This is a genomic window from Modestobacter sp. VKM Ac-2982, assembly GCF_026967935.1.
Lineage (GTDB): Bacteria > Actinomycetota > Actinomycetes > Mycobacteriales > Geodermatophilaceae > Modestobacter.
In genome coordinates this window covers 225394-280070 of sequence record NZ_JAPVBL010000006.1, presented here as the reverse complement: position 1 = coordinate 280070, position 54677 = coordinate 225394, and the positions used below count along the sequence as shown (strand labels likewise).

At 72.9% G+C, this 54677-nt stretch carries 57 protein-coding genes (2 of these 57 only partly in view); 25 read left to right on the top strand and 32 right to left on the bottom strand.

Annotation, left to right across the window (positions count from 1 at the left end; all coding sequences use genetic code 11):
- From O2W20_RS20945 to O2W20_RS20935, 3 genes are all read right to left on the bottom strand, one after another.
- Positions 1-623, bottom strand: the 5' portion of a protein-coding gene (locus O2W20_RS20945) for an alpha/beta fold hydrolase (RefSeq protein WP_269173559.1). Its footprint begins 208 nt before the window's first position; the window shows 623 of its 831 coding nt (coding positions 1-623); it begins with the start codon at positions 621-623; its stop codon lies beyond the left edge, outside the window.
- Between the two features lie 92 nt (positions 624-715).
- Positions 716-1288, bottom strand: coding sequence for a mycothiol transferase (locus O2W20_RS20940; protein WP_269173558.1), 573 nt, complete (start codon positions 1286-1288; stop codon positions 716-718).
- Between the two features lie 27 nt (positions 1289-1315).
- Positions 1316-1741 carry a DUF1810 domain-containing protein gene (locus O2W20_RS20935; protein WP_269173557.1) on the bottom strand — a complete coding sequence of 142 codons (426 nt, stop codon included), beginning with the start codon at positions 1739-1741 and terminating at the stop codon, positions 1316-1318.
- Positions 1742-1844: 103 nt separating this feature from the next.
- Between O2W20_RS20935 and O2W20_RS20930 the strand changes: the two genes are divergently transcribed.
- Positions 1845-3008 carry an acyl-CoA dehydrogenase family protein gene (locus tag O2W20_RS20930; protein WP_269173556.1) on the top strand — a complete coding sequence of 388 codons (1164 nt, stop codon included), beginning with the start codon at positions 1845-1847 and terminating at the stop codon, positions 3006-3008.
- A complete protein-coding gene (locus O2W20_RS20925; RefSeq protein ID WP_269173555.1) occupies positions 3005-4072 on the top strand; it encodes an acyl-CoA dehydrogenase family protein in 1068 nt (355 codons plus the stop codon). The genes O2W20_RS20930 and O2W20_RS20925 overlap by 4 nt, the downstream gene beginning before the upstream one ends.
- A gap of 65 nt (positions 4073-4137) precedes the next feature.
- Here the strand turns inward: O2W20_RS20925 and O2W20_RS20920 are convergent, their stop codons facing one another.
- From O2W20_RS20920 to O2W20_RS20905, 4 genes are all read right to left on the bottom strand, one after another.
- The gene (locus O2W20_RS20920; protein WP_269173554.1) at positions 4138-4761 is read right to left on the bottom strand and encodes a hypothetical protein; all 624 of its coding nucleotides are present in this window, start codon (positions 4759-4761) and stop codon (positions 4138-4140) included.
- Positions 4762-4962: 201 nt separating this feature from the next.
- Complete coding sequence (locus O2W20_RS20915; RefSeq protein ID WP_269173553.1) at positions 4963-5727, bottom strand: DUF6308 family protein; 765 nt, start codon at positions 5725-5727, stop codon at positions 4963-4965.
- Between the two features lie 10 nt (positions 5728-5737).
- On the bottom strand, positions 5738-6058 hold the full coding sequence (locus O2W20_RS20910) for an EthD family reductase (RefSeq protein ID WP_269173552.1): 321 nt from the start codon (positions 6056-6058) through the stop codon (positions 5738-5740).
- 82 nt (positions 6059-6140) lie between these two features.
- Positions 6141-7184: a glutathione S-transferase family protein gene (locus O2W20_RS20905; RefSeq protein ID WP_269173551.1), complete on the bottom strand. Its 1044-nt coding sequence runs from the start codon at positions 7182-7184 to the stop codon at positions 6141-6143.
- Positions 7185-7284: 100 nt separating this feature from the next.
- Here O2W20_RS20905 and O2W20_RS20900 point away from each other — a divergent pair, with 100 nt between their 5' ends.
- Both O2W20_RS20900 and O2W20_RS20895 read left to right on the top strand, forming a co-directional pair.
- Entirely contained in the window at positions 7285-7512 is a 228-nt protein-coding gene (locus O2W20_RS20900) for a hypothetical protein (RefSeq protein WP_269173550.1), read from the top strand.
- A gap of 240 nt (positions 7513-7752) precedes the next feature.
- Positions 7753-10407, top strand: coding sequence for an ExeM/NucH family extracellular endonuclease (locus O2W20_RS20895; RefSeq protein ID WP_269173549.1), 2655 nt, complete (start codon positions 7753-7755; stop codon positions 10405-10407).
- An 82-nt stretch (positions 10408-10489) separates the two neighbouring features.
- Here the strand turns inward: O2W20_RS20895 and O2W20_RS20890 are convergent, their stop codons facing one another.
- The 5 genes from O2W20_RS20890 to O2W20_RS20870 form a co-directional block, all read right to left on the bottom strand.
- Positions 10490-11347 (bottom strand): formate/nitrite transporter family protein, encoded by an 858-nt coding sequence (locus O2W20_RS20890; protein ID WP_269173548.1) that lies wholly within the window; start codon positions 11345-11347, stop codon positions 10490-10492.
- Positions 11348-11457: 110 nt separating this feature from the next.
- The gene (locus O2W20_RS20885; protein WP_269173547.1) at positions 11458-12045 is read right to left on the bottom strand and encodes a helix-turn-helix domain-containing protein; all 588 of its coding nucleotides are present in this window, start codon (positions 12043-12045) and stop codon (positions 11458-11460) included.
- An 85-nt stretch (positions 12046-12130) separates the two neighbouring features.
- Positions 12131-12754 (bottom strand): hypothetical protein, encoded by a 624-nt coding sequence (locus O2W20_RS20880; protein WP_269173546.1) that lies wholly within the window; start codon positions 12752-12754, stop codon positions 12131-12133.
- A 248-nt stretch (positions 12755-13002) separates the two neighbouring features.
- The gene (locus O2W20_RS20875; RefSeq protein WP_269173545.1) at positions 13003-14544 is read right to left on the bottom strand and encodes a protein kinase domain-containing protein; all 1542 of its coding nucleotides are present in this window, start codon (positions 14542-14544) and stop codon (positions 13003-13005) included.
- Between the two features lie 95 nt (positions 14545-14639).
- Entirely contained in the window at positions 14640-16220 is a 1581-nt protein-coding gene (locus tag O2W20_RS20870; RefSeq protein WP_269173544.1) for a protein kinase domain-containing protein, read from the bottom strand.
- Between the two features lie 288 nt (positions 16221-16508).
- Here O2W20_RS20870 and O2W20_RS20865 point away from each other — a divergent pair, with 288 nt between their 5' ends.
- From O2W20_RS20865 to O2W20_RS20855, 3 genes are all read left to right on the top strand, one after another.
- Positions 16509-16775 (top strand): IclR family transcriptional regulator domain-containing protein, encoded by a 267-nt coding sequence (locus O2W20_RS20865; RefSeq protein WP_269173543.1) that lies wholly within the window; start codon positions 16509-16511, stop codon positions 16773-16775.
- Between the two features lie 192 nt (positions 16776-16967).
- On the top strand, positions 16968-17168 hold the full coding sequence (locus O2W20_RS20860; RefSeq protein ID WP_269173542.1) for a hypothetical protein: 201 nt from the start codon (positions 16968-16970) through the stop codon (positions 17166-17168).
- Entirely contained in the window at positions 17165-18289 is a 1125-nt protein-coding gene (locus tag O2W20_RS20855) for an aromatic ring-hydroxylating oxygenase subunit alpha (RefSeq protein WP_269173541.1), read from the top strand. The genes O2W20_RS20860 and O2W20_RS20855 overlap by 4 nt, the downstream gene beginning before the upstream one ends.
- A gap of 69 nt (positions 18290-18358) precedes the next feature.
- Here the strand turns inward: O2W20_RS20855 and O2W20_RS20850 are convergent, their stop codons facing one another.
- From O2W20_RS20850 to O2W20_RS20835, 4 genes are all read right to left on the bottom strand, one after another.
- The gene (locus O2W20_RS20850; protein WP_269173540.1) at positions 18359-19111 is read right to left on the bottom strand and encodes an Hpt domain-containing response regulator; all 753 of its coding nucleotides are present in this window, start codon (positions 19109-19111) and stop codon (positions 18359-18361) included.
- A 160-nt stretch (positions 19112-19271) separates the two neighbouring features.
- The gene (locus O2W20_RS20845; RefSeq protein WP_269173539.1) at positions 19272-20063 is read right to left on the bottom strand and encodes an ABC transporter ATP-binding protein; all 792 of its coding nucleotides are present in this window, start codon (positions 20061-20063) and stop codon (positions 19272-19274) included.
- 9 nt (positions 20064-20072) lie between these two features.
- Complete coding sequence (locus tag O2W20_RS20840) at positions 20073-20948, bottom strand: ABC transporter permease (protein WP_269173538.1); 876 nt, start codon at positions 20946-20948, stop codon at positions 20073-20075.
- 65 nt (positions 20949-21013) lie between these two features.
- Positions 21014-21985 (bottom strand): ABC transporter substrate-binding protein, encoded by a 972-nt coding sequence (locus tag O2W20_RS20835; RefSeq protein WP_269173537.1) that lies wholly within the window; start codon positions 21983-21985, stop codon positions 21014-21016.
- Between the two features lie 243 nt (positions 21986-22228).
- Here O2W20_RS20835 and O2W20_RS20830 point away from each other — a divergent pair, with 243 nt between their 5' ends.
- From O2W20_RS20830 to O2W20_RS20815, 4 genes are all read left to right on the top strand, one after another.
- A complete protein-coding gene (locus O2W20_RS20830) occupies positions 22229-23758 on the top strand; it encodes a DUF4407 domain-containing protein (RefSeq protein ID WP_269173536.1) in 1530 nt (509 codons plus the stop codon).
- Positions 23759-23899: 141 nt separating this feature from the next.
- A complete protein-coding gene (locus O2W20_RS20825) occupies positions 23900-24499 on the top strand; it encodes a sigma-70 family RNA polymerase sigma factor (protein ID WP_269173535.1) in 600 nt (199 codons plus the stop codon).
- Between the two features lie 23 nt (positions 24500-24522).
- Positions 24523-25536 carry an LLM class flavin-dependent oxidoreductase gene (locus O2W20_RS20820; RefSeq protein WP_269173534.1) on the top strand — a complete coding sequence of 338 codons (1014 nt, stop codon included), beginning with the start codon at positions 24523-24525 and terminating at the stop codon, positions 25534-25536.
- Between the two features lie 103 nt (positions 25537-25639).
- Positions 25640-27376 (top strand): putative bifunctional diguanylate cyclase/phosphodiesterase, encoded by a 1737-nt coding sequence (locus tag O2W20_RS20815; RefSeq protein ID WP_269173533.1) that lies wholly within the window; start codon positions 25640-25642, stop codon positions 27374-27376.
- Between the two features lie 2 nt (positions 27377-27378).
- Here O2W20_RS20815 and O2W20_RS20810 read toward each other — a convergent pair whose 3' ends face one another.
- Positions 27379-27573: a hypothetical protein gene (locus O2W20_RS20810; RefSeq protein WP_269173532.1), complete on the bottom strand. Its 195-nt coding sequence runs from the start codon at positions 27571-27573 to the stop codon at positions 27379-27381.
- A gap of 101 nt (positions 27574-27674) precedes the next feature.
- On the opposite strand from O2W20_RS20810, the gene O2W20_RS20805 reads away from it, so the two are divergent.
- On the top strand, positions 27675-28208 hold the full coding sequence (locus O2W20_RS20805; protein WP_269173531.1) for an NUDIX hydrolase family protein: 534 nt from the start codon (positions 27675-27677) through the stop codon (positions 28206-28208).
- Between the two features lie 61 nt (positions 28209-28269).
- On the opposite strand, the gene O2W20_RS20800 is transcribed toward O2W20_RS20805, so the two are convergent.
- The 3 genes from O2W20_RS20800 to O2W20_RS20790 all read right to left on the bottom strand — a co-directional run bounded on the left by O2W20_RS20800 (position 28270) and on the right by O2W20_RS20790 (position 31341).
- Complete coding sequence (locus tag O2W20_RS20800; protein WP_269173530.1) at positions 28270-29043, bottom strand: thioesterase family protein; 774 nt, start codon at positions 29041-29043, stop codon at positions 28270-28272.
- A 23-nt stretch (positions 29044-29066) separates the two neighbouring features.
- Positions 29067-29969, bottom strand: a complete 903-nt coding sequence (locus tag O2W20_RS20795; RefSeq protein WP_269173529.1) for an intradiol ring-cleavage dioxygenase — start codon at positions 29967-29969, stop codon at positions 29067-29069.
- A gap of 115 nt (positions 29970-30084) precedes the next feature.
- Entirely contained in the window at positions 30085-31341 is a 1257-nt protein-coding gene (locus tag O2W20_RS20790; RefSeq protein WP_269173528.1) for an MFS transporter, read from the bottom strand.
- A gap of 302 nt (positions 31342-31643) precedes the next feature.
- Between O2W20_RS20790 and O2W20_RS20785 the strand changes: the two genes are divergently transcribed.
- A complete protein-coding gene (locus tag O2W20_RS20785; protein WP_269185529.1) occupies positions 31644-32636 on the top strand; it encodes a GGDEF domain-containing protein in 993 nt (330 codons plus the stop codon).
- A gap of 98 nt (positions 32637-32734) precedes the next feature.
- Here the strand turns inward: O2W20_RS20785 and O2W20_RS20780 are convergent, their stop codons facing one another.
- The 7 genes from O2W20_RS20780 to O2W20_RS20750 are packed head-to-tail and all read right to left on the bottom strand — an operon-like array spanning position 32735 to position 39714.
- Entirely contained in the window at positions 32735-34162 is a 1428-nt protein-coding gene (locus tag O2W20_RS20780) for an NAD-dependent succinate-semialdehyde dehydrogenase (protein WP_269173526.1), read from the bottom strand.
- Entirely contained in the window at positions 34159-35385 is a 1227-nt protein-coding gene (locus O2W20_RS20775; RefSeq protein WP_269173525.1) for an iron-containing alcohol dehydrogenase, read from the bottom strand. The genes O2W20_RS20780 and O2W20_RS20775 overlap by 4 nt, the downstream gene beginning before the upstream one ends.
- Positions 35378-36142 carry an SDR family NAD(P)-dependent oxidoreductase gene (locus tag O2W20_RS20770; protein WP_269173524.1) on the bottom strand — a complete coding sequence of 255 codons (765 nt, stop codon included), beginning with the start codon at positions 36140-36142 and terminating at the stop codon, positions 35378-35380. The genes O2W20_RS20775 and O2W20_RS20770 overlap by 8 nt, the downstream gene beginning before the upstream one ends.
- Complete coding sequence (locus O2W20_RS20765) at positions 36139-36936, bottom strand: HpcH/HpaI aldolase family protein (protein WP_269173523.1); 798 nt, start codon at positions 36934-36936, stop codon at positions 36139-36141. The genes O2W20_RS20770 and O2W20_RS20765 overlap by 4 nt, the downstream gene beginning before the upstream one ends.
- Complete coding sequence (locus O2W20_RS20760; RefSeq protein WP_269173522.1) at positions 36933-37844, bottom strand: hypothetical protein; 912 nt, start codon at positions 37842-37844, stop codon at positions 36933-36935. Before O2W20_RS20760 ends, O2W20_RS20765 begins: the two co-directional genes overlap by 4 nt.
- The gene (locus O2W20_RS20755) at positions 37841-38794 is read right to left on the bottom strand and encodes a 3-keto-5-aminohexanoate cleavage protein (RefSeq protein ID WP_269173521.1); all 954 of its coding nucleotides are present in this window, start codon (positions 38792-38794) and stop codon (positions 37841-37843) included. The genes O2W20_RS20760 and O2W20_RS20755 overlap by 4 nt, the downstream gene beginning before the upstream one ends.
- Positions 38794-39714 (bottom strand): DUF6282 family protein, encoded by a 921-nt coding sequence (locus tag O2W20_RS20750; protein ID WP_269173520.1) that lies wholly within the window; start codon positions 39712-39714, stop codon positions 38794-38796. Before O2W20_RS20750 ends, O2W20_RS20755 begins: the two co-directional genes overlap by 1 nt.
- A gap of 280 nt (positions 39715-39994) precedes the next feature.
- On the opposite strand from O2W20_RS20750, the gene O2W20_RS20745 reads away from it, so the two are divergent.
- The 7 genes from O2W20_RS20745 to O2W20_RS20715 all read left to right on the top strand — a co-directional run bounded on the left by O2W20_RS20745 (position 39995) and on the right by O2W20_RS20715 (position 46408).
- Positions 39995-40723 (top strand): IclR family transcriptional regulator, encoded by a 729-nt coding sequence (locus O2W20_RS20745; RefSeq protein ID WP_269173519.1) that lies wholly within the window; start codon positions 39995-39997, stop codon positions 40721-40723.
- Between the two features lie 19 nt (positions 40724-40742).
- On the top strand, positions 40743-41645 hold the full coding sequence (locus O2W20_RS20740; RefSeq protein WP_269173518.1) for an ABC transporter permease: 903 nt from the start codon (positions 40743-40745) through the stop codon (positions 41643-41645).
- The gene (locus O2W20_RS20735; RefSeq protein WP_269173517.1) at positions 41642-42496 is read left to right on the top strand and encodes an ABC transporter permease; all 855 of its coding nucleotides are present in this window, start codon (positions 41642-41644) and stop codon (positions 42494-42496) included. Before O2W20_RS20740 ends, O2W20_RS20735 begins: the two co-directional genes overlap by 4 nt.
- An 8-nt stretch (positions 42497-42504) precedes the next feature.
- Positions 42505-43641, top strand: a complete 1137-nt coding sequence (locus O2W20_RS20730) for an ABC transporter ATP-binding protein (protein ID WP_269173516.1) — start codon at positions 42505-42507, stop codon at positions 43639-43641.
- Between the two features lie 275 nt (positions 43642-43916).
- Positions 43917-44984: an extracellular solute-binding protein gene (locus O2W20_RS20725; RefSeq protein ID WP_269173515.1), complete on the top strand. Its 1068-nt coding sequence runs from the start codon at positions 43917-43919 to the stop codon at positions 44982-44984.
- A 58-nt stretch (positions 44985-45042) separates the two neighbouring features.
- Positions 45043-45795, top strand: coding sequence for an IclR family transcriptional regulator (locus O2W20_RS20720; RefSeq protein ID WP_269173514.1), 753 nt, complete (start codon positions 45043-45045; stop codon positions 45793-45795).
- The gene (locus O2W20_RS20715; protein WP_269173513.1) at positions 45782-46408 is read left to right on the top strand and encodes a nuclear transport factor 2 family protein; all 627 of its coding nucleotides are present in this window, start codon (positions 45782-45784) and stop codon (positions 46406-46408) included. The genes O2W20_RS20720 and O2W20_RS20715 overlap by 14 nt, the downstream gene beginning before the upstream one ends.
- Before the next feature lie 123 nt (positions 46409-46531).
- Here O2W20_RS20715 and O2W20_RS20710 read toward each other — a convergent pair whose 3' ends face one another.
- A complete protein-coding gene (locus O2W20_RS20710; protein ID WP_269173512.1) occupies positions 46532-47752 on the bottom strand; it encodes an NADH:flavin oxidoreductase/NADH oxidase in 1221 nt (406 codons plus the stop codon).
- Positions 47753-47905: 153 nt separating this feature from the next.
- Here O2W20_RS20710 and O2W20_RS20705 point away from each other — a divergent pair, with 153 nt between their 5' ends.
- Positions 47906-48451 carry a GIY-YIG nuclease family protein gene (locus tag O2W20_RS20705; RefSeq protein WP_269173511.1) on the top strand — a complete coding sequence of 182 codons (546 nt, stop codon included), beginning with the start codon at positions 47906-47908 and terminating at the stop codon, positions 48449-48451.
- A gap of 199 nt (positions 48452-48650) precedes the next feature.
- Here O2W20_RS20705 and O2W20_RS20700 read toward each other — a convergent pair whose 3' ends face one another.
- The 4 genes from O2W20_RS20700 to O2W20_RS20685 are packed head-to-tail and all read right to left on the bottom strand — an operon-like array spanning position 48651 to position 50918.
- On the bottom strand, positions 48651-48989 hold the full coding sequence (locus tag O2W20_RS20700) for a nitrile hydratase accessory protein (protein ID WP_269173510.1): 339 nt from the start codon (positions 48987-48989) through the stop codon (positions 48651-48653).
- Between the two features lie 14 nt (positions 48990-49003).
- Positions 49004-49630: a nitrile hydratase subunit alpha gene (nthA, locus tag O2W20_RS20695; RefSeq protein WP_269173509.1), complete on the bottom strand. Its 627-nt coding sequence runs from the start codon at positions 49628-49630 to the stop codon at positions 49004-49006.
- Positions 49630-50391 (bottom strand): nitrile hydratase subunit beta, encoded by a 762-nt coding sequence (gene nthB, locus O2W20_RS20690; protein ID WP_269173508.1) that lies wholly within the window; start codon positions 50389-50391, stop codon positions 49630-49632. The genes nthA and nthB overlap by 1 nt, the downstream gene beginning before the upstream one ends.
- The gene (locus O2W20_RS20685) at positions 50388-50918 is read right to left on the bottom strand and encodes a DUF1097 domain-containing protein (protein WP_269173507.1); all 531 of its coding nucleotides are present in this window, start codon (positions 50916-50918) and stop codon (positions 50388-50390) included. Before O2W20_RS20685 ends, nthB begins: the two co-directional genes overlap by 4 nt.
- A 242-nt stretch (positions 50919-51160) precedes the next feature.
- On the opposite strand from O2W20_RS20685, the gene O2W20_RS22715 reads away from it, so the two are divergent.
- From O2W20_RS22715 to drmD, 4 genes are all read left to right on the top strand, one after another.
- The gene (locus O2W20_RS22715) at positions 51161-51433 is read left to right on the top strand and encodes a GIY-YIG nuclease family protein (RefSeq protein WP_331254134.1); all 273 of its coding nucleotides are present in this window, start codon (positions 51161-51163) and stop codon (positions 51431-51433) included.
- A gap of 58 nt (positions 51434-51491) precedes the next feature.
- Entirely contained in the window at positions 51492-52808 is a 1317-nt protein-coding gene (locus O2W20_RS20675; RefSeq protein ID WP_269173505.1) for an APC family permease, read from the top strand.
- Complete coding sequence (locus O2W20_RS20670) at positions 52808-53551, top strand: IclR family transcriptional regulator (RefSeq protein ID WP_269173504.1); 744 nt, start codon at positions 52808-52810, stop codon at positions 53549-53551. The genes O2W20_RS20675 and O2W20_RS20670 overlap by 1 nt, the downstream gene beginning before the upstream one ends.
- Positions 53552-53710: 159 nt before the next feature.
- On the top strand, positions 53711-54677 hold the 5' end (the start) of the coding sequence (gene drmD / locus O2W20_RS20665) for a DISARM system SNF2-like helicase DrmD (protein ID WP_269173503.1). Its footprint extends 2225 nt past the window's final position; 967 of the gene's 3192 nt are visible here — the first part of the coding sequence; it begins with the start codon at positions 53711-53713; the stop codon falls past the right edge of the window.

Sequence of the window (54677 nt, the reverse complement as noted above, 5' to 3'; positions counted from 1 at the left end):
TCGGCCAGCCGCGCACCCGCGTCCGCGGGAGTCGTCTTCCCCATGCCCTGCAGGGCCTTCATCCGGCCCGGCTCCCGCAGCATCGCCTCGATCTGGTCGAGGCGGGCGTCCCAGTCCGCCGGCTTCGGCCCGGGGTACGCGACCGCCAGGTACTTCCGCCACTGCCCGGTGCTGCCGAGCAGGGCGGTGCCGAGCAGGTGGCGCATGCCGCGCCGGAAGCGGGCGCTCCGCAGGTCGCCCAGCCCGATCTGCTGCTTGCGGGTGAACGGCGCCAGCTCGACCACCGCGGTGACCGACGAGGGGGCCGTCGCCGCGGCGATCGTGACGGCGCCACCGGAGATGGAGTGACCGATCAGCACGGCCGGGCCGCCCAGGTGCTCGACCAGGGCGATGAGGTCACCGGCGATGTCCGTCCGCGTGTAGGACGCCCAGCCCACGCTGGACTCGCCGGAGCCGCGCAGGTCCACGGCGGCGACCCGGTACCCGGCGGCGACCAGGGCCGGGGCGAGGAAGCGGTACGCCGCGCGGCTGTCACCCATGCCGTGGGCCAGTACGACGAGCGGGCCGACTCCGGTCACCTCGTACGCGATCGTGCCGCCCTCGACGGTCAGGTGCTCGGTCATGTCGTCCTCCAGTTGGCTAAGTGCGTTAGCTACAAACTAACGCCATTAGCCACTGCTGGTCAAGGGTGCACCACGACGGGGTGGCCGCCCGCTCAGCCGACCGGTCGACGGCCCGTCTGCGGGCGCCAGCCGGGTGGCGGGTCCTCGCCGACCAGCCCGTCGACGGCCTCGCGGAGCAGGTCGGCGTGCCCGGTGTGCCGGCCGTACTCCTCGACCAGGTCGCACAGCAGCCGGCGCACACCGGCGTGCTCGCCGTCCGGGCCGGTCAGCTCGACCCGTTGGTCCATCCCGCCGGCGGCCAGGGCGGCGTCCCACCGGGCCCGGGACCGTGCGACGGCGTCGTCCCACAGCGCGTAGAGCCGCTCGGGGGAGTCCTCCGCGGCGGAGGTGAACGCCCAGTCACCGCCGCCCCACTCCGACTCCCACGGCTCACCGATCGGCGCGCCGCTCAGCCGGCCGGTGGAGACGTCGTCCTCCACCAGCGCCAGGTGCTTGAGCAGGCCGCCGAGGGTGAGGGTGGAGGCGCCGATCCGGGTCTGCAGCCCGGCGGCGTCCAGGTCGGCGACCTTCCACCGGAAGGTGGTGCGCAGCCGGTCCAGCGCCCCGAGCAGGTGCTCGGCCTCGGTGCCGGCGAAGGGCGGTTCCCAGGGCGTGTCGTCGGTCATGGCGGCACCGTAGGGCCGGCGGGCGTCCTACAGCCGGGACGTCGTCGCGGCGTCCTCGGCACCGGCGAAGTACTGGTCCAGGACGGCGGCGAAGACCGGCTCCTCGGGAGCGGCCCGAGCGAAGAGCGTCATCGACGAGCGCAGCTTCTGGGCGTCGATCGACCCCAGGACGGCGACCGGGTCGTCGGTCTCCAGCTCGGTGAGCGCCTCGGCGCACTCGCGCAGCCGGGGCCCGAGCACCGGGTGGGCCAGGTACGCGCGGGCCTCGTCCAGCCCGCTGATCGCGTACCGCTGGGCCATGGCGCTGCTGCCGAGGCCAGCGAGCTGCGGGAGGACGAACCACATCCAGTGGCTGGTCTTCCGGCCGGCGCGCAGCTCGGCCAGCGCCTGGTCGTAGGTGCCGCCGGAGTCCTGCGCGTCGACGAAGCGGGAGAGGGCGAAGGGATCGGTCACCCGGCCACCCTGCCCCCCAGCGGGCCAGGACACACCGCAGCCGGTAGAACCGACACCGGACCCAGCGAGAGACCGGGCACCACACCGACGTGGGGAGCACTGCATGGGCAGCAACTCGTTGACGCTGGCGCCTGCGCCGCGATCGGCCGCCGCCGAGGAGGTACGGGCCGAGGTACGCGAGTTCCTCGCCGCCGAACTGGCCGCCGGGAGCTTCAGCACGCACGTGGACACCTGGCTGTCCGGCGTCGACCCGGCGTTCTCGCGCAAGCTCGGCGAGCGCGGCTGGCTGGGCATGACCTGGCCGAAGCAGTACGGCGGGCACGAGCGGACGGCGATGGAGCGTTACGCGGTCACCGAGGAGCTGCTGGCGGCCGGCGCCCCGGTCGCGGCGCACTGGATCGCCGACCGGCAGTCGGGGCCCAACCTGCTGCGCTACGGCACCGAGGCGCAGCGGCAGGAGATCCTGCCGAGGATCGCGGCGGGGGAGTGCTACTTCGTGATCGGGATGAGCGAGCCGGACAGCGGCTCCGACCTCGCCTCGATCCGCACCCGGGCCACCCGCAACGGCAACGGCGATTGGGTGGTCAACGGCGCGAAGGTCTGGACGTCGAACGCGCACACCTCGCACTACGCGATCACCCTGGTGCGCACCGCGCCGGCCGACCCGGCCAACCGGCACGCCGGGCTCTCCCAGCTGCTGGTCGACCTGTCGCTGCCCGGGATCACCGTGAACCCGATCCGGATCCTGGACGGCGGCCACCACTTCAACGAGGTGGTCTTCGACGACGCGATCATCCCCGGCGACATGCTGCTGGGGGAGGAGGGCGCCGGCTGGCACCAGGTGACCGCAGAGCTGGCCTTCGAGCGCTCCGGGCCGGAGCGGTTCCTGTCGACCTACCCGCTGATCGCCGAGTTCGCCCGGCGCGCGGCCGAGGCCCAGGACCCGGCACAGCTGGCCACTCTGGGCCGGCTGTCGGCCCGACTGCTCGCGCTGCGCCAGCTGTCGCTGCGGATCGCCGGGGCACTGGACCGCGGCGAGCTCCCCGACATCCCGGCCGCGCTGGTCAAGGACGTGGGGACGACGTTCGAGGCCGACGTGATCGACGAGGTGCGCCGGGTGGTCGACGTCCCGGCGTCGCTGGACTCACCCGATCCGCTGGGCCGGGCACTGGCCGAGGCGCAGCTGCACGCGCCGGGCTACACGCTGCGCGGCGGCACCAACGAGATCCTGCGCGGGATCGTGGCACGAGGGCTGGGACTGCGATGACCTCCTCCGACGTGGACCTGGTCGTCGAGACCGTCCGGGACATCCTGACGAAGTACGAGCCGTTCGTGCTCACCGCCGAGCGGCCGTGGGACGCCGGCCTCTGGTCGGCGCTGGCCGAGGCCGGGCTGACCGGGGTGGGGCTGCCCGAGGAGGCCGGTGGCTCCGGCGGTGAGCTCGCCGACGCGGTGGCGGTCGTGGGGACGCTGGCCGCCGGGGCCGCTGCGGTGCCGGTGGCCGAGCAGCTGCTGGTCGCCGCCCCCGCCGTCCTGGCGGCCGGCCTCGACCTGCCCGCGCCCGAGGAGCCGCTGTCCATCTCGGTGGACGGCGCGGTCACCGCCGAGCCGCGGGACGACGGCGACGGCCCGGGGAGCTGGACGCTGACCGGCACGGCGACCGACGTCGCGTGGGCCGGGGTCGCGCAGCACCTCGCCGTGCTGGCCACCAGCCCGGTCGGGCCGGTGCTCGCGCTGGTGGACGTCACCGGCCGGGAGACCACGCACGCGGCGAACCTGGCCGGGGAGCCGCGCGGCTCGTTCGTGCTGCAGGGGGTGACCGCGGCCGGGGCACTGCTGACCGACGCGCAGGCCGGCCAGTTGCGGGCGCGGTACGCGCTGGCCCGGGCGGTGCAGCTGTCGGCGGCGCTGCAGCAGGTACTGGCCTGGACGGTGCAGTACGCGGGAGAACGGCAGCAGTTCGGCCGGCCGCTGGGCAGGTTCCAGGCGATCCAGATGGAGCTGGCCGAGATGGCCGGCGAGGTGACCGCCGTGGCGGCGCTGGTCGACGCCGCGGTGCAGGCGGTCGAGCGCGGGGAGTCGCAGGTGCTGGCCGCGGCGGCGGCGAAGGTGCGCGCCGGGGCAGCCGTGGAGGTGGTGGCCCGGCTGGCCCACCAGGTGCACGGCGCGATCGGCTTCACCCAGGAGCACCGGCTGCACCACCTCACCCGGCGCTGCTGGTCGTGGCGGGACGAGGCCGGCACCGAGACGGCGTGGGCCCGGGTGCTCGGGGCCGGGCTGCTCGTCGACGGCCCCGACGCCCTCTGGCCGGCCCTGACCCGGGTGCTGTGACGGAGGGCGCCGCCATCCGGTGACGTGCTGGAGGGCCACCTCGCAGGGGGCGAGGTGGCCCTCCTTCAGGCGGTCTCGGGGATGCGCAGGTGGGCGACGGCCAGGTCGAGCTCGGTGACATCGGTGATCCGGCCGCCCATCGCTCGGCCGTACTCCGTGCGCAGCGCGTCGGCGCGCTGGCCGGCGACCAGCATCGCCTGCCGGTCGGCGTAGGCGATGGCCAGCACGGTGTTGCCGGAGACCCGGTCGATCATCAGGTTGGCGCTGCAGAAGCCGGTGAGCTCCTCGATCCGCGGCAGGAGGGCCATCCGGAAGGTGGCGACGTCGTCGTCGAGTGCGGCCGGGTTCGGGCGGGAGCTCCAGATGAGCCGGCAGACGGCGTCGTCACCGGCGTGCTGCACCCGGTGCATGACGGCGACCTCCCACTGCGCCACCACCGGCACGGCCCCGAGCACCTGGCCGAGGCGGGCACGGTCGCGGCGCATGCCCTCGGCGCTGCCCAGCATCGCCTGCTCGTCCGCCCAGCCGCTGGTGACGATGCAGCGACCGGTGCGGCGGCCGACGAGCATCGACAGCCCGGTGCAGCCGGGGAGGTCGGTCGTCGCCGGCAGCCACTCGTCCCGGACGAACTGGATCGCGTCGTCCAGGGCACGCGGGTTGCCGCGGAGGGTGGTCGTCCGTGCGTACATGGGTGCCTCCTCGCCTCCGGCGCCACCCCCCGGCGGCACCGCCGTGCAGGGAACTGTGCTCGTGTCCCTGGGCGGAGGTCAGCCGGGGAACGGGCTCCGGTCACGGGACCCCGGCGTTGCGTCACGGCCCGCTGACCGACGCCGCACCCTCTGCTCCCCGGGGACGGGGGATCTCGCCCGGCTGGTCCGAGCCGCGGCCGGTCAGCGGGTCGCGCAGGGCGACCGCCGCCACTCCTCCGTCGTCTCGCCCAGCGCCACCGCGGTGCTCAGCCGCAACGTGCCGCTGAGCCACACCAGCACGTCGTGCAGCCGCAGCCGGGTCAGCGGGACGTCGAGCAGCGCGGCAGCCGCCTCCTCCAGCGCGGCGAAGGCGTCCTCGTTCGCCCGGAGCTCGCGGTGCACGACCGCCGCCGTCCCGCTGTCGCCCTCGCGCAGGTGTGGCACCGTCTGCAGCCAGGTGGCGCGGTGCAGCAACGGCACCAGGTCGGGACGGCGGTGGTGCAGCGCAGCCGACACGTGTCGCCGCTGCGGTTCGGGAAGCTCACCGAGACCGCGCAGCGCGGCGCCCACGGTGCCCGGTTCACCGAGCACCGAGAGCTCGTCGTCCGGCAGCTCCCAGAACGCCCGTCCGGCCGCACGCCCGGCGAGCGCGGCGGCCACGGGCTCGGCCGCGTCGAGGGCAGTGCGGACCGCGGACCAGGCGTCGGGGTCCAGCCGGCCGTGCAGCCCCTCGGCCACCAGCACGTCCTCGTCGCCCAGTGGCCCGGCGGGCACCGGCCGGGCGTCGAAGCGCTCGTAGCCGAAGGCCGGCACCTGCACCCACCGGCCGTCGCGCTCGTTGGGGGAGCGGTACCGCAGTGGCCGCCGTCCCCGGGCGTACCCCAGGACGGCGGCCAGCGCGGTCGGCCACGGCAGCGGGTCGGGCCCGGCGCTGGGGAGCGCCAGGTCCGGCCGGCCGGTCAGCACGTCGGTGGGGTCAGCCGGCCGGACTGAGGTCGTCCAGGTCGAAGCTCGACATGGACGCACCGCCGGTGGCGAAGGTGGCCACGTCGGCGCCGGCGGCCCGGCCGGCCTCCGAGCCCATGCCCGCGCCCATCGCGTCGGCGGACTCGAAGTCCAGTTCGGCGATCAGGTAGGGGCCCAGGGTGGTGGGGTCCATCGACCGGGGGTGTCCGGTGGTGAACCGCAGCAGGCCGGGGATGGCCTGCGCCAGGCCGACGTGCACGTCCCGGTAGTGCCGGTCGAACTCCGCCGGGTCGGCCGGCTGGCCGTACTGGACGATCAGTCTGTGCACCACTGCGCCACCTCTCCTCGGTCCGCGGGCTCCGCTGCCCGGGATGCCGTGGTCAGCCAACCAGGGGTCCCGGGCCGCGGCTCGCTCAGCGGTGGCCGATGCCGCCCGGGCCGTGCTCGGGTGGGATGACCTCACCGTCGACCGGCGGGCCGGGCGGGGTGCCGTCGCCGAAGGGGCTGCCACCCATCTCCTCGCGACCGTGCGGGGTCAGCCAGACCGACGTGTCCGGGCCCATCGGGATGATCTGGGTCGGGTTGATGTCGGCGTGCACCACGTAGTAGTGCTCCTTGATCTGCGGGAAGTCGGTGGTGTCACCGAAGCCCGGGGTCTGGAACAGGTCGCGCGCGTAGCCCCACAGCGCCGGCAGCTCGGTCAGCTTGTTGCGGTTGGCCTTGAAGTGGCCGTGGTAGACCGCGTCGAACCGGGCCAGCGTGGTGAACAGCCGGACGTCGGCCTCGGTGATTGTGTCGCCCATCAGGAACCGGCGGGTCGTCAGCCGCTCCTCCAGCCAGTCCATCGCCGTCCACAGCCGCTCGTAGGCCTTGTCGTAGGCGCTCTGCGACCCGGCGAAGCCGCAGCGGTAGACGCCGTTGTTCACCTCGGTGAAGATCCGCTCGATCACCTCGTCCATCTCCGCCCGCAGGTGCTCGGGGTAGAGATCCGGGGCGCCGTCGCGGTGGAACGCGGCCCACTCGGACGAGAAGTCCAACGTCATCTGCTTGAAGTCGTTGGTCACCACTGCGCCGGTGGGGATGTCGACCATCGCCGGGACGGTGATGCCGCGCGGGTACTCCGGGTCGCGGGCGAAGAACGCCTCCTGCAGCCGCTCGTACCCCAGCACCGGGTCGCGGCCGCCGGGGTCGAGGTCGAAGGTCCAGCTGCGCTCGTCGTGCGTGGGCCCGCAGATCCCCATGGAGATGGCCTGCTCCAGGCCGAGCAGCCGCCGGACGATCGCCGCGCGGTTGGCCCACGGGCAGGCCCGGGCGATGACCAGCCGGTACCGGCCGGCCTCCACCGGCCACCGGCTGTCGCCGTCGGCGGTGATCCGGTCGGTGATGTAGTTCTGGTCCCGCTGGTAGTCCTGGCCGGGTTCGACGTAGCCGCTGCCGCTCTGCTTCTTGGTGCTCACCTCTCCAGCCTCCTCGACCGGACGCTCCACCGCAGGGTGTGGCGCGCGGTGCCGGACGATCCACCGTCGCCGGGCACCCGGGCCGGGCTAGCCTCTGGGCATGGCCGCCCCCTTCCGCCCGCCCTGGTTCGGCAACCGGGGAGTGCAGCTGCTGGCGGGTGTGGCGGTGGCCTACAACCTGGTCGCGCTGGTGCTGCGGCTGGTGGACGGCGAGTGGGGCGAGGCCTTCCTGAGCTTCGCGTGGACCGTCGTGTTCGGTTACGTGCTGGTGGAGTCCCTGCGCTTCCGCAAGCAGCAGGACGCCGGTCAGGACACCGCGGCCGACTGACGGGCGCCCGGACGACGCCGGCTCGGTCCTCTGGCCGGTGCCTGCTCCGCCCCCTGCTCGGTGCCGGCCCCGCTCCGCTGGCCGGTGCCGGCCACGGCGACGCGTCCGAGGACTCGCCGGGATGACGTCCATGACCTTTGGCGTGTCACGAAATGGTCACTTAACGTCAGCGAGTCGTCCACATCCACCGCTCAGGGTGTGCACGGTCCCACCCCGCGTCGTCCTTCGAGAGGACCGTTCGTGCCCCTCCCCACTGGTACCGCCCGCACCGCTGCGCGACGCGCTGCCCTCGGCGCTGCGACGGCATCCGCTGCCGTGCTCGCCGCCGTCGCCGTCCCGGCGGTCGCGGTCGCCGCGCCGCCCACCACGCCCTTCGTCTCCGAGATCCACTACGACAACACCGGCGGTGACGTCGACGAGTTCGTCGAGGTCCAGCTCCCGGCGGGCACCAGTTCGGCCGGGCTCAGCGTCGTCCTCTACAACGGCAGCGGCGGTGCCGCCTACGCCACCCTCGCGCTGCCCGCCGTGACCGCGCCGGCGGATGCACCCGCGGTGGTGACGGTGAACGGCCCGGCCAGCGGCATCCAGAACGGCTCCCCGGACGGGTTGGCGCTGGTCCGCGGCACCGACGTCCTGGAGTTCCTCTCCTACGAGGGGGCGTTCGCCGCGACCGGCGGGCCGGCCGACGGCTCGACCAGCACCGACATCGGGGTCGAGGAGACGGCCAGCACCCCGGTCGGGCAGTCGCTGTCGCGCAGCTACGACGCCGCCACCGACGCGCTCGTCTGGTCCGGCCCGGCCGCGGCCACCAAGGGAGCGGTGAACTCCGCAGCCCCCGGCCCGGTGGACCCGCCGCCGGCCGCGGGCGAGGTCTGCGACACCCCGGTCACCCACGAGATCGGTGCGGTCCAGGGCACGGGCGCGACCACCCCGCTGGACGGTGCCACGGTCACCGTGGAGGGCGTCGTCGTCGGCGACGTCCCCGGCCTGTCCGGCTTCTACCTGCAGGACGCCGACGGTGACGGCGACGCCGCCACCTCCGACGGCGTCTTCGTCTTCTCGTCGGTCGAGGTGGGCCTCGGCGACACCGTCGCGGTGACCGGATCGGCCCAGGAGTACTTCGGGCAGACCCAGATCCGGGGCGAGGGGAACGTCGGCATCTGCGCCGACGCGACCATCGCCGACCTCCCGGCGGCGACACCGCTGGACCTGCCGGCCGACGACGCCGCGCGTGAGCGGGTCGAGGGCATGCTGGTCGCCCCGGTCGACACCCTGACCGTCAGCGAGGTGTACGACCTCACCAGCTACGGCGAGCTGACCCTGTCCGAGGGCGGTCTGCTGGTGCAGCCGACCGAGCTGGCCCGGCCCGGTGTCGCTGCCGAGGAGATCGCGGCGGACAACGCGCTGCGCAGCATCGTCCTCGACGACGCGGTCAGCAGCCGGATCAGCGTCACCACGGCCCCGTACCTGTCGCCGACGACCCCGGTTCGGGTCGGCGACACGCTGACCGTCACCGAGCCGCTGGTGCTCGGCTACGGGTTCGACGCCTGGCGCCTGCAGCCGGCCGACGGCACCGCGGACGGCGTCTTCGCCCCGCAGGACACCCGGCCGGCCACGCCGGGCGAGGTGGGCGGCGACGTCCAGCTGGGCGCGTTCAACGTGCTCAACTACTTCCTCACCCAGGGCGGCGTCGGCCGTGGTGCCACCAGCGACGCGGAGTTCGAGGAGCAGGCCGGCAAGATCGTGCCGGCGATCAACGCCCTCGGCGCCGACGTGGTGACCCTGATGGAGATCGAGGACACCGACTCCACCGGCCTGACCCCGGGCGACGCCGACACCGCGCTGGCCGACCTGGTCACCCGGCTCAACGCCGACGCCGGCTCGGCCAAGTGGGCGTTCGTGCCGTTCCCCGAGGAGCTGTACGCGGTCGACCGGGACGTGATCCGGAACGCGATCATCTACCAGCCCGCCGTCGTCACCCCGGTCGGTGACTCGATCGGCCTGGTCGACGAGACCGTCTGGTCGAACGCCCGCGAGCCGATCGCCCAGACGTTCACCGCGGACGGCGACGCCTTCACCGTGGTCGCCAACCACTTCAAGTCCAAGGGCGGCACCGGCACCGGGGACAACCTGGACGCCGGGCAGGGGTCGTTCAACGGCGACCGGGTGCGTCAGGCGGAGTCGCTGGCGGTCTTCGCCGAGCAGCTGGCGGCGCAGACCGGCGACCCGGACGTGGTCCTGATGGGCGACTTCAACGCCTACACCCAGGAGGACCCGATCGAGGCCCTTCGCGAGGAGGGCTACGTCGACCTGGGCGAGCGGTTCGACGCGGGCCGGTACAGCTACGTGTTCGACGCGCTGTCCGGCTCGCTGGACCACGCGCTGGCCACGGCGGAGCTCACCGCGAAGGTGACCGACGTCGTGCACTGGAACATCAACTCGGTGGAGTCCTTCGCCTACCAGTACTCCGGTGACCCGGCGCTGTACGCGGCTGACCCGTACCGCTCCAGCGACCACGACCCGCTGCTGCTCGGCATCGACCTCCAGGAGCCCGTCGTCGAGCCGGAGCCGCTGCTCTGCCAGGGCCTGGAGCCCACGCTCGTCGGCACCGAGGGCGACGACGTGCTGCGCGGCGGGAACGGCGTCGACGTGATCATGGGGCTCGGCGGCAACGACACCGTCACCGGTGGCAACGGCGCCGACGTCATCTGTGGCGGCGACGGGGACGACGTGCTCCGCGGCGGCAACGGTGACGACGTCCTGCTGGGCGGCGCCGGGGACGACGAGCTGCGCGGGGACAACGGCAGCGACACGCTGATCGGCGGCCCGGGCACCGACCTCCTCGACCAGGGGCGGGGCAAGGGCTCCGAGGAGCAGGACGGCGCGGGGTCCTGACGGAGGGGTGATCGGCTCCTGGACCGAGCAACGGCGGCGTCCCACCGAGGTGGGGCGCCGCCGTCGTCGTTCGTGGAGGGGGTCAGCCGCGTTCCGCCGGCGGGGCGGACGCCTCGGACTCCTCGGGCTCGTCCGCGGGCTCGTCCTTCAGGAACAGGTACCAGTAGGACGTCGACACGAAGACCACCGCGCCGACCAGGTTGCCGGCGCCGGCCAGCAGCCAGTTGAGTGCTGCGTCGTCCCAGCCCAGGTCCGGGACACCGGCGAAGATCGCCGCCGGCAGGAAGAACATGTTGGCGATCACGTGGTCGAAGCCCATCGCCACGAACGCCATGATCGGGAAGAAGATCGCCAGGATCTTGCCCGAGACGGTCGTCGCCGCCAGGGACATCCAGACCGCGAGGCAGACCAGCCAGTTGCAGCCGACCGCGCGGAGGAACGTCTGCCAGGCCGTCTCGCCCAGCGCCTTGCCCTCGGAGATCGAGGCGAGCCGCTCGTAGGTGAGCCCGCCGGTGCCGGTGGCGCTGGAGTCCCCGATCACCCCGGTCTGCACGGCGAGGAAGAAGGCCACGAACACGGCGCCGACCAGGTTGCCGAGCAGCACCAGGGACAGGTTCTTGGCGACGTCGCCGACGTTGATCTTGCCGCGCATGGCGCCCAGTGGGACCAGTGCCATGTTGCCGGTGGCCAGGTCGGAGCCGGCGACGAGCACGAGCACCAGGCCGAGGGTGAAGGTGGCGCCGGTGAACAGCGTCGGCAGCGTCCCCCAGGTCTCCGGGTCCAGGCCGGAGGAGACGACGATGGCGACGAGGCCGCCGAAGGCGATGTAGGCGCCGGCCAGGAAGGCGCTGACCAGGACCTTGTCCCAGGTGCGGCGGGTCTTCTTCGCCCCGGTCGCGGCGGCGACCTGGGCGATCTCCTTGGGTGCGCGTGCGGGCAAGGCGTACCTCCAGGGTGAACGGGACGGCCCGTGATCTCAGGCCCGGGGGCACCAGCCTCCCGAACACCGCGCCGTCCCGCTCGGTGAGCGGCGAGTCCGGCAGTGTCCTGCTAGTCGCTCCCGCGCGGACGGGCCCGCACGTGCATCCGCTCGCCCTGTGGACCGAACAGGGCCAGCAGCTCCACCGGGGCCGGGCCGGGGTTGGTCAGTGCGTGCGGCACGTGCGTGTCGAACTCGACGACCTCGCCCGGGGTGAGCTCCAGTCGCTGGTCACCGAGGAAGAGCACGAACCGGCCGTTGAGCACGTACAGCCACTCGTAGCCCTCGTGCGTCTTGAGCTCCACGCCGCCGGTGGGGTGACCCGGCGGCATGATCATCTTGTAGGCCTGCATCCCGCCGGGCCGGCGGGTGAGCGGCAGCATGGTCATGCCGTTGCGCTCGACCGGGCGCGGCTGAACCCGGGGGTCGCGCGAGGGCGGTTCATCGAGCAGCTGGTCCAGTGGGACCTGCAGGGCGCGGGTGAGCGGGAGCAGCAGCTCCAGCGTCGCCCGCCGCTGCCCGGACTCCAGTCGGGACAGGGTGCTGACCGAGATCCCGGTGGTCTCCGACAGCTGGGTGAGCGTGGTGTCCCGCTGCTGGCGCAGCGCGCGCAGCCGCGGCCCCACGGCCTGGACCACCGCATCGACGTCGTCGCTCATGCCGCACATTTTGCTGGTGTGGCAAGGTCATTTGTCAAGCAGTACCGAGCGGGAGCTCAGCCCCGGTGCTGGGCGACGCCGCTGGTCACGCCATCTCCGGCACCCGCAGGTGCGCCACCGCCAGGTCGAACTCGGCGACCTCGGTGACCTGCACCCGGGTCGCTGCGACGAACTCCCGGCGCATCGCTGACCCCATCTCCCGGGACCGTTCCAGCGCGTCGCGGTCGGCGTAGGTGACGGCCGCGGCGGCGCGGCCGCTGTCCCGGTCGACGAGCAGGCTGGTGCTGCAGAACCCGGGGAGCTCCGTCATCCACGGGATCAGGCTCATCCGGAAGGCGTCGACCATGCCGTCCAGGCCCGCCGGGTCCGACTTCGCCCAGACGACGCGGGTGCAGGCCCCGTCGCCGGTGGGGTGTTCCCGGTGCAGGACGGCGATCTCCCACTCGGCGACCTCCATGGACCCCGCCCGCATGACCCCGGCGGCGTGGTCGCGGAGCTCGCCGACGGCGACCGCGCTGGCGCGCATGGCCTCGTCGGTGGCCCAGGCGGCGGTGACGATGCAGCGGCCAGCGGCCCGGTCGGCCAGCATCGACATGCCCACGCAACCGCTCATCCCGCGCAGCATCGGCCAGACCGCATCGCGGACGTAGTCGATCCCGTCGTCGACGGCCTGCGGGTCACCGCGCACCGTGGTGGTCCTGGCGTGCATCTCCGTGCTCCTCCCTGGCGAGCGCCCGGGCGGCACCGCCGCGAGGCCCAGGGTCCTCCCGCGCCGTCCCGGTCGCTGGGGCCGCGCGCCATCGGCGCCACGACCCGGCGCGTGCGAACCCTCCGCACCCCGCCCGGCACGCCCCGCTGCTGAGGCGCGGGCGGGTCTCGTGGGACTGCTCGAGGTCGCCCGCGACGGTCGGGCACGTCCGGTCCGGCCGGGCACCACACACGCGTCGGGCCGGGCGGTCAGTCGTCCCGGTCCCGGCGGCGTTCCCGCCAACGCTCGACGGCCTCCTCGATGTCCTCCTCGTCCAGCTGGGCGTCCTCGGTCGGCGCGGGCTCGGCCGCCGGGGTGGGCGCGGGTGCCGGGGCGGGTGCCGGCTCGGGCGCGGGCGGCGGGGGTGGCGGCGGCGGCGGGGCGACCGCGTGGGTGAGGGTCACCGCGGCCCCCGGCAGCACCTGGCCGACCGGGTCCAGCGCGATCACCGAGCCGTCGGAGACGTCGCCGGTCTGCAGCGGCCGCAGCGTCGGGACGAGACCCCGCTCGACCAGCTCGGCCTGCACCTCGGTCACCGGTCGACCCACGTAGTCCACCGTCGACAGCGAGACGAGCTGGACCACCGGTTCGCTCGGGGGCGTCGGTTCGGCGGCGGGGGCCGGCTGGGCGGCAGGAGGCGGGTCCGCACGGTCGGTGGCGAGCTGGAGCAGACCGAAGGTGCCCCCCATCGCGACCAGGAAGGCGAGCAGGGTGGCGACCAGGAACGGCCAGCGTCGGCGGCGCTCGGGCTCGTCGCCGAGGTCGTCCTCGTCCTCCGCCGGGGGGAGTGCGTAGCCCTGGGTCGCCGGGAAGGGCGGCGGTGGCGTCGGGATGCGCACGACAGGGAGCTCCGCGGTCCGGATGGCGGGCATCACCGCGGTCCGTGGCTCGGCGTCCGGCCCGCCGACCGGCCGGCCGGCCAGGACGTCGTCGATGGCGGCGCGGAGGGCGGCGCCGTCGGCGAACCGTTCGGTGGGGTCCTTGGCGATGGCCCGGTCGATCAGCGCGCGCACCGGCGCCGGGACGTCGTCGGGCAGTGGCGGCGGCACCTCCCGGATCCGCCGGAGCGCGACCTCCACCGCGTCCCCGCCGTCGAAGCCGCGCTGCCCGGCCAGGCACTCGTAGCCCACCAGCCCGAGGGCGTAGACGTCGCTGGCCGGGGTGGCGCGCGTGCCGGCGGCCTGCTCGGGGGAGAGGTAGTGGGCCGTGCCGACGACCTCGCCGGTGACGGTCAGCGGCACGCTGGTGGCGGAGACCGCCACCCCGAAGTCGGTGAGCTTGACCCCGCCGTCGTCGGCGAGCAGGACGTTGCCCGGCTTCACGTCCCGGTGGACGACGTCGGCGGCGTGCGCGGCGGCCAGCCCGGCGGCGCACTGCCGGAGCACCTGCAGCGTGCGGTCCGGGGACAGTCGCCGCTCACGGCGCAGCAACGTCGCCAGCGACTCGCCGCGGACCAGCTCCATCACCAGGTAGGCCAGGTGCTCGCCGCGGGGAGAGGCGTCGGGCAGCACCTCGCCGTAGTCGAAGAGCGTGGCGATGTGCGGGTGCACCAGGCCGGCGGAGTGCTGCGCCTCGGCGCGGAACCGGGCGAGGAAGGTGGCGTTGGCGGTGTACTCGCTGCGCAGCACCTTGACCGCTACGTCCCGGCCGAGCACGGTGTCGCGGGCCTGCCAGACCTGGCCCATGCCGCCGGAGGCGATCAGCGTCTGCAACTCGTAGCGCCCGCCGAGGAGTCGACCGTTCGGGTGCACCGGCACATCCTCCCCGTTCGCCCGCTGCGATGTGGGACTCCTGGGGCGGGAGTTCGCACTCCGCAGAACTGGGCGCTGCAGCGGTGGTCCACGGCTCAGCCGTTGCCGCGACCCTGCCCGCTGACGTCGTCGTCGTCGCCGCCGTTGCCGTTCCCGTTGCCCTGGTTCCCCTGGTCGCCGTTCCCGCCACCCTCGGTGCCGTTCCCGCCGCCCTCGTCCGGCTCGTCCTCGTCGGCCTCGTCCTCGTCGCCGTCGGTCGGCGTCGAAGTCGCGGTGAGGGTCGGTGTGGGCGGGGCGGTGGCGTAGGTGACCGTGACGAGGGTGCCCTCGGCCAGCTCGCCGTCCGGGGCGACGGCGAGGACCGCGCCCTCGTCGTCGTCGGCCGTCTCCCGCGGGACGGCGTTGACCGACAGGCCGAGGCCGATCAGGTCCGCCTCGACGTCGCCGATCCGCCGGCCCAGGTAGTCGTCGGCGTCCACCTCGACCAGCACCGCGCTGGGGATGGTGGTCTCCTCGGTGGTGGGCGTGGGTGAGGAGGTCGGCTCGGCGCTCGTCGTCGGTGTCGTGGTGGAGGTGTCCGTCCCGTCGTCGCCGAGGAGCTGGAACCCGGCGACGGCGACGGCGGCCGCGATGAGGACACCGAGCAGCGGCAGCAGCAGTCGGCGGCGCCTGCCCTCCCGCTCTCGTTCGGGACCGAGCCCGGCGGCGCCGGCACCGGCGGCGCCCACACCCGCGGCCGTCGCGGCCCCGCCGACGGCGGGCATGACCCGGGTGCTGGGCGACGGTGCTGCGTCACCGGCCGCAGGGAGCACGGTCGTCCGGTCGGCCAGCTGCAGCGGGCGACCGGCGCGTACGTCCTCGATCGCTGCGCCGAAGGCGGCGGCGTCGGGGAAGCGCCGGGCCGGGTCCTTGACCATCGCCGCGGCAACGAGCTGGCGCACCGGCGCGGGGACGTCGTCCGGCAGGGGGGCTGCGTCGTCCCGGATCTGCATGAGCGCGACCTGCACCGAGCTCTCGGCGTCGAACGCGTGGTGGCCGGCCAGGCACTCGTAGCCGACGATGCCGAGGGCGTAGACGTCGCTGGCCGCGGTCGCCCGCTCGCCCTGGGCCTGCTCGGGGGAGAGGTAGTGCGGGGTGCCGATGACCTGGCCGGTCTGGGTGAGCGGCACGGTGGAGCCGGAGACGGCGACCCCGAAGTCGGTGATCTTGACGGTCCCGTCGGCGCCGATGAGCACGTTGCCGGGCTTGATGTCGCGGTGGACGACGCCGGTGGCGTGCGCGGCGGCCAGGCCGGCTGCGCTCTGCCGCAGCACGTCCAGGGTCCGTTCGGGGCTGAGTCGGCCATCGCGGCGCAACAGCGTCGACAGCGACTCGCCGCGCACCAGCTCCATCACCAGGTAGGCGAGGTGCTCGTCGCGCGGGCCGGCGGGTGGGATCTCGCCGTAGTCGAACAGGGTGGCGATGTTCGGGTGCACCAGGCGGGCGGCGAGCTGGGCCTCGGCCCGGAAGCGGGCCAGGAACGTCGGGTCTCCGGTGTACTCGCTGCGCAGCACCTTCACCGCGACGTCCCGCTCGAGGACCGTGTCGCGGGCCTGCCAGACCTGCCCCATGCCGCCGGTGGCGATCAGCGAGGTGAGCTCGTAGCGCCCGCCCAGGAGCTGACCGTCCGGGTGCATGGGTCTCCCTCGCTGGTGCGCTGCCCGGGGGGTCCGGACGCCCCATCCCACCAAGTCGGGCCTGCGGTCGCGACCCCGGGCACCCGATCAGGGGAGCCGGAGGCGCGACCTCGGCCCCACGAGGACGGGGCGATGGCCGGTCCGACGGCGGGGTCGGGGTGACGCCGCCCCCAGCGTTGCATGGTGCGCAACGAGTCGGCCGGCGGACGCCGCTGCACGCCACCTCCAGCGGCAAGGTGCTGCTCGCCTTCGGCCGGCCGGGGCTGGCCAACGGTCCTCGCCCGGCCGATGGACCGGTTCACCGAGGCGACGATCTCCGACGCCGAGGCCCACGCCGCCGCGCTGGCCGAGGTGCAGCAGCGGGGCTGGGCGGCCACCGAGGGAGAGCTGGAAGCCGGGCTCGCCGTCGCTGCGCCGGTCTGTGGTGCCGACGGGCGACTCGTGGCGGCGCTCAGCGTCTCCGGCCCGGCCTACCGGTTGCCGCCCGAACGGTTCGCCGCGGTCGCCGAGCGGGTTCGGGGCGCGGCCGCCCAGATCGCCCCCCGGCTCGGCTGACGGGCGGCCGGGGGGTCGCGCGTTCCATTCGTGTGCACGCTGGAAAGCCGCCCGTTTCTGCGGTGTGAACATCACGGCAGACGCGCCGATGACACGCAGGAACGCCATTGACGACGCCCCCGACCGAGCCAACGCTGTTGCGCACACCGCCAGCGGTTGCACAGCAGGCAACACGGTCGAGAGGACCCGCCCATGGGCGTCGGATCTCAGCGCGCTCCCCGGACGCCTCCGTGGGTCGTCGTCATCGGGGCCGGCATCGTCGGCTGCTCGCTGGCCGAGGAGCTCACGCCGGTGGTCGGCGAGGTCCTCGCCGACCTCGCCACCTCGGGTGCGACGGCGCACCCGATCTCCCTGTTCGACCCCCGCCGTCCCGCCCTGGAGGCCATCCGATGACGATGCTCGAGCAGTCCACCGGCAGCAGCCTGATCTCGACGCTGGGCGGGCGCTGGTACACCGACCCTGCGGTGTTCGCCCGGGAGCAGGAGCGGGTGTTCGAGGCGATGTGGTGCTGCGCCGTCCGCAGTGACGAGCTGCCCACCCCCGGGAGCTTCCGCCGGGTGCAGGTGGGCCGGGAGAGCGTGCTGGTCGTGCGCGGCCGGGACGGCGCGCTGCGGGCGTTCCTCAACGTCTGTCGCCACCGGGGTGCGCAGCTGTGCACCGAGGAGGCAGGGCAGGTGGGGACGACGCTGCGCTGCCCGTACCACGCCTGGTCCTTCGGGCTGGACGGTGCGCTGGTCGCCGCCCCCAACCTGGCCCGGATGCCCGACGTCGACCGGGTCGCCAACGGGCTGGTGCCGGTGCACCTGCAGGAGTGGCTGGGCTACGCATGGGTGTGCCTGGCCGACGACCCGCCGTCCTTCGCCGAGGACGTGCGCGGCGCCGTCACCGAGCGGCTCGGTGACCCGGCCGCGATCGAGGGCTACGACGTCGCTGGGCTGCGGCTGGGCCGGCGGATCCGCTACGACGTCGCGGCCAACTGGAAGCTCATCGTCGAGAACTTCATGGAGTGCTACCACTGCGCGACGATCCACCCCGAGCTCACCGACGTGCTGCCGGAGTTCGCCCGCGGCTACGCCGCGCAGAGCTTCGTCGGGCACGGGGCGGAGTTCGCCGCCGGGGCCGAGGGGTTCACCGTCGACGGCAGCGCCGGGTTCGCCGCGCTGCCCGGCATCGACGTCGAGCAGGACCGGCGCTACTACGCCGCCACGATCAAGCCGACGGTCTTCCTGAACCTGGTGCCCGACCACGTCATCCTGCTGCGGATGATCCCGATGGCCGTCGACCGGACCACGGTCGAGTGCGACTGGCTCTATGCGCCCCAGGTGGTCGAGTCGGGCCAGGACGTCTCCCGGTCGGTGGAGCTGTTCCACCGGGTGAACCTGCAGGACTTCGACGCCTGCGAGCGCACCCAGCCGGGGATGGCCTCCCGGGCGTACGCGGCCGGCGGGGTGCTGGTGCCGGCCGAGCACCACCTGGGCACGTTCCACGACTGGGTCCGGCAGCGCCTCGCCTGAGCTGCCGACGTCGCGACCTCGGCCCTTCAGGGCCCGAGATCGCGACGTCGGCCCTCGGGACCTTGCCTCTCAGGCGGCGGGGGTGAGCGGTTCGGCCAGCTCGGCGGCCAGTTCGGTGAAGACCCGGCAGGTGACCTCCAGCTCGCGGCGCAGCGCGCCGATCACCGGGCCCGGGGTGGGGAGCTGCCCGGTGCGGGCGGCCTCCTCCAGGGTGGCGCAGAGCTCGGCCAGCGGGCCGGCGCCGAGGGTCGCGGCGCTGCCGCGCAGCTTGTGGGCGGTCTCCTCGACGGCGACGGCGTCCCCGGCGTGCAGGGCGTCCTCGACGGACGCCAGCCCGTCGGGTGCCGTGTCGACGAAGGTACCGAGCAACGTGGCGTGCAGCTGGCGCTCGGCCTCGTCGTCGAGGTCCCAGAGGTCCTCGACGTGGTCGCGCACGGCTTCGTCGCGGGCGGCGGCGGTGTCCACCAGGGCGGTCTCGATCGCTGCGGTGAGGGCGGTCATCGACACCGGCTTGGCGAGGTAGGCGGCGTTCAGCGCGGCCCCGGCTGCGACGTCCCCGGGCAGCGCCCGGCCGCTGAGGAAGATCAGCGGCAGGTCGGCCCACATCGGGTCCTTACGCAGGGCCGAGGCCAGGGACAGCCCGCTGCCGCCGGGCATGAACATGTCGGTGATGACGACGTCGGGGGTGAAGACGTGCTCGAGCAGGGCCCGGGCCTCGTCCATCGAACCGGCGCCGCGGACGCGGTGGCCGGCCAGGTGCAGACGTGACTCCAGCATCAGACGAGTGACGTCCTCGTCCTCCACCACCAGCACCTTGGCCACGTGTGTCTTCCCTCTGTTCGCCGATCCGGCAGCGCGGGTGCACTGCTCGTGCGAGTGAGATCGGCCGCCCACCGCCGGTACCGCAGTCCTGCCCGGAGACCTCACCCCAACGGGGCGGGCCGCCGCAGGGCCGAAGTCACGACTTTGGCCCCTGCGCTCCTCAGACGGCGGCGGGCACCGTGTGCACGAGCTCGGCGATCTCGCGCTTGACCGCGTTGAAGGCCGGGCTGGTGACGTCGCGGTCGGTCAGGTCGACCGGGACGATCCGGCGGATGGAGCCGGGCACGCCGTGCGAGGCGCCGCCGGTCATCACCACGACCCGGTCGGCGAGGTAGACCGCCTCCTCGATCGAGTGGGTCACGAAGACCACCGTCGTCCGGGTGTCGACGTGGATCCGCTTGAGCTCGGCCTGCAGGTCGGCGCGGGTGAGCGCGTCCAGCGCGCCGAACGGCTCGTCCATCAGCAGCAGCGACGGGTCGTTGGCCAGCACCCGGGCGATCGCCACCCGCTGCTGCATGCCGCCGGACAGCTGCGCGGGGTACTTCGCGGCGAACCGGGTCAGCCCGACGGCGGCGATGAACCGGTCGGTGACCGCGGCGACCTCGGCCTTCGGCAGCTTCTTGCGGGAGGGGCCGTAGGCGACGTTCTCCCGCACCGACAGCCAGGGGAACAGGCCGTAGTCCTGGAAGACGACACCGCGGTCGGGGCCGGGGCCGGTGACCGGCGTCCCGCCGACCTCGACGACGCCGCCGCTGGGCCGCTCGAAGCCGGCCAGGATGCGCAGCAGCGTGCTCTTGCCGCAGCCGCTGGCGCCGACCACGGCGACGAACTCACCGGAGGCGATGGTCAGGTCGACGTCGGCCATGGCGGCGACACCACCGGCGTAGACCTTGCTGAGCCCGGCGATGCGGACGTCGGCCATGCGGCCGGCGGTGAGGTGTTCGGTGTCCATCGTCGGCTCCTACTTGATCAGCGGGCGGTCGCGGAACAGGACGCGGAAGAAGAGCGTCAGCAACCGGTCGGAGAGGAAGCCGGCGACGGCGATGCAGATCATCCCGACGACGATCTGGTCGGTCTGCACCACGTCGCGGGCCAGGAAGATCGTCGAACCCAGACCGGTCGGGACGCCGGTGGTCTCGCTGAGCACCAGGATCACCCAGGCCAGGCCCAGGCCGACCCGCATGCCGTTGACGATCGCGGGCGCGGCGGCCGGCAGCACCACCCGCAGCAGCGTGCCGACGCCGGAGGTGCCCAGCATCCGGGCGGCCTCCAGCAGCCGTTCGGGCACCTGGCGGGCGCCGCTGATGGTGCCCAGCACGATCGGGAAGAAGGCGGACAGCGTGATCAGGAAGATCGAGGCCTGGTCGCCGTAGCCGATGAGCAGCGCGACCAGCGGCACCCAGGCGGTCGCCGGGATCGGCCGGAACAGGTTGATCATCGGGTCGAACAGCGAGTTGGCGGTGCTGAACCGGCCCATCAGCACGCCGAGCGGCACGGCGATCAGCGTGGCCAGGGCGAAGCCGGAGACGACGCGCAGCGCGCTGGCCGGCAGGTCCTCCCACAGCAGGCTGCTGAACGCGTCGTCCCGGGTGCCGGCGACGTAGTTGACCAGCCCCGCGGCGACGTCGGCGGGGTAGGGCAGGAAGCCCATCCGGATGCCCAGCGGCAGCTCCCACTCCTGCGCCCGGCCCAGGTGCCAGAGCACCAGGAACAGGATCGGGACGGGGAGGCCGAGCAGCACGGCGCGCAGCCGCCCGCGGCCTCGCCGGCGGGGAGTGTCGGGGACCGTGGGGGCGGCGGCCGCGACGGGGACGGTCGCGACGTCGGTGGTGGTCATGGGGGTCCTCTCCTCCCGCAGGGCGGGAGGGGCGCCGACGCGGGTGCGCCGGCGCCCCGGGGGGCTCAGGCGGACGGGGCGAAGGAGGTGTCGATGAGGTCGGCGGCGGTCGGGGCGGTGTCGATGACCCCGAGTCCGACCATCGCCTCGGCCAGCGCCTCGACCTGGGTCTGGTACTCCTCGCTCAGGTCGGCGCGCAGCCAGAAGTTGTCCAGTGCCGACTCGAAGACGCCCTGGTCGCCACCGAACTCGGCGACCATCTCCGGCAGCCACTCGTCGACGTTGTCGGCCATGTACTCGGTGGTCTCCGCGTGGGTGTCGACGACCTGCTGGACCAGTTCCGGGTCCTCGGCGATCAGCGCACCGGTGGTGGTGAGGCCGAGGTTCACCCGGCCGATCGGGGTGGCGTAGGGGTCGGTGAGCTCGGTCGCGCCGGCGGCCGTGGCGAGCGAGACGGCGATCTCGGTGCCGAAGAAGGCGTCGATCGAGCCGCTGCCCAGGGCGGAGGCCATCTCCGGCGGCGGGACGGCGATCAGCTCCACGCTGCTCGGGTCGATGCCGTTCTCCTCCAGGATCAGCCGCATCGCGATCTCCGGGGCGCTGCCCTGGATGTAGCCGACCGTCTTCCCGGTCAGGTCGGCCACGGTCTCGATGCCCTCGCCGCCGATGAAGCCGAAGCCGCCGTCGGCCGCGGACGCGACCAGGGTGATGTCCCGGTCCTGCGCGACCGAGGCGACCGTCGCCACGACACCGGTGATCGCGAAGTCGACGGCGCCGGAGATGACGGCGTCGGTCAGCGACGGGGCCGTGTCCAGGACGACGACCTCGAACTCCACCCCCTCGGGCGCGTACTCGTCGTAGAGGAACGGGGCGTAGAAGTGCGGCTGGCCGCGCAGGGTCCCGATCGTGACGGTCTCGGTGCCCCCGTCGCCGCTGCCGCTGGCCTCGGCGGAGTCGGACGAACAGGCAGCCAGTGCCATGACGGTGGTGGCTGCGACGGTGCCGGCGATCGCGCGCCGGACGAGCTGGGGGCTCAATGGGTCTCCTTCGAGGCCGACGTGTCCGGCCGCCGAACGGGGGGCGGCGGGCGGACGAAGAGCGCGCTGTGCGTTCTCGAGGGAGACCTCACCTTCCGCGTGTGCGCCAGCGGTGTCTGAGACGTGACGGTGCCGTTACGTGGTGTCCCGGCGGTCGGAGATGTCTCACAGTCGCTGGCCGGTACCGGCCCGGTCGTGGGCGACCGATACCTCCTGTGGTCGTTCTGCGAGAGGAATCCACGGATGAGGTCCCGCCCCCGTTCTGCCGGCGATCGGTTGGCCGTGCTGGCCGGCGCCCGGCTCGATCTGCTCCGGGTCGCCCCCGGCGCGCGCGCCAAGTACGTCGCCCTCGGTGGCGTGCTGGTCAGCACCGGTGCACTGGCCGCGCTGTCGATGGCGTTCGCCGTGCACATGGCGCTGGGCGCCTGGTGGGCGGTCGCCGTCCTGATCGGCCTGGGCTGGGGGCTGGTGATCCTCAACCTGGACCGGATGCTGCTGGTCGGGATGGGTCACGACCCGTCCTGGCGGCGCAACCTCGGGCTGGCCCTGCCGCGGCTGGCGCTGGCCGTCGTCCTCGGCACGGTCATCTCGACGCCGCTGACGCTGCAGGTGTTCAGCAAGGAGGTCGACGCCACGATCGTGACGCTGCAGGCGGAGGCGGCCGAGCAGTTCACCGACGAGCTGGACGCCGACGCCCGCTACGCGCAGATCCCGATGCTCACCCAGTCGATCGCCGAGGACCAGGCCGTCGTCGCCAGCGGCGGCGCCACCGACCCGAACGCCGACCCGCGGGTGGCGGCGGCGGAGGCCGAGCGGGACAGCAAGAAGGCCGTGTACGACGCGGCGACGGGCCGGTTCGACGAGCTGCAGGCCAAGGCGCAGTGCGAGCTCGACGGCACCTGCGGCTCCGGTGACGAGGGCCAGGGCGCGGCGTACTTCGCCGCTGCGGCGGCGGCCGGGCAGCAGGCAGCGGTGCGGGAGACGGCGAAGGCCGAGCTCGACGCCGCCGAGGCCGCGCTGCAGCAGACCCGCACCACCGCCGAGGAGGACGCCGTCGGTGCCGCCGCCCGCAGCGTGGCGCTGGCCAAGGCCGCGCTGGTGACCGACCAGGCCGAGCTGAGCCGGCTGACCGGGGCGCGGCTGGCCGAGCAGGCGGCGTTCGAGGCGGAGAACAGCCAGAGCGACGGCATCCTGGCCCGGCTGGAGGCGATCGACCGGCTGTCGGAGGAGCGGCCGATGGCGCACCTGGCCCACGTGATGCTGTTCCTGCTCTTCCTCAGTGTGGAGATCCTGCCGGTGCTGATGAAGACGCTGATGAACTTCGCCCCGCCGACGGCCTACGACCGGCTGCTGAAGGTGCGCGACGACGAGGAGGTCGAGGCCGAGGAGATCCGCCGCGACGGCCGGCAGCGTGCCCAGCAGGCCCGGGCCGACCTGATCGTGGCCGCCGAGACCGACCGGATGGCGCGGGAGATCCTGGACCGCGAGCTCGCCGCCCGCGAGGAGGCCGCGCGGGCGGCCGAGCGCAAGGCCCGCCGGAAGGAGGCCCGCTCGCTGCGCGGCCTGGCCCGGCGGATCGCCGGTCGCCGTCCCGCCGTGGCGGAGCCGGCGCTCATCGAGCCGACGCTGGAGACGATCGAGCCGATGCTGGACACCGGCGAGCTCGAGGCGATGATGGCCGCGCCGTCCGGCGTCAGCCTCTACGGGACGTCGTCGGTGCCCGCCCCCCGGCCGGCCGCCGAGCTGCTGCAGCCCCTGACCGAGGACCGCTGACCCGTCAGCACTGCTCGACCTGACCGCCGATCCGGGCTCTCGCCCCGGGTCGGCGGTCTGCGTCTCCGTGCAGCTCAGAGGCCCACCCCTTCGGGTGAACCCTGTTTGAACAATCAAGTTGTGCGCTATTGATCAGAGGTGATGAACAGCGTCGTTCCACCACCGGGCCGCACCGCGCCGGCCTCCATCGCCGAGCTCCTGGACGAGCACACCGCACCGGCGCTGGCGCTGGCCCGGCGGATCCTGGTCGACGAGCGGCTCGCCGAGGACGTCGTCCAGGAGGCGTTCGTGGCCTACTGGCGCGACCCGGCCGCCTACGACCGGGCGCGCGGCTCGTTCCGCTCCTGGTTCCTGGCGCTGGTGCACCACAAGGCGGTGGACGTCGTCCGGCACGAGGCCTCGCAGCAGCGCCGGGCCGACGCCGTGGCGGAACGGTTCCGGGAGGCCTCCTCGCTCGACGTCGCCGAGCTGGTCGCCGGGCGGATGGCCGATGCGTGGGTGCGCACGGCTCTGGCAGAGCTGCCCGCCGCGCAGCGGGAGGCGCTGGTGCTGGCCTACTGGGGCGGGTACACGCAGCGGGAGATCGCCCAGCGCACCGGTGCGCCGCTGGGCACCGTGAAGACCCGGATGATGGTGGGCATGCGGCGGCTGCAGAACGGGCTGACCGCCGTCGTCCCGGGGCTGGCCGTCCGGCCCGGCACCCCGCCGGTCGCCACCGCACTGCCGGCGACCGAGGCCTGAGCCCGGTCTGGTCTGATCGCGGCATGCCATCGTCCGGGGTGCCGCTGGAGAAGCTGGGTTTCCTGACCATCGGCCTGTTCGACGAGGCCGATCCGCGCGGCGGGCACGAGTCGACGCTGCGGGTGATCGAGCTGGGGGAGCAGCTCGGCTTCGACAGCGCGTGGTTGCGCAACCGGCACCTGCAGTACGGCATCTCCTCCCCGGTCGCGGTGCTGGCGGCGGCCACCCAGCGCACGTCCCGGATCGAGCTGGGCACGGCGGTGATCCCGCTGGCGTGGGAGAACCCGCTCCGGCTGGCCGAGGACCTCGCCACGGTCGACGTGCTCAGCGGTGGCCGGCTGAACCCGGGCTTCTCCGTCGGCCCACCGATGCACTGGGACCACGTGAAGGCCGCGCTGTACCCCGACACCGCCGACGTCGAGGACTTCTCCTACGAGCGGGTGGCCCGGCTGCTGCGCTTCGTCGAGGGCGCGCCCGCGTCGACGTTCGCCGGCCGGGAGGGCGTGGTGGAGGAGTGGTCGGACCACGTGCAGCCGCACTCCCGGGGCCTGCGGTCCCGGCTCTGGTACGGCGGTGCGTCGCTGAGGTCGGCGGTCTGGGCCGGTGAGAACGGGCTGCACTTCCTGAGCTCATCGGTGGTGAAGGCAGAGGCCAGCGAGGACTTCGCCACCGAGCAGGCCGCCCAGCTGCGGGCCTTCAAGGCCGCCAACCCGGCTGGGCGGGCGTCCCAGGGGCTGGTGGTCATCCCGACCGACTCGGCGTCGGCGGAGCAGCGGGAGAGGTACGCCGCCTACGTCGAGGCCCGGCTGCCGCGGACGGCGACCCCGCAGGGCCCGGCCCGGCTGATGTTCGCCGCCGACCTGGTCGGGACGTCGGAGCAGATCGCCGAGCAGCTCTACGCCCACGCCGGGTTCCGCGAGGTGACCGAGGTGGTCTTCGCGCTGCCGTTCAGCTTCGAGCACGCCGACCACGAACAGATCCTGAGCGACATCGCGCAGCACCTCGGCCCGGCGCTGGGCTGGTCGCCGACCGCCTGACCGTCGCCTCTCACTCGCGGGAGGGGAATCGGGGGCTTCCCGGGCGTGATTCGCTGAAGTTCCGGAACCCGGCGTTCGATCACCTTGCATGCGGATCGGTCGGATGGCGCCTGAGCTGGCCACCCCCCGCGTGGTCGCCCGGACCGCCGGGCTGCTGACCGCGGTCGGCGGGCTGGCGGCGGTCGCCCTGGTGCTGGGCACCCCGGGCGGACTGGCCGTCTACGACCCCGCCGTCCTCACCCTCGCACCGGTCACCACGGTGCTGGGCCTGGCGGTCATGCGCTGGGGCAGCCGCGTGCCGATGGCCTCCTACCGCTGGCTGCTGGCCGTGGGCTCCGTCGGCATCGGGGTGTTCGCGCTGGCCTCGCCGTCGGCGACCGGGGCGGTGGCCGTGCTCGCGCTGATGGCGTTCGCGTCGATGAACGCCTTCCTCTTCTTCCCGCTGGTGTGGGCCGTCGGCTTCCTGGGTGAGCTGCTGGTCATCGGCACGGTCGTCGTCGTGCTGCGCGGTGACGTGCCGGCCGGTGCCGCCGCCGTCCTCGGCCTGCTCGTGCTCGGCTCGGCCGGGGCGATCGCCGTCCTGGCCCGCCGGGCCGCCAGCGCGCACGAGGACGCGCTGACCGGGCTGGTGAACCGGCGGGGTTTCGACGAGGCCCTCGAGGTCGCCGTGCGCGGGGCGCTGCGGAGCGGGGAGCCGCTGTCGGCGGCGCTGTTCGACCTGGACCACTTCAAGGCGGTCAACGACTCGCGCGGGCACGCCGCCGGCGACGAGCTGCTGCGGACGGTGGCGGCCACCTGGCTCCCGATGCTGCCGCCGGGCGCCGTCCTCGCCCGGCACGGTGGCGACGAGTTCTCGCTCCTGCTCCCCGGGCTGGAGGGCGAGGCGGCACTGGTCGTCGCGGAGCGGCTGCGGGCCGCACTGCCGCGGATCGGCACGTCCGTCGGGGTGGCGGGCATGGAGCCGGAGGACTCACCGGCCGCGCTGATGCGGCGGGCGGACTCGGCGCTGTACCGGGTCAAGTCGCTGGGCCGCGGGCGCAGCGAGCTGGACGCCGGCGGCCGGAGCCCGCTGGGTCGCGACCTGGCGGCCGCTCTGGCCGACCCCGCCTCCGGCGCGCTGCACGTGCACTTCCAGCCGATCGTGACCCTGCCGGACGGCGAGGTGGCGGGCGTCGAGGCGCTGGTGCGCTGGGACCACGCCGAGCGGGGGCCGGTGACGCCGGCGGAGTTCATCCCGGTCGCCGAGCGGGAGGGGCTGATCGGGGAGCTGGGTGCGGTCGTCTGGGCGGCGGCGTGCCGCGACGCGCGGGCACTGTGCGCGGCGACCGGCCGCCGGCTGTTCCTGACGGTCAACGTGTCCGGTCTGGAGCTGGACGACGAGGAGTTCCCGGCCCGGGTGCTCGCGACGCTGGCCGAGACCGGCTGGCCGGCCGAGCAGACGGTGGTGGAGGTGACGGAGAGCCTGGTCGAGGCGGAGTCGACCCGCTCGGTGCGTGCGCTGCACGTGCTCCGGGAGCACGGGCTCCAGGTGGCCATCGACGACTTCGGCACCGGGTACTCGTCGCTGTCCCGGCTGGACACGCTGCCGACCGAGTTCCTCAAGCTGGACAACTCGTTCGTCTCGACGATCACCACGTCCAGCCGGCGGGGCCGGCTGCTGCGCAGCGTGATGGCGTTGGCCGATGCGCTGGAGCTGGTGCTGATCGCCGAGGGTGTGGAGACCGCCGCGCAGGCCCGGACCCTCACCGAGCTGGGCTGCCCGCTGGCGCAGGGCTGGCTGTTCGGCCGGCCGCAGCCGGTGGCGGAGCTGATCGCGGCGCTCCGGCCGGTCGCAGCCTGACCTCAGCCGACGGGCTCGGCGACCTCGTGGTCAGCGTGCGGGACGTCCGGGGTGGCCGGGTGCTGGCAGGTCGGGCACGGCTCGGTGGTCAGCGTGCCCTCCTCGGTCAGCCGCTTGCGGAGCCGGCGCATCGAGGTCTCGCCGCCGGTCAGGTCGGCGAGCCAGCTGTTGAGCGCGTCGTCGGATCGGGTGCTCATGCAACCGGTTCTCGGCAGTCCGTGCCTCGCCCGTGACCGTGCGACGCGCCACGGGAGCCCGCCGCACCGCGACCGGACCCGCATCGGTTAGACAGTGACCCATGACCGAGGCGACGACGAGGAACGACGCTGGCTGGCTCTCCGGTGAGGAGATGGACGCCGCGCGCGAGCGGCTGCCCATCCTCTACGTCGATGCGGTGCCGGTGCGGGTCGACGACCAGGGCGTGGTCATCGCGGTCGGTCTGCTGCTGCGGGCCGGCAGCGACGGGCTGGTGAAGCGGGCGCTGGTGTCGGGCCGGGTGCTCTACCACGAGCGGGTGCGCGCGGCGCTGCTCCGGCACCTGGAGAAGGACCTCGGCCCGCTGGCGCTGCCCCGGGTGCCGCCCGCACCGCAGCCGTTCACCATCGCCGAGTACTTCCCGACGCCGGGGGTGACGCCGTTCCACGACCCGCGGCAGCACGCGGTGTCGCTGGCCTACGTCGTCCCGGTGGAGGGCGACTGCGCGCCGCAGCAGGACGCGCTGGAACTGACCTGGTTCACCCCGCAGGAGGCCCGGGAGCCCGCGCTGCTGGCCGAGCTGGCGAACGGGCAGAGCCACCTGCTGCTGCAGGCCCTGGCGCACCTGGGCGTTTGACCGCGTGTTCTCACTTCGCCCGGGAAGTGAGAACAACGGGACACGCTCTCCTCCGATCGGCTCAGCGTTCGCGGACGAGCAGTGGCTGGGAGACCTGGCCGATCTCGCCGGTGGCGTCGGAGAGCGTGCCGAGGCACAGCCCGATGCCGTCGGCGGCAATCGAGCTGCGGGCGGACAGGTGCACCCACTCGCCGTCCGGCTCGCGGGTCAGGTGGGTGGTCATGCCCGGCGGGATGGACAGCCAGGTGCTGATCGGCAGCTCGGCGGAGATGCCGTTCGCGGCATCCGCGGCGACCAGCGTGCGGTCCAGCCCGGTGAGCTCCTGGCCGGCGATGAGCGGGACCAGGACCCGGGTCCAGACGTCGGCGGGGCCTTGCTGGTCGGCTGAGCCAGCGGTGTAGCGCCAGTCGAGGGCCTGCCCGAAGCCCCAGTCGGGGAGGTCGGGCAGCAGCTGCACCGACTCGTCGGGGACGGCGGGTGGCGGGGTCAGCTCGGTGACCGCCGGCGGCGTCGGGCCGGTGGCGATCGACCACACCCGGGCAACGGCGACGGTCCGGCCCTCGACGGTCATCGCCGCCTCGGTGAGGTCGATCCGCCGGCCCGGACGGATGGGGGAGACCTCGACGGTCAGCTCCCGCCGGGGGATGGCGCCGAAGAAGTCGACGCTGATCCGAGCCGCCCGCAAGGGCTCACCCGCGGCGGCGGTCGCGAGGTGCGCCAGCAGCGCGGACGGCGGCCCGCCGTGCTGGGCGCTGGTCTCCCACGGGCTCTCGGTGGCCCGGGTGGGGGAGAAGCGGTTGTCACCGAGCGGCAGGTAGAAGGCCTCGAGGTCCACGCCCGGCAGTCTCGCCGGTCCGGTCAGCCGCGCGGGCCGCGGGCCCCGGCGCTGGGCGTCGTCGTGGTGTCGACACCGACCGGGAGGGAGACGGTCCAGCCGCTGGACAGGTCTCCGCGGGCGGTGGCCAGCTGGCTGGCGCCGCCGTCCTCACCGAAGACGTTGTCGCTGGTCAGGGTGATCTGGGCGAGGGTCCGCACGGAGGCCGAGTAGCCGTCGGTCGCGTAGGCGGCGTCGCAGACGTCCTTCGGCAGTGCCACCTGGGAGGTGGCGAGGGCGGTGGTCGCGTCGGTGATGCTGGCCTGGTCGGGGTAGACCTCGAAGTGGACGTGCGGCCAGCGCCCGGGGTAGCAGGCCGGGACGATGCTGGTGAAGCTGACCGTGCCGGTGGCATCGGCGATCTGCACGCCGCGCAGGTAGTTCTCCTCCGTGACCCCGTCGGAGTACATCGAGTACCTGCCGTCGCGGTCGCAGTGCCACACGTAGACGGCGACGCCGGCGAAAGGCACACCGCCGTTGGTCAGGTCGCGGACGGTCAGTTCCAGGGTCATCGGGACGCCCTCGGCGGTGCCGCTGGCCTCGCCGAAGCTGGACCGGATGTCGCTGCGGACGATGCCGCTCTGCTCCAGCACGTCCGGCCCGTTGGACCCGTCCCCGGGGAAGGGGCCGGCCGTCTCGTCCGGGATCTCGGTCAGCGCGCCGGCCGTCGTCCCGCTCGCCGACGGCGTCGCGCGCGACGTGCCGCTCGTCCCGCCGCAGGCGGCGAGGCCGACGCCGGCCGCGCCGATGCCGAGGACGGCGAGCATCCGCCGGCGGGTGACCAGGGTGCCCAGGTCGAAGCCGAGGCCCTGGTCGACGAGCTCGTCCTCGGGGCGGGGGAGCGGGCGTCCTTCGTAGCTGGGGCTCTGCTGGGGCTGCGCGGGCACGGTGGCTCCTGTCGTTCGACGTCCGGTACGCAGAACCCTCGGCCGTGGTCCGGTGAGCTGGACGTCCGCCCACTGTGGCACCGCTGTGCCTCCGAAGGAGCCCGCCGTCGCTCCGTCAGGCGGGGACCAGCTCCCGCTCCGGCTCCGGCTGGTGGACGACGTCCGGTGTCGAGGTGGCGTGGGCGATCCCGGCGGCGACCACGATCGCGGCGGCGACGGCGGGCAGGACGAGCGCGGTGTCGGCGCCGAGCTGGTCGACGACGACACCGGTGACGGCGGAGGAGAGCGCCTGCCCGACGACGACGGCGGACCCGAGCAGCGTCATGGTGGTCGCCGAGCGGCCGAGCGGGCTGAACTTGGCGGCGAGGCTGTACTGGCTGACCAGGGTCGGCCCGATGCCGCAGCCGAGGACGGCGAGGGCCACGATCAGCGTCAGCTCCGACCGGGCGGCTGCGTAGAGGATCGCGGCGGCGAGCATCAGCGACCCGAAGACCAGCCACCGGGCCCGCAGGCTGAACCGCTCGGGGAACGCCGCCGACCCCAGGGCAAGGCCGGCCGATCCGATGCCCATGACGCCGTAGAGGAGCCCGGCGCGGTCGCCGCTGCTGTCGGCGGCGAGGAAGCCGGTGAGCGAGGTGAGGGTGGCGCCGAAGAAGAGGCCGATGCCGAGCGTGCCGGTCACGACGGTGACCAGCGGGAAGCGGGCGAGTTCCCGGGCGGGGGCCTGTTCGTGGCGGGCGTCCTGCGCGCCGGGGTGCAGCCGCCCGGTGGGGTGCAGCGCGAACCAGGTGACGAAGACGAACGTCAACGCGGAGGCGCCGGCGATGGCCAGCCAGGGGGCGACGGCGGTGGCGAGCAGTCCGACGAGGAAGGGGCCGACGATGAAGACGGTCTCGTCGGCGGCGGACTCGTAGGCCATCGTCCCGTTCAGCACCCGCGCGCGCTGGTTGCGCTGGACCGACCGCTTGATGATGGCGACCAGCCGGGTGCGCGACATCGGCGCGATCTGCGGCGCCGAGGCGCCGATCAGCACCGACATGGCGAGCAGGGCGAGAGCCGGGGTGCTGCTGGCGACGACGAACGGGAAGGCGCCGAGCAGGGTCGCGTTGACCAGCCCGACCGGGACGAGGACCCGGCGCTGGCCGAGCCGGTCGGCGGCCGCGCCGAGCAGTGGCCCGGCGAGGGCGGTGCCGATGCCGGCGGCGGCGGAGTTGAGCCCGCCGAGGGTCACCGAGCCGCGTTCGGCGACGACGAGGGTGAGGACGCCGACCACCATCATCGCGAAGGGGAGCCGCGCGATGAAGGCGAGCGGGAAGTAGGAGAGCCCGGCGTGCCGGATGAGCTCGGTGCGGGGAGCGCGCGTGTGGAACATGACCTCTGCTGCGGGTAGGGCGTGCCGCCTTGCTCACACCGGGGACGCCGGCCGCAGGTTGTTACACACGGATTTCAAAGACTGCACCGACGATAGCCGACGGTCCGGGCTCGTCGTCCTCCCTTGGGGTGGTGACATGCGGTCACGGGGTACACCAACGGGCCGGTGGTACCGATCCCAGGGGCATGTCAGCCGCCGTGACCACGGCCGGGTCCCCAGGTCGGGCGGCCTGGTCGGGTGCGCTGCGGTGGTTGTGCGGTAGCGCCACCGACCAGCGGCGCTACCGGGACATGCACGCGCGCATGCGCAAGGGCCACCTGTTCGGGGTCGCCCTGGGCTCGATGACCCTGCTCTCGTCCATCTGGTACGGGCCGTGGCTGCTCGTCATGTTCGTGATCACCGGGGCCACCATGGCCCTGGGGCTCGCCGTCACCGACCGGGCCCGCCACCCGGAAGTCGCCGGGGCGGCCACCTTCATGCTGCTGCAGATCGCCATGGCCGTGCAGGTGGCGCTCACCGGCGGCCTGGGCAGTCCGCTGCTGACGCTGCTGGTCGTGCCGCTGTTCACCCAGGCCGTGCTGTTCCGACCGCAGGTGCTGTTGACCGCGGTGAGCGGCTGCGGGCTCCTCGCGGTGGCCGCCACGCTGGGCGCCACGCTCCTGCCCCGCACCGAGCCCGCACCGCCCTGGCTGGTCCTGCCCGGCTTCTTCGCCGTGCTGGGCTGCCTGGCCCTCGCCGGGCACTTCCTGGCCACCTCCGACCTGACCGCCCGGGACGGTGCGGTGGTCGATCCGCTCACCGGCCTGTTCAACCGGGCATCGCTGACCGACCGGTTCGCCGACGCGCGGGCGCAGGCGCGGGCGCTGGACCGCGAGCTCGGCCTGGTGGTGCTCGACCTCGACCACTTCAAGGTGGTCAACGACAGCCACGGTCATGCGCGGGGTGACGAGGTGCTGCAGGCCTTCGCCGACCGACTCCGGACGGCGGTGCGCAGCACCGACCTGGTCTACCGGATGGGCGGCGAGGAGTTCCTCGTGCTGCTCCCCGGCCACGACCAGCCGGAAGCGGTGGCCGTGGCCGAGCGGATCCGGGCCTCGGTCGCGGCAGCTCCGCTGGCCGGGCTGTCGGTCACCGTCTCGGCGGGGGTCACCAGTGCGCGGGACGAGGCGCTGTCCCTCCGCGCCATGACGGATGCCGCTGACCGGGCGCTCTACGCGGCCAAGCGGGGCGGCCGGAACTGCACCCGGGCGATGGCCGTGCGGCTCCCCGACGCCGCGGCGGGCGCGCCCGCTTGAGCGGACCGGCCCGCCGGGCGATGTGCGACGAGGGCGGGTTCCCGATCGGGAACCCGCCCTCCGTGCACATCACCACCCGCGACCGGGCCGCGCCGGGGTCACGCGGTCAGGGCGATGTACTTCTCCTCGAGGAACTCCAGGATGCCCTCGGAGCTGCCCTCGCGGCCCAGGCCGCTCTGCTTGACGCCGCCGAACGGGGCCGCCGGGTCGCTGACGACGCCGCGGTTCACCGCGACCATCCCCGCCTCCATCCGGCGGGCGACCGCCATCGCCTCCCGCTCCTCGCCGAACACGTAGGCCATCAGCCCGTAGATCGTGTCGTTGGCCATCCGGACGGCGTCGTCCACGTCGTCGAAGCGGACCACTGCGGTCACCGGGCCGAAGATCTCCGTCGTGCTGATCGACGAGCCGTGCACCACGTCGGTGAGCAGCGTCGCGTCGTAGAAGGCCCCCTCGGCCGAGGCGGTGCCGCCGCGGACGACGGTCGCGCCTGCGGCCACGGCGTCGTCGACCAGGCCGGCCACCTTGTCCCGCTCGTGCACCGACACGAGGGCGCCGAGGTCGTTGGCGCGGTCCAGCCCCGGCCCGACGGCGACCTTGGCCAGGGCGGTGTCCATCCGGGCGACGAACTCGTCGTGCAGCGAGCTGTGCACGTAGAAGCGGTTGGCCGCCGTGCAGGCCGAGCCGCCGTTGCGCATCTTCGCCAGCAGCGCACCCTCCACCGTGACGTCGAGGTCGGCGCCGGGCAGCACGATCAGCGGCGCGTTGCCGCCCAGCTCCATCGAGGCGCTGACCACCCGGTCGGCGCAGGCGTGCAGCAGCTCGCGGCCGACCTCGGTCGACCCGGTGAACGACAGCTTCCGCACCTCCGGGCGGTCGAGCATCGCCTTCACCAGCGGGCCGGTGGGCATCGGCGTCACCAGGTTGACCACGCCGCGCGGGACCCCGACGCGGTGCAGCACGTCGACGACGTAGGCGGCGGTGAGCGGCGTCTCGCGGGCGGGCTTGAGGATGGTCGTGCAGCCGGCCGCGAGTGCCGGGGCGAGCTTGCGGGTCGCCATCGCGGCCGGGAAGTTCCACGGCGTGATCAGCAGCGAGACGCCGATCGGCTGCCGGTCGACCACGATCCGCTTGTCACCGGCGGGGGAGAGCCGGTAGTCACCCGGCACCCGCACGGCCTCCTCGGCGAACCAGCGGAAGAACTCCTTGGCGTAGCCGGCCTCGCCCATGGCGTCGGACCAGCTCTTGCCGTTCTCCCGCACCATCAGCTCGGCGAAGTGCTCGACCTCCTCGGTCAGCACGTCGTAGGCGGCGCGGAGCAGCTCGCTGCGCCGGCGCGGGGCGGTCGCCGCCCACCCCTCCTGCGCGGCGGCCGCGGCGTCCACGGCGGCCATGCAGTCGGCCTCGGTGGCGACAGCGAAGCCCGCGATGACCGTGGAGTCGGCGGGGTCGACGACGTCGAACCGGCGGCCGTCGGAACCGGGCCGCCACTCCCCGTCGATGAAGAGGTCGGTCTGCAGGTTCATGCGTCGCTCCGATCGGTACGGGTTCCGGTGAGGGCGTTCTCGAGGACCTCCAGCAGCAGGTCCCGGGTGGGGTCGACCGGTGCGATCGCCAGCAACCGCGCTGACCGCAGCGCGAGGTCGGCGATGTGCGGCAGCTGGTCATGGTCGAGGCCGATGGCGGCCAGGTCGGCGGGGACCCCGATCTCCGCGTTCAGTTGCACCACCCGGGCGACGGTGCGCTCGGCCGAGGCCTCGCTGGCGGGGATGCCCTCCAGCGCCGCACCGAGGGTGGCGATCCGCGCGGCGACGTCGGCGTCCCGCCGGAGCACGTCGAGGACGTAGGGGAGCATCAGCCCGGTGCCCAGGCCGTGCGGGGTCTTGGTCAGCGCGCCGATCGGGTACTGCAGGGCATGGCACAGGTGGGTGCCGGTCGACCCGAACGCGATCCCGCCGAGCAGCGCCCCGCGGGCGACCTCGGAGCGGGCGCGCCGGTTGCCGGGCTCCCGGACGGCGACCGGCAGCCACGGACCCAGGTGCCCGGCGGCCTGCAGCGCGATCGGCTCGATCAGGGCGTTGCGCCCGGTGAACACCGGCAGCGGCGCGGTCCAGTCGACGTCCAGCTCCCGGGCGGTGTAGGACTCCACCGCGTGCACCAGGGCGTCGATGCCGGAGAAGGCGGTCACCGACGCGGGGGCGCCGAGGGTCAGCTCGGGGTCGACGACGGCGGCGGCCGGCACCAGGAACGGGCTGGAGATGCCCACCTTGAGCTCGCGGTCCGGGTCGGACACGACCGCGACGGGGGTGACCTCCGAGCCGGTGCCGGCCGTCGTCGGCACCGCCACGATCGGCACGACCGGGCCGGGCACCAGGTTCTCGCCGTAGTAGCGGGACAGCGGGCCGGCGTAGCGGGACAGCAGCGCCACGACCTTGGCCGCGTCCAGCGCGCTGCCGCCGCCGATCGCGAGGACGACGTCCGCGCCGAAGTCGCGGGCCACCTCGGCGGCCGCGGTCAGGGTGTCGACCGGCAACTCGGGGGTGATGTCGGCGTAGACCTGCACCTCCATCCCGGTGCCGGCCAGCTCACCGACGATGCCGGTCAGCAGTTCGGTGCCGACCAGGAACGGGTCGACGACGGCGAGCACCCGCCGGCCGTGCAGGCCGACGATCTCGGGCAGCTGGGCACGCGCACCCCAGCCGACGTGCACCCGGGCAGGCAGCCGCAGCGTCCCGATCTGCTCAGGCAACGAACCCACCGTCCACCGGCAGGACCACACCGGACAGGTGGCTGGCCCGGTCGCTGACCAGGAAGGACACGACGTTGCCGACCTCGGGGCCGGTACCCACCTTGCGCAGCGGGGTTGCGGCGATCCGGGCCTCGACCCCGCCCGGGATCGCCTCCCGGGTCTGGGCCAGCATCGGCGTCTCGGTGGGGCCGGGCGCGATCACGTTCACCCGGATGCCCAGCGGCCCGACGTCGTGCGCCGCGGTGCGGGTGAGGCCGATGACGGCGTGCTTGCTGGCCTGGTAGGCGCCCATCCCGGAGCTGCCCCGCAGGCCGCCGATGCTGCTCACGTTGACGATCGAGCCCGATCCCTGGTGCTCCATCACCCGGATCTCCTCGCGGAGGCACAGCCAGGTGCCCTTCACGTTCACCGCCATGAGCTGGTCGAAGTCGGCCTCGGCCACCTGGTCCAGCCGGCCGGCCTGGGTCATCGCGGCGTTGTTGAAGGCGCCGTCGAGCCGGCCGAACCGCTCGACCGTCGCGTCGACGAACCGGGCGACGTCCCCGGCCGAGGAGACGTCGCCGGTGGTGCAGGCGACGTCGTGCCCGTCGGCCACGAGCTCCTTGGTCAGCAGCTCCAGCGGGCCCGCGTTCCGGGCGACGAGCATCAGGCTGGCGCCGTCGGCGGCCAGCACCCGTGCGGTGTCCGCGCCGATCCCGGCGCTCGCGCCGACGACGAGCACGACCGTGCCCGCCAGCGGTGATCGCGGCTCACTCATGGTGTCTCCTGTCGAGGTCGTTCGAAGGTCACGGTGCGACCCGCGTCGGCGGCCGCCTTCATCGCGGTGCCGAAGAGGGTGGCGTCGTTGCTGAGCAGCGTGAAGGTGAAGCCGGCGTCGACGGAGGCGCGCACCGAGGCGGCGGTGGCCCCGCCGGCGTTGCCGACCGGTACCCCCGCCGTCCGGCCGGCCTCGACGGCGGAGGCGATCAGTGCGACCACGTCCGGGTCCGACGGCGTCTTCCCCTCGCTCACCGAGAGGTCGACGGCACCGACCAGCAGCGCGTCCACGCCCTCGACGGCTGCGATGGCGCCGGCGTTGCGGACGCCCAGCGCGCTCTCGATCTGCGCGATGAGCACCACCTCCTGCTGGCCGTAGCGCAGGTACTCCGCGAGCGGGGTCGCGCCCCAGGCGCCGGCCCGGCTGGTGGACCCCACGCCCCGGGAGCCCAGCGGCGGGAAGCGGACCGCGGCGGCCGCCGCGCGGGCCTGCTCGACGGTGTCGACGTGCGGCACCATCACGCCCTCGGCCCCGGCGTCGAGCACCCGCTGCACGAGCCCGGGGTGCAGGTCGGGCACCCGGACGACGGGGGAGACCCCGGTGTGCAGCGCCGTCCCGATCAGCCGGGAGGCGGACTCCAGGTCGAGCGGGGAGTGCTCGAGGTCGATGACGACGAAGTCCAGGCCGGCCAGGGCGATCAGCTCCATGGTCTCCGTCGCCGGGAGCTTCACCCAGGTGCCGAGCGCGGGTCCCCGCTCGTCGGCGAGGGCGGCGCGGAAGCGGCTCGTCCTCACCGGGCCGGGTAGTCGTCGGCGTTCAGCACCCACCCGGAGGCGGCGAAGTCCGCACGCGGCGGGGAGAAGAGGTCGATCAGCTGCTGGTGCGGCCCGACGCCCTGAGTGGTGTGCACCGTCGGCGGCGGGATGACGCAGATCGACGGTGTGGCGATCTCGCGGTTCTCGTCCGGGCGCCACTGGGCCGAGTCCGGACCCCACGGGTAGCGGATGTGGTGCACGAACCGGCCCTTGACCGCCAGCGAGATCTGCTCGAAGTCCTCGTGCGTGTGCGGCGACAGCTTCTGCGCGTTGCGCGGGGCGGGCTCCTCGGCGAGGAAGTTCACCATCAGGTTGGTGGTGCGGAAGATCCGCCCGAAGCGCCCCTCGGCGATCGGCGTCTCGGCGAGCCGGTAGACCCGGAGCCGGAAGCCGCCGACCGGGTCCGGCCCGGGCACCATCGGCGCGGCGCGCAGGTCGGGCTCGGCGTACACCGCCGCGTTCACCGAGCTCGCGGTCAGGTCGTCGGCCACCGTGGAGAACAGCCGGATCAGCACGCCGTCGGAATCGACCCGGACCTCGCTGTCCCCGGGCGGGACGACGACGAGCGCCTCCTCGGCGACCGACTCGGTGGCGCCGTCGGCGGTCACCGTCACCGGGGCGCTGTCGGAGTACAGCAGCACGGTGTACTCGTCGGGCTGGCCGATGCGGGCGAAGACGTCGCCGGCCTTGGCGTCGGTGTAGGCAATCACCAGGTTCGCCGCCCGGGCGATCCAGGTGCGGCTGCCGTTCGGCGCGGTCTCGGTCGGCGGGAGCGACAGGAACTCGATCCACTGCGAGGGCCGGATCGGCGTGCTGGGGTCGACCGTCCGGGTCGGTGTGGCGATGGCCAGGTTCGACCGGATGTCGTCGGCGGCGTAGGTGGTCATGCGAGAGCACTGCCCTTCTGAGCGTCGGTGCTGGTGGGGCGGCCGCGCAGCGCAAGCATCGCGCGGGCCTCTGCCGGGGTGGCGATCTGCTTGCCGAGGTCCTCGACGACGCCGCGGATCTTGGTGACCTGCTGGGCGTTGCTCTCGGCGAGACGGCCCTTGCCGAGCCAGAGGCTGTCCTCGAGCCCGACTCGGACGTGCCCGCCGAGCCAGGCGCTGTGCGTGGCGAACTGCATCTGGTCGCGGCCGGCGGCGAAGGCGGAGAAGGAGTAGTCGTCGCCGAAGAGCTTGTCGGCGATCCGGACCATGTGCTCGAGGTTCTCGTGGTCGGCGCCGATGCCGCCGAGGATGCCGAACACCCCCTGGATCAGCAGGGGAGCCGGGGCCAGGCCCCGGTCCACGAAGTGGGCCAGGGAGTACAGGTGGCCGATGTCGTAGCACTCGTACTCGAAGCGGGTGCCGGTCGCACCGAGGGTGCGCAGGGTGTGCTCGATCCGGTCGAAGCTGTTGACGAACGGATGGGAGTACGTGTTGAGCACGTACGGGCGCTCCCAGTCGTGCTTCCAGTCGGTGACCCGGTCGGCGATCCCCGAGTACACGAAGTTCATCGACCCCATGTTCATCGAGGCGAGTTCCGGCTGGAACCGGGTCGCCCCGGCCAGCCGCTGCTCCATGGTCATCGCCGACGAGCCGCCGGTGGTGATGTTGATGACCGCGTCGGTGGCCTCGGTGATCCGCGGGACGATCTGCTCGAACACCTCCGGCTCCCACGCCGGCCGGCCGTCCGGGTGCCGGGCGTGCAGGTGGACGACGGCCGACCCGGCCTCGATCGCCCCGAGCGCGGCCTCGACCACCTGGTCGGCCGACAGCGGCAGGTACGGGCTCTGCGACGGGACGTTGACCGACCCGGTCACCGCAGTCGTGATGATGACCTTCTCCGCCGTGCGCATCAGTTGGTCTCCTCCAGGCCGAGGAGGAAGGCGGTGTTGCGGCAGATCATCTGCCGGATGTCGGCAGCGGGGATGCCGTGGTCGAGCAGCTGCTGGACGACGAGCAGGTAGGCGTCGACCGGGAGCGGGTTGCCCACCTGGCCGAGGTCGGAGTCGATGACCGTGTGCTCGGGGCCGATCTTGCGGATCCACTCGACGAGCTGCTCGATCGGCCAGTCCGGGGCCTTGACCCGCGGGTCGTACATCGACAGCTCGTGCTCGACGAAGGCACCGAGGCCGATCATCTTCTCGATCGCGGTCTCGGAGGCGTTGATGATGTAGTCCGGGTGGTGGATGAGCATCCGCCGGACGCCGTTGCGGTGGGCCGTCTCGAAGAAGGCGACCATCGAGTCGCCGTCCAGGTGGCCGCCGGTGAGCAGGATGTCCGCGTCGCCGACCAGCCGGGTGACCAGGTCGGTGGCCTCGGACACCTCACCGGAGGCGTCGAAGACCGACACCTCCTGCTCGTAGAGGTTGCCGGTGTTGTGCGGGAAGCCGTCGTCGTGGCGGTGCGCCTCGATGTGCTGGGCGGCCGACACGGTGGGCCCCCAGACGCACTTGCCACCCATGTTGATCGCCACTGCGACGGCCGAGGGGTTCATCCCACCGACCTCGGAGTTCAGCGCCACCCCGCCGAACATCGGCGTCGGGGCCTCCGCCAGCCGCGGGCCCATGGCCAGCAGGTCCATCACGGTGTTGTGGTGATGGGACTTCACCAGCGCCGCCCGCATGCCGATCCGCGCGCCCTCGTAGGAGGCCTCGACGTGGTCCAGGCGCCGCGGGAACGGGCTGGGGCCGGAGTGGCAGTGGAGGTCGACGACGCCGTCCAAGACCTTCAGCAGTGCCGGCGACGGCTGGGTGTCTGCCTCCGCGGTGACCATCCGGGGACCTCCTCGTGTTCGGTATGCGTTGCGTTTGTTCAACCTACGCACGGCCGATCGACCATGTCCAGCCCTCAGGGCCAGCTGTGTTCATGATGCGAAATCGGTGATTGCATCCTGAACTCGCGGCTGCTTCACTCTGTGACGCAGCGCACCTGGCACTCGGTCAGGCGCGCAAACGAGGGGGTGGGACATGGAGGTCGCTGTCCGCGGCCAGCAGGCGCCGCCGGCACGGCCGGCCCCGCCGGAACAGCCGGTACGGCCGGCGAGTCGGGCGCCGATGGGAGCCGACTCGGAACGGGCGCTGATCCAGGCGATCGACCGGGCCGCGAACGTGCTGGCGCTGCTCGACCAGGACACCCGCCGGCTGACCGCGCCACTCGTCGCCGAGCGGCTCGGCCTCAACCGCACCACCGCGCACCGCTACCTGCAGTCGTTGCAGCGGGCCGGGTTCCTCAGCGCCACCGCCGGTCCGGGGCCGCTGCTGGACCAGCTGTCGGCGCTGGTCTCGGTCCGCCAGCAGCTGATCACCCTGGCGCCGGCGATCATGCGCCAGCTGGCCGACACCACCGGCCTGACCGCCGTGCTCAGCTTCCTGGGGCGCACCGGCGCCGTGGTGACGCTGGTCGAGGAGCCGCAGCAGACGACGATCCTGCTCACCGTCCGGGTCGGCACGGTGCTCGAGGTGAAGGCGGCGCAGACCCGCGTGCTGCTGGCGTTCCAGTCCGACCCGAGCGCGGTGACCCGGGCGCACGCGACGCTCACCGAGGCCCAGGCCGCCGTCGAGCGCAGCGCGCTGCACGACGTCCGGCGGCACCGGCTCGCCTGGGCCGACCTGGACCGCGTCGGCCTGGCGTCGGTCGCGGTGCCGGTGCTGGCGACCTACGACGTCCAGGCGGCGATGGCGCTGATCGGCACCAGCACGATGCTCAACCCCTCCGACTCCGCGGAGCGGGTCCATGCCCTCCAGGAGGCGGCTTCCACGCTCGGCTCCATGGTCGCCGGCTGAGTCGGAAGGTGGACCTCCCATGACAGTCCTCGCACGCGAACGAACCGACCCCGGCCGGTCGGCGCCGGCCGGGCGCCGAGCGCCGCGGCCGCACTGGCTGCTGCTCGTCCCGGCCCTCGGACTGCTCGGCGTGGTGCTGCTGATCCCGCTGGCGCAGAGCTTCCTGCGCAGCGTCGGCGCCCCCGACCTCACCGACGAGCACTACCGGTTGCTGTTCACCGACGGCGTCACCCTCACGGTGCTGCTGCGCACGGCGCAGACCGCCCTGCTGGTCACCGTGATCGCCTTCGTGCTCGGCTACCCCTACGCCTACGTGATGACCCGGGTCGGGCCGCGGATGCGGGCCGTCCTGCTGGTCATCGTGCTGGTGCCGTTCTGGACCTCGGTCATGGCCCGCAACTTCGCCTGGATCCTGATCCTGCAGCGTGGCGGGCCGGTCGACGAGTTCTTCCAGCTCTTCGGCCTGGACGTCGTCCTCTACGGCAGTGTCTCCGGCGTCGCCATCGCGATGAGCCAGGTGCTGCTGCCGTTCATGGTGTTGCCACTGTTCAGCGCGCTGAGCGGCATCGACCGGCGGCTGCTGCTGGCTGCGCGCGGCCTCGGGTCCTCCCCGCTGGTGGCGTTCTGGAAGATCTACTGGCCGCTGTCCCGGGCCGGCGTCACCGCGGGCCTGATCCTGGTCTTCACGCTGAGCCTGGGCTTCTACGTCACCCCCGCCCTGCTCGGCACTCCGCAGGAGTCGCTGATCGCCCAGCTGCTGGCCCAGCGCACCACCCAGCTCCTGGACTTCGCCGGTGCCGGCGCCCTCGGGATGCTCGTGCTGGTGATCACCCTGGTGCTGGTGGCCTGGGCGAACCGCATCGGCGGCACCGTCTCGGCGATCGGCGTCGTCGCCACCACCGGCACCAAGGAGCAGCGATGACCACGGCACCCGAGCTCGACGTCCCCCGGGCGCCCGCTGCCCGGCCAGCCCGACGCCGCCAGCGCAGCGTGGACGCCGTCCCGTGGTGGCTGCGGGTGGTGGTGGCGCTGGTCGCGCTGTACTTCGTGCTCCCGACGCTGTTCGTCATCCCGATGAGCTTCAGCGAGTCCTCGACGTTCAGCTTCCCGCCCGAGGGCTTCACGCTGCAGCTCTACCGGAACTTCTTCACCGACCCGGTCTGGCTGACCTCGCTGCGCAACTCGGTCGCCGTCGCGGTGGTCGCCGCGCTGCTGGCCACCGTGGTCGGCACCGCTGCGGCGGTCGGGCTGCACAACCTGACCGGCCGGATGGCCCGGCTGGCCCGCACGGTGCTGATGATCTCGATCGTCACGCCGGGCATCGTCATCGCGGTCGTCGTCTACATCTCCTTCCTGAAGTGGCACCTGGTGGGCTCCTTCACCGGGTACGTGCTCGCGCACGCCGCGATCGGCATGCCGTTCGTGCTGGTGTCGGTGACCAGTGCGCTGAGCGGCTTCGACCCCAAGCTGTTGCGGGCCTCGGCGTCGCTGGGCGCCAACCCGCTGCGGACCTTCCTGCGAGTGACCATGCCGCTGATCAGCCGGGGCATCCTCACCGGCGCGATCTTCGCCTTTGTGACCTCCTTCGACGAGGTGGTCATCGCGCTGTTCCTGCGTTCCCCGACCTTCCAGACGCTGCCTGTCCAGATGTTCAACAGCGTCACCTTCGAGGTCGACCCGACCATCGCCGCGACCTCCAGCCTGGTGGTCACCGCGGTCACCGTCATCTGTCTCGTCCCGCTGCTGCTGGGCAGCCGGCGCAAGAACCGATAGGAGCTGGCATGCCCGCCACCACCACGTCCACCGTCGCCCCGACGGCCGCGCCCGCCGTCCCCCGGGCGGGGACGCAGATCCGGCTGACCGACGTCGTGAAGGACTACGGCCTGGCCGTGCCGGCCGTCGACGGCGTCTCGCTGACCATCGAGCCGGGGGAGTTTATGACCCTGCTCGGTCCCAGCGGCTCCGGCAAGACCACGACCCTGAACCTGATCGCCGGCTTCGAGACCCTCACCTCGGGGCGCATCGCGTTCAACGGGGACGACGTCAGCAGCCTCCCGCCGCACAAGCGGGACCTGGGGATGCTGTTCCAGAACTACGCACTGTTCCCGCACATGACGGTGGCGCAGAACGTCGCCTACCCGCTGCGGGAGCGGAAGGTGCCCAAGGCGGAGATCACCCGCCGGGTGGCCGAGGTGCTGGAGCTCGTCCAGCTCACCGGGCGCGACGACAACGTGCCGTCCCAGCTCTCCGGCGGGCAGCAGCAGCGGGTGGCGCTGGCCCGCGCCATCGTCTTCGACCCGAAGGCGCTGCTGCTGGACGAGCCGCTGGGCGCACTGGACCGCAACCTGCGCGGCGCGCTGCAGGCGGAGATCCAGCGGATCCACCGGGAGGTGGGCTCGACGTTCGTCTTCGTCACCCACGACCAGGAGGAGGCGATGAGCCTCTCGGACCGGATCGCGTTGTTCAACAGCGGGCGGATCGAACAGGTCGGCAGCCCGGAGACGCTGTACCGGGCGCCGGAGACCCTCTTCACCGCGACCTTCCTGGGCGACTCGAACGTCTTCGAGCTGGCCCAGGCGCCGGGCAGCACCGTGGTGTGGGGCGACCGCACCTGGGCGGTGGAGCCGCGCACGGTGTCCGACCGGGCGCGGGCCGCAGAGCACGCGGCGCTGATGGTGCGGCCGGAGGACGTGCGCATCGCCCAGCGGGCCGACGAGGTGCCGGCCGGTGCGAACGCGGTGCCGGCGCGGGTCACCGACGTCCACTACCTGGGCTCCTACCGGAACGTCGTCCTCTCCTATGGCAGCAGCGACGTGGTCGGGCGGGCCCGGCTGGACGCGTCGGAGACCCAGCTGGCCGTCGGGCAGGACGTGGTGGCCTGGTGGCGGGTGGAGCGGCAGCGGGTCGTGTCGCGCTGACGCTCGTCCCGAGGCACCGCGCGGTGGACCGCCGCGCGGTGCCTCGGCATGCCCGGAGCCGGACGGCGGAAAGTGGCCTTCCACCTGCGCGTTCACGATGTGCACGGTCGTGTCACAGCGCGGTGCAACTTTCTCAGATGCCCCGCTCGACATGCTTGTCGCACTGCTTCGCACGGGGCTAGCGTTCACATGGCGATGACACACATCACATGCCGAACAACCTTCTGGGCCTCACGAGCCCGCCTCTCAAGGAAGTGACAACGATGCCACGATCCATGCGCGCGTTCGGAGCTCTCGGCGCGATCGTCCTCACCACCTCACTCGCCGCCTGTGGCAGTGACGACGGCGGGGGCGACCCCGCCGCGGCGGGTGCCGCCGACGAGGCCCAGCTGACGTTCGTCGGCTACGGCGGCGACGGTCAGGACGCCATGATCAAGGACTGGCAGGAGCCCTACACGGCGGAGAACCCGGGGGTCACCTTCGTCAACACCTCCCCGCCGGACGTCGCCCAGGTCAAGGCCCAGGTCGAGGCCGGCGCCGTCTCCTGGGACGTCGTCGCCGTCGCTCCGGCGGCCGCGCAGCAGAACTGCGACACGCTCTTCGAGCCGGTGGAGTACAGCGGCGTCAGCGAGGACGAGCTGGTCGAGCAGGCGGTCGGCGAGTGCTACGTCGGCGGGTTCATCAACTCCACGCCCTTCGCCTACCGGACCGAGGCGTACCCGGACCCGAGCACGGCGCCCCAGACGATCGAGGACTTCTTCGACGTGGAGGAGTTCCCGGGTCAGCGCGGCATCCTGACCAACCTGCAGAACGGCATCCTGGAGTACCCGCTGCTCGCCGACGGGGTCGCCCCCGAGGAGCTCTACCCGCTGGACGTCGACCGGGCGCTGGAGAAGCTGGACACCATCCGCGACGTCACCACCTTCGCCCCCAACGTCGGCGCGCTGCAGCAGGCGGTCGGCTCAGGCCAGGTGGACATGTTCCTGCTGTCGGACTCGCGACTGGTGCCGCTGCTGGACCAGGGCCTGGACATCACGATCGTCTGGGACACCACCGTGACGACGCTGAGCGCCTTCGCGGTGCCGAAGGGCGCCCCGAACGCGGCGGCCGCGGAGGCCTTCGTCTCCTCCCTCACCGGCCCGGAGGCCGCGGCGGCGATCTCCGAGGACCTGGGGACGGCGCCGGTGAACACGACGTCGGAGCCGGAGCTGTCGGAGAGCCAGCAGAAGGTCGAGGTCTACGGGCCGGTGAACACCGGGGAGAACGTGATGCAGGACGTCGACTGGTACGCCGAGAACTACAACGAGGTCTCCGCGCAGCTGACCAACTGGCTGGCCGGCTGAGCACCCCGCTCGAGTGCGGACACGTCGAGAAGTGCCCCTGGTGAACTACTCTTCGCGCATGGCGAACTCCGAGGACGCGACGTCGACCGCTGACATCCGTGCGGTGGCTCGGGTCGCCCAGATCTGCGCACTGTTCGGTCCGCAGGTGGTCGAGCTGACGGCGGCGGACATCGCCGACGCGACCGGGCTCAACCGGACGACGGCCTACCGCTACTGCGCCTCGATGGCGGCGGCCGGGATCCTCGAGCGGGGGTCTCGCCGGGGGACGTTCGCGCTCGGTGGGCTGATGCTCGAGCTGGGGGTGCAGGCGCTGGGCCGGCGGCGGGTGGTGGAGATCGCCGGGCCGCACCTGCAGCGGCTGAGGACCGCCGTCCGTATGACGGCGGTCCTCAGCGTCCGCGGCACCACCGGGCCGGTGGTGGCGCTGACCGAGGAGGACACCAGCCGGGTCGTCGTCATGACGGTGCACCCGGGCACCAAGCTGGACCCGACGGCCGCTCAGTCGCAGCTGATGTTCGCCTACGGGGACGCCTCGGCCATGGAGACCGCCACCGCCGGGATGTCGCCGGCGCAGCGGGCCCGGTTGGAGACCGACGTCTACTCGGCCCGGCGGCAGGGCTACAGCGTGGTGTGGAACGGGAGCACCGTCGCGGTGGCCGCCCCCGTGTTCGACGACAAGGGCCTGGCCGCGACGGTGGCGCTGCTGGGGGCGGGCGAGCTGGACCTCGAATCGACCCTGGAGCAGTTGCTGGCCACGACCAACGCGCTGAGCGCCGAGCTCGGCGGAGGCGCGCCTCGTGCCGTCGGCTGACGAGCAAGACCTGTTCGACCTGGTCCGGCGCGAGCGCTTCGCGCGCGACCAGCGGCGGTTCGACGTGATGGCCGGCTGCTTCCACCCCGGTGCGTGGGTGCGGACCACCTGGTACGACGGCGTCGGCGGCCAGGCCTACGTCGAGGCGACGCGCTCGTTGCTGGGCGACGCCCCGGCGGGGCCGTTCTCCGGCAAGCACTGGGTGTTCCCCGCCTTCGCCCAGGTCGACGGCGACCGCGCGACTGTGGAGAGCCCGGCGAAGATCTTCCTGCGTGAGGAGGTCGGTGGCATCCAGGCCGACGTCCACGCCTACTGCCGGTTCTTCTCCCGGGCCGTGCGGTCGGCTGGTTCCTGGAAGCTGCTGACCTTCCACGTGCTGTTCGAGTGGGACGAGCTGCGGCCGGTCGTCCCCGGCGAGGTGCCCGACCTGGACGTTGCCCTGCTGGCCGGGCTGCGCCCGTCGTACCGGTATCTCGGGTATCTGCAAACGAAGCGCGGGGTGCAGCTCAACCTCGACCTGCTCGGCGACGACCGGTGGGCGGAGCTGGTCGCCTTCCACGCCCGCGAGGACGCCTGGCTGGCCGGCGAGGGACCGATCGACGACCCGACGTAGATCGGTACGTCGACCAGGAGACGGTCGGCACCGTCGCCCGATGCTGCGGTCGCCTCGATCGTGCGCCGGGCTGCCCACCGCCGGTGCGGGCGGCCGACGTTATCACGTCGGCCGCCCGCAGGGTCAGACGCTGACCGGCACCTCGCCGAACTCGGCGATCGGGACGTCGGCCGTGGCGGCCGCGCGCACCTCGGCCGGGGTGGGCGGCAACCCGATGCTCGGGGCGTGGCCGCGGAAGTTCGACAGCCACCACCGCCAGTCCGCCGGCAGCAGGTCGAACGGGGCCTCCACGCCGAGCTCGCGGGCGGCCCAGACCGGCCAGTGCGGGTTCGACAGGGCCGGCCGACCGATCATCGCGACGTCGATGAGCTCGGAGCGGATCACCGAGTCGGCGGTCTGCGGGACGCCGAGGTTCCAGCTGGTGGCGACGGGGATGCCAACCTCGCGGCGGACCCGGGTGGCGCGCGGGACGAAGCCCGCGGGTTCGTTGAAGAACGAGGGGTTGACCATCTCGTCGGTGTTGCCGCCCATGGAGAGGTCGGCGAGGTCGAGGCCGTGCTCCTTCATCCAGCCGATGGCCTCGATGGAGTCCTCGAACTGCACGCCGCCGGGGTGGAAGTCGTCCGAGCCCAGCCGCATGGTCAGCGGGAGGTGCTCGGGCCAGACCTCCCGGACGGCGTCGAGAGCCTCGAGCAGGAAGCGGGCCCGGTTGCGGTTGCTGCCGCCGTACTCATCGGTGCGCTGGTTGGCGAGCGGGGAGAAGAAGCTGGCGGCGAGGTAGCCGTGCGCGAAGTGCATCTCCAGCCACTCGTAGCCGGCGTCGGCGGCGCGGCGGGCGGCGTCGGCGTAGCTGCGGTGCAGGCTCTTGATCTCCTCGACCGTCAGCTGGTGCACCGGGTAGGAGTGGTCGCCGCCGGCGGGGATGGCCGAGGGGCCGACGGTCTGCCAGCCGTCCGGGTGGTCCGGCGGGAGGGCCTTCCAGGAGCCCTGGGCGTTGGTCTCCTTGTGCGGCGGGACCTCGCTGCCCTTGCGGCCGGTGTGGCCGAGCTGGATGCCCGGGACGGCGCCGAAGCGCTTGATGATCGCGGTGACCCGGGCGTGGCCGGCGATCTGGTTGTCGTCCCAGATGCCGGCGCAGGACGTCGTCGTCCGGCCGTCGGGGGTGATGGCGATCTGCTCGGGGAAGACCAGCCCGAAGCCGCCGGCGGCGCGGGCCCCGAGGTACATGACGTGATAGTCGTCCATCTGGCCGTCGACCGAGCCGTACATGGTCATCGGCGACATGGCGATGCGGTTGCGCAGCGTCACGCCCTTGAGCGTGAAGGGGGAGAACAGGTCGGGCACGGGCGGTCCTCTCGAAGTCGGTGCCCACACGACACCTCCCGCTCGCTCCGCTCCGGTTACGGAAGCCGGGGACGTCGGTCAACTTCTCCGCACGGTGCTCTGCCGCCGCCGTGCGGATTGGGTCCTGCATGTTCCGGGCGTTTGACTGTCGGCATGAACTCCGTGGTCGCCGCGCTGCGCTCGCTCCCCGTGTCGCTGGACGAGGCGCGCGCCGGCGTGCCTGCCGCGCCGGGGGTCTATGCGTGGTGGGGGCGGTTCGGTGCGCTGCCCGGGATCTCCGGGCCGCGGCACGAGGTCGCCGGCCTGCAGTTGCTGTACGTGGGCATCGCGCCGAACGGGGCGGCGTCGAAGGCCACGCTGCGCAGCCGGGTAGTGGGAGACCACATCCGTGGGACGACGGGATCGTCGACGTTGCGCCGGTCGCTGGCTGCGTTGCTCAGCGAGCAGCAGGGCTGGCAGAGCCGGTGGACGACCCGGCCGGTGCTGGTCAACGCCGACGAGCTGCGGCTGTCGGAGTGGATGGGGGAGAAGCTGCGGCTGACCTGGGCCGAGCACTCCGAGCCGTGGACGGTCGAGGCCGAGGTGATCGCCGAGCTGGAACCACCGCTCAACCTGGCCGACAACGCCGCCCACCCGCTGCACGGGTTCCTGCGCGATGCCCGCACGCGCTGGCGCGAGGCGGCCAGAGCCGGAGAGTGACCCGGACGCCGTTGTGCGCTCGACGGGGCTTCGACCGGGGTTGGACCCCATCGAGAGAACGCGAACGTCGCTGTTCACCTGAGCTTGCCGCGATGTGTCTCGTGGAGAGGCGTGGCGAGAACCAGTCGGGCAGCGCGCTACTGGGCGCCTTCGTGCACCACCTGATCGCCCACGCGGCGGTCGTCGCGGGCGCCGGCGGTCAGTGGTCGTCGCGGTCTTCGGGGTTGACGTAGCCCTCCTCCAGCAGTCCGTGCCCGGCGACCACCTCGTGCAGGGCGCTCACCCAGTGCTCGTAGTACTCCCAGCGGCCGCGGGCGTCGGCCGGCGCGTTCTCCCAGGCGCCGATCTCGCCGATCAGTGCCTGCTGGAAGTCCGTCCACTCGTAGTGGCGGAACTCCGACAGGGCCACCGCCAGGCCGAAGGCGCGGCGCTGCCACTCGGCGTCGAAGGTCGGCTGGTCCAGGTCGGTGACGCAGGAGTCGTGGAAGACGGCCTTGCCGTCCGCGTCGTAGGTGAAGTCGACGACGTCGCTGCTCATCGGATCTCCTCGACTCAGACCGGGGCGGGGGCGTCGGCGAGGGCGACGCCGATCATCGACTCGGTGGTGACCAGCGCGGCGAGCTGTTCCTCGGTCCATCCCTCGGTGCCGGCGGGGCGTTCCGGGACGACGAACCAGCGGGAGTGACCGCTGGAGTCCCAGACGCGCACCTCGGTGTCGTCGTCCAGCGGCACACCGAGCTCGGTCAGTACCGCACGCGGTTCGCGGGCCGCCCGGGCGCGGAAGACCGGGTCCTTGTACCAGTACGGCGGCAGCCCGAGCACCGGCCACGGGAAGCAGGAGCAGAGGGTGCAGATGACCAGGTTGTGCACGCCGGGCTCGTTGAGCACGGCCGCGAGGTGCTCGCCCTCGGCGCCGGCCATGCCGTTGGGGAGGTCCAGCTGCGCGACCGCTGCGGGTGCGTCGGTGGCGAGCAGGGCGGCGAAGTCTGGGTCCACCCAGGCGCGGGCGACGATCTTCTGGCCGTTGAGCGGGGTCATCTCCGACTCGAAGTAGCCCAGCACCTTGTCGACCGTGGTGTGGGTGATGACCCCCTTCTCGATGAGCAGCGACTCGAGGGCGCGCACCTTGGCGGCGCTCTGCTCTTCGCGGTCGGACGGGAAGGCGAACTGCGTGCTCATCAGGCGACGTCCTCGGTGGTGGTCGGCGGGTTCAGGTAGGTCTCGTACAGCTCGACGTAGATCGGCCCGGCGTTCAGTTCGGCGGCGGCGCCCCAGACCTCCGCCGGCTCGAAGCGGACGACGTAGACCGGCACGGGCTGCTCGCCGAGGCCGTCGGGTCCGGTGGAGCAGAAGTAGGCGTAGCTGCCGCTCCAGACGCGCTCGATCACGCCGCTGCGGCCGCGGAGATAGCCGGGCAGCCGGGTGTGGTCGCTGTGCGGTGGGTTGCCGACGGTCACCGCGTCGCCGGCGGCGAAGCGGGGTTCGCCGGGGCCACGGTGCGGAGTGTCGCCCTGGCGGAGGTAGCGGATGACCTGGTCGTCGATGGAGTCGCTAGGGCGTACCGGCAGCTCGGCGGTAGGGGTCTCCGCGTACGTGGCGGTGGCGGCCGCGAGCTCTTCCTCGGTGACGTAGCCGTGCTGGAGGAAGTAGCTGGTGATGCCGCCCAGCCACTTCTCGTAGTACCGGAGCCTGAAGTAGTCGAAGGGGTTCATCGCCTCGGCGCCCTTGCGGAGGTCCGCCCACGTCCATGTGGTGTTCACGGCCGCGCCTGCCGCGTCCATGTCGTAGCCGGCGTCCCGCAGTGAGTCGCTGAGCCCCATCATCGCGGCGTGGATCCCGAAGATCCGCTTCTCCCAGTCCTCGACGAAGACACGCTTCTCGAAGTTGACCGGTGTGGTCTCGAGCCCTTCCAGGCCACCGAGGGCGTGCTGCAGTTTCACGTCGAGGCTCCTTCCGTGGTGGTGGTCAGATCACGGTCCTTCCCGCCGGTGAGGACGGCAGCGAGCCGTTCCGATGCGATGCCGAACAGGCCGCCGAGGACGAGGGCGGTGGCCACCATCAGGACCGGGTTCCCGATGCTGTCTGCGTAGGTGACATCCCGGCCGGTGACCGCGGACGTGCCGACCGTGGTGGCGAAACCCCAGACGATCGCGGGAATCGCGGTGAGCAGCGGGACGCGGGAGACGGCGACCATCCCGGCGCTGCCGACGCCCACGACGATGGCGGTGAGCAGAACGCCCAGCGTGGCCTGCTGGATGACCAGCAGGCACAGCGAGGCGATGGCGACGCCGGTCAGGTTGCTGGCGATCGACTGCACGAGGCCGCCGACGCCACCACCGAGGATGAAGAACGACGCCCAGGCGATGAAGACCACCCAGACCGGGACTTCGATGACCTCGGCGGTCAGCAGGACGGAGAGGGCGCCGAGCACCCCGATGCTCACCGTCAGCGCGTTCTTCTCACTCATGATCTGTGTCCATGCCGGTGGTCTCCCGTTCATCGGGTCCGCGCTGGAACGTTCTGCCGTGGATCGTGGGGGTCCTGTGTTGCCGTGCCGTTGCGCACGAATCACGTTCACGGGACCGGTAAGAAATCCATGCGCGGGGTCAAGAACGGACGAAAACGCCTGCAATTAATGGCGCTGGGCAGCTGGCCGATGGGAAAGCAGGCAACACAGGACCGGGGCCACCTCTCGGTCCGTCATCTGCGGTGCGTCGAGCTGATCTGACGACGCCGTCGTCCACACCGCTCGCCGCTTCATCACGTCGGCGGGGACGTTTCCCTGGGACGGCGTCGAAGGCGACGCTGCGGAGTCGGGTGGCGGGGGACCACATCCGTGGGACGACGGGATCGTCGACGCTGCGCCGGTCCCTGGCGGCGCTGCAGAGCGAGCGGGAGGGCTGGCAGAGCCGGTGGACGACGCGGCCGGTGCTGGTCAGCCGGGACCAGCTGCGGCTGTCGGAGTGGAGCGGAAGAAGCTAGCGCTGACCTGGGCCGAGCACCCGGAGCATCGGTATCGGCGCTGGCGCCGTCGGCGGCGATGGTGACGGTGCCGGCGATCGTGCTGGCCGGCGCGGGACGCGCGACGCTGCCGGCGTTCGTCGCGGCGACGGTGCTGGTGCTCCTGGTCGGCTGGTGCGTGTCGCTGTTCGCCCAGCGGCTGGCCGCCGTCGGCGGGGTCTACACGTACACCGCGCGCGGGCTCGGGCCGGTCGGAGCCGTGGTGGGCGGGTGGTCGCTGGCGATCGGCTACGCGGCGGTGTCCATGTCGGCGCTGGTGGGCTGCGCGCTGTACCTGGCGGCGCTGTTCTCGTTGCCCTCGTCGTCCGTCGCTCTGCTGGTCCTGCTGGTGGGTGGGCTGGCCGGGTGGTGCACGGTGCGCGGCATCCAGCTGTCGGCGCGGGTGGCGCTGGCCCTGGAGGTGGTGTCGATCGCCGTCGTCCTGGTGGTGCTCGCCGTACTGCTGCTGCGGCTGCCGGAGGGGCTGGGGACGGCGGCGCCCGTGGTCGACGGGGACGTGCGCTGGGGCGGGGTCGCGGTCGGCGTCGTCCTCGGGGTGACGGCGTTCATGGGCTTCGAGAGCGCCGGGGTGCTGGGCGTGGAGGCGCAGCGGCCGCTGATCGCGGTGCCGCGGGCGGTGCTCTGGACGCCGGCGGTGGCCGGGGTGCTGTTCCTGGTCGGCGCGGTGGCGCAGGTGGTGCTGCTCCGCCGGGCCCCGCTGGAGGTGCTGATGAGCCCGGTGCCGGTGTCCGCGCTGGCCGGGGAAACCGGCTGGCTGGTGCGGCTGCTGGACGTCGGCATCGCGGCGTCGTTCTTCGCCTGCGTGACCGGCTCGGTGAACGCGCTGGCGCGGGTGCTGTTCTCCATGGGCCGGGAGGGCGTGCTGCCCGCGGCGTTCGGGCGGGTGCACCTTCGACGGGGCACCCCCGTGCAGGCGCTGTCGCTGTGCCTGCCGCTGGTGGTCGGGGTGCCGTTCGTGGCGCTGCTGGCCGGTGCCGGCGGGCGTTCGGTGCTGACCGGGACGATCACCGTGTCGGCGTTCGGCTACGTGCTGGCCTACGTGCTGGTGTGCGCGGCGGCGCCGCTGTTCCTGCGCCGGATCGGTGAGCTGACGGTCTGGCCGGTGGTCGGCGGGTTGGTGGCGGCGGGGTTGTGGCTGCTCGTGCTGGTGGTGGCGCTGGGCGGGGAGTCCTGGCAGGGCGGCCGGGCCATGTCGTGGGCGTACCTGGCGGTACTGCTGCCAGGGGCGGCGTGGGCTGCGTGGCTGGCGCTGCGCCGGCCGTCGCGGCTGGCGCGGGTCGGGGTCTACGACGAGCCGACGGTGGCGAGCGTGCTGCCCGGGTCGATGGCGGCCTGATGGCGGCGGACGGCGGGCTGTCCGGGCGGCAGCCGAAGGCGGTGCAGAGCGCGCTGGCGGTGCTGGAGTGCGTGGCGCGGCTGGGGGCGGGGGTGACGGCGAAGGAGGTGGCCGAGTCGCTGGGCATGCCGCCGGCGACGGTGTACCGACTGCTGAACCTGCTGGTGGGGGAGCAGTACCTGGTCCGGCTGCCGGACCTGAGCGGGTTCGCGTTGGGTCGCAAGGTGGCCGGGCTGGCCGGGGCGATCGCGCCGGTGCGGGTGCCGTCGGCCGCCCGAGCTGTTCTCGCCGACCTCCGTAAGGAGGTGCGGGCCGGGGTGCACCTGATCTTGTACACGGCGACGACGCTGCGGGTGGCCGACATGGACCCCGATCTGCCGCTGCAGGACCCGGCGCTGGTGGAGCGCCACCTGCACGCGACCGCGGCCGGCAAGCTGCTGCTGGCCGAGCAGCCCGAGTGGCGCGACCTTGTGCCGCCGGCCAAGTTAACGCGGTTGATGAGGGCGACGGTGACGCGACCGGACGCGCTGGACGCCTGCCTGACTCGCGTGCGCGCGGACAACTGGGCGGGGCAAGCCGGGGAGCTGCACGAGGGAACCGCCTGCCTCGCCGTCCCGGTTCGTGACGCCGAGGGATCACTGATCGCCGGCGTCGCAGTGACCAGCAGCCGCTTCACAGTTTCAGTCGACTACTTGCCTTCCGCCTACCGTTTCGTCGACGGTCTCGTGCCTCTCCTCACCTGACGGGGTGACCTCGCCGGCGTAGGACACCCGGCGGGTGGCAGGTAGGGCCCCCTCCGGCCCTCCCACGCCATGGTTCGCGTGGCAACGGGAGTGACTGGGCGGAACCGAGTCATCACATATTGAGCCGACCTGACCGCGGGTGCCCGTAATGTGCGAGAGGTGACTCGGGGACTCGCGGTCGAGGAAAACGCCACAGGTTCCGTCGAGGGCCTTGAGGGGGCGAACTATTTGCCCCCGTTGCCGACGCCAGGCCAGGTCGTCGAGGTTCGAGGGTCGACGTGGGCGGTGGCGAACGTCCGGACGCAAGGCCTGCCCCGGAGCCCAGCCGACGAGACGTTGGCGCACCTGACGCACGTCGTCGAGTTGCAGTCCCTCGACGAGGACCGGCTGGGTGAGCAGCTGTCGGTGGTCTGGGAGCTCGAGGTCGGTCATACGGTCACCCCGGACCAGGGGCTGCCCGAGCGAATCCGGCCAGACGCGTTCGACGACCCCACGGTGCTCGCCGGCTTCATCGATGCCATGCGGTGGGGGGCTGTCACGTCAGCCGACCCCAACCGCTACCAGGCCCCGTTCTGGTCGGGTGTGAACGTCGAGGCCTACCAGCTTGAGCCGCTGCGTCGCGCGCTTAGTGCGCCGCGCACCAACCTCCTTCTTGCAGACGACGTGGGGCTGGGTAAGACGATCGAAGCCGGCCTAGTAATTCAGGAGCTGCTGCTCCGTCACCGAGCTCGCACCGTCGTGATCGTCTGTCCGCCGAGCCTGTCGTTGAAGTGGCAGGACGAGATGCGGGAGAAGTTCGGTCTGGACTTCACCATCGTCGACAGCGAGCTCATGGCGGAGATCCGCCGCTCCCACGGGCTGCACGCAAACCCCTTCACGCTCTTCCCACGGGTCATCGTGAGTATGGCGTGGTTGCCCCAGTCGCGGGCACAGCGTCTGCTGCGCGATGTCTACTCGCGCACGGCCAACCCGAAGTCCGCCAAGCGCTTCGCCTTCGACATCATCGTGGTCGATGAGGCCCATCACGTTGCCCCTGCCAGCCCGTCGGCGGTGGCTGGGGGCCGTGGCTACGCGGTTGACACCCACCGCACCGTCGCTGTGCGTGAACTGGCCGAGAAGTGCGAGC

Bases quoted from the DNA above. Each gene is read 5' to 3' on its own strand.
- O2W20_RS20940 (WP_269173558.1), bottom strand. From the start codon at position 1,288: ATGACCGACGACACGCCCTGGGAACCGCCCTTCGCCGGCACCGAGGCC.
- O2W20_RS20930 (WP_269173556.1), top strand. From the start codon at position 1,845: ATGGGCAGCAACTCGTTGACGCTGGCGCCTGCGCCGCGATCGGCCGCC.
- O2W20_RS20925 (WP_269173555.1), top strand. From the start codon at position 3,005: ATGACCTCCTCCGACGTGGACCTGGTCGTCGAGACCGTCCGGGACATC.
- O2W20_RS20920 (WP_269173554.1), bottom strand. From the start codon at position 4,761: ATGTACGCACGGACGACCACCCTCCGCGGCAACCCGCGTGCCCTGGAC.
- O2W20_RS20900 (WP_269173550.1), top strand. From the start codon at position 7,285: ATGGCCGCCCCCTTCCGCCCGCCCTGGTTCGGCAACCGGGGAGTGCAG.
- O2W20_RS20885 (WP_269173547.1), bottom strand. From the start codon at position 12,045: ATGAGCGACGACGTCGATGCGGTGGTCCAGGCCGTGGGGCCGCGGCTG.
- O2W20_RS20880 (WP_269173546.1), bottom strand. From the start codon at position 12,754: ATGCACGCCAGGACCACCACGGTGCGCGGTGACCCGCAGGCCGTCGAC.
- O2W20_RS20870 (WP_269173544.1), bottom strand. From the start codon at position 16,220: ATGCACCCGGACGGTCAGCTCCTGGGCGGGCGCTACGAGCTCACCTCG.
- O2W20_RS20865 (WP_269173543.1), top strand. From the start codon at position 16,509: ATGGACCGGTTCACCGAGGCGACGATCTCCGACGCCGAGGCCCACGCC.
- O2W20_RS20860 (WP_269173542.1), top strand. From the start codon at position 16,968: ATGGGCGTCGGATCTCAGCGCGCTCCCCGGACGCCTCCGTGGGTCGTC.
- O2W20_RS20855 (WP_269173541.1), top strand. From the start codon at position 17,165: ATGACGATGCTCGAGCAGTCCACCGGCAGCAGCCTGATCTCGACGCTG.
- O2W20_RS20845 (WP_269173539.1), bottom strand. From the start codon at position 20,063: ATGGACACCGAACACCTCACCGCCGGCCGCATGGCCGACGTCCGCATC.
- O2W20_RS20840 (WP_269173538.1), bottom strand. From the start codon at position 20,948: ATGACCACCACCGACGTCGCGACCGTCCCCGTCGCGGCCGCCGCCCCC.
- O2W20_RS20830 (WP_269173536.1), top strand. From the start codon at position 22,229: ATGAGGTCCCGCCCCCGTTCTGCCGGCGATCGGTTGGCCGTGCTGGCC.
- O2W20_RS20825 (WP_269173535.1), top strand. From the start codon at position 23,900: ATGAACAGCGTCGTTCCACCACCGGGCCGCACCGCGCCGGCCTCCATC.
- O2W20_RS20820 (WP_269173534.1), top strand. From the start codon at position 24,523: ATGCCATCGTCCGGGGTGCCGCTGGAGAAGCTGGGTTTCCTGACCATC.
- O2W20_RS20815 (WP_269173533.1), top strand. From the start codon at position 25,640: ATGGCGCCTGAGCTGGCCACCCCCCGCGTGGTCGCCCGGACCGCCGGG.
- O2W20_RS20810 (WP_269173532.1), bottom strand. From the start codon at position 27,573: ATGAGCACCCGATCCGACGACGCGCTCAACAGCTGGCTCGCCGACCTG.
- O2W20_RS20805 (WP_269173531.1), top strand. From the start codon at position 27,675: ATGACCGAGGCGACGACGAGGAACGACGCTGGCTGGCTCTCCGGTGAG.
- O2W20_RS20790 (WP_269173528.1), bottom strand. From the start codon at position 31,341: ATGTTCCACACGCGCGCTCCCCGCACCGAGCTCATCCGGCACGCCGGG.
- O2W20_RS20785 (WP_269185529.1), top strand. From the start codon at position 31,644: ATGCGCAAGGGCCACCTGTTCGGGGTCGCCCTGGGCTCGATGACCCTG.
- O2W20_RS20780 (WP_269173526.1), bottom strand. From the start codon at position 34,162: ATGAACCTGCAGACCGACCTCTTCATCGACGGGGAGTGGCGGCCCGGT.
- O2W20_RS20770 (WP_269173524.1), bottom strand. From the start codon at position 36,142: ATGAGTGAGCCGCGATCACCGCTGGCGGGCACGGTCGTGCTCGTCGTC.
- O2W20_RS20760 (WP_269173522.1), bottom strand. From the start codon at position 37,844: ATGACCACCTACGCCGCCGACGACATCCGGTCGAACCTGGCCATCGCC.
- O2W20_RS20755 (WP_269173521.1), bottom strand. From the start codon at position 38,794: ATGCGCACGGCGGAGAAGGTCATCATCACGACTGCGGTGACCGGGTCG.
- O2W20_RS20750 (WP_269173520.1), bottom strand. From the start codon at position 39,714: ATGGTCACCGCGGAGGCAGACACCCAGCCGTCGCCGGCACTGCTGAAG.
- O2W20_RS20745 (WP_269173519.1), top strand. From the start codon at position 39,995: ATGGGAGCCGACTCGGAACGGGCGCTGATCCAGGCGATCGACCGGGCC.
- O2W20_RS20740 (WP_269173518.1), top strand. From the start codon at position 40,743: ATGACAGTCCTCGCACGCGAACGAACCGACCCCGGCCGGTCGGCGCCG.
- O2W20_RS20735 (WP_269173517.1), top strand. From the start codon at position 41,642: ATGACCACGGCACCCGAGCTCGACGTCCCCCGGGCGCCCGCTGCCCGG.
- O2W20_RS20730 (WP_269173516.1), top strand. From the start codon at position 42,505: ATGCCCGCCACCACCACGTCCACCGTCGCCCCGACGGCCGCGCCCGCC.
- O2W20_RS20725 (WP_269173515.1), top strand. From the start codon at position 43,917: ATGCGCGCGTTCGGAGCTCTCGGCGCGATCGTCCTCACCACCTCACTC.
- O2W20_RS20720 (WP_269173514.1), top strand. From the start codon at position 45,043: ATGGCGAACTCCGAGGACGCGACGTCGACCGCTGACATCCGTGCGGTG.
- O2W20_RS20705 (WP_269173511.1), top strand. From the start codon at position 47,906: ATGAACTCCGTGGTCGCCGCGCTGCGCTCGCTCCCCGTGTCGCTGGAC.
- O2W20_RS20700 (WP_269173510.1), bottom strand. From the start codon at position 48,989: ATGAGCAGCGACGTCGTCGACTTCACCTACGACGCGGACGGCAAGGCC.
- nthA (WP_269173509.1), bottom strand. From the start codon at position 49,630: ATGAGCACGCAGTTCGCCTTCCCGTCCGACCGCGAAGAGCAGAGCGCC.
- O2W20_RS20685 (WP_269173507.1), bottom strand. From the start codon at position 50,918: ATGAGTGAGAAGAACGCGCTGACGGTGAGCATCGGGGTGCTCGGCGCC.
- O2W20_RS20675 (WP_269173505.1), top strand. From the start codon at position 51,492: ATGGTGACGGTGCCGGCGATCGTGCTGGCCGGCGCGGGACGCGCGACG.
- O2W20_RS20670 (WP_269173504.1), top strand. From the start codon at position 52,808: ATGGCGGCGGACGGCGGGCTGTCCGGGCGGCAGCCGAAGGCGGTGCAG.